Origin of the sequence: Arthrobacter sp. B0490 (genome assembly GCF_002929355.1) — a bacterium.
Lineage (GTDB): Bacteria > Actinomycetota > Actinomycetes > Actinomycetales > Micrococcaceae > Arthrobacter_D.
In genome coordinates, this window is sequence record NZ_PJIR01000006.1 from 55,041 (window position 1) to 111,549 (window position 56,509).

A 56,509-nucleotide genomic window follows, 5' to 3' on the forward strand; every position below is an offset into this window, starting at 1 on the left:
CAGGACGGCGTCGAGGCGCTCGTACCCCTCGTTGACGCCGACCTCCATGCCGCTGCTCATCATCGCGTCGCGGGTCTCGCCGGTGAGGAACACCGACCGCCCTGCACACCTCGTGCGGCCACCGCCCAGGTCCTCGAAGGTCATGCTCTCGAGGCTGACGTGGTGGGGCGCGCCGTCGAACTCGAACGTCTGGATGATCCGCTCGGGCGCGACGACGGTGTGGAAGACGCCGCGGAAGCCGTAGGCGCCGCCGTCGTCGTCGCGGTGGATGTAGGAGTAGGCCCCGCCGGTGACGGCCGAGAATTCAGCGATCTCCGTGGTGATGCGGTGCGGACCGAGCCACTGGCGGACGAGGTCGGGCTCGGTGAAGGCACGGAACACGAGCTCGCGGGGAGCATCGAACTCCCGGACGATGTCGACGAACTGCTGGCCGGGTTCCGCTGTGATGGTGGTGGGATTGCTCATGACAGATCCTTGCTGTGCTGGTCCTTCAGGGATGCGAGGACGCCGTCGAGCCGGCGGTACTGCCGCTCGGCTTCGAGGCGGTAGGAGTCGATCCAGCCGGTCAGTGCCTCGAGGGCAGCCGGATCGAGGTGGCAGGGACGGCGCTGCCCGTCCCGCGTACGCGTGATCAGACCGGCCTGCTCGAGCACCTGGATGTGTCGGGAGACGGCCTGCTTGGTGATGGCGAAGGGTTCCGCCAATTCGTTCACGGTGGCCGGGCCGCGCGACAACCGCGCGACGATGGCCCTGCGTGCCGGATCGGCGAGCGCCGAGAAGGCGGCATCGAGATCGTCGTCCCGCATGATCCACCTCCTCGTTGATCAACCAACTGGTTGATCATTCGAGTCTAGACCTGCTCTGCGGCAGGGGCAAGAGGTGCCGACGACGACGGCGGCACCGCTTCGGTACCGCCGTCGTCCTGCTGGTGGCCGGTCCCCGGCTAGTTCGCGTAGACGTCCACGAGCCGCAGGTCCGGCGTCCACAGTCCGAGGGAGTCCCCGGTGTTGTTCAGCACGGAGGCGGCCAGGCCGTTGAAGTAGGCGGAGGACGAGTTGGTGCCCGGTCCCGTGTGGACGCGCAGTTCGGCGCCCGGCTGCAGGACGTATCCCTCCCCTACCCGGAGGATGTTGTTCGCGGCATCGCGGAGGAAGTAGCCGCTGACGTCCACCGCGGAGCCCGAAGCGTTCCGCAGGGTGACGAACTCGCCGGCGCCCGGCCGGACGTCGTCGCCCGCAGGGTTGTTCACCGCCCCACTGATCTCGAGGGCCGCCCCCGGGAAGACCGGGAGTCCGCGGAGATAGCGGCTGTTCTGGATCGGGAAGTCGGTGGTGACGGCATCCACCCCGAGGTCCGCGACGGACCGCACGTCCTCCGGGGAGTTCACGGTGTAGACGCTCATGGCGAGCCCGGCCTCCTTGACACGCGCGACCTCCTCCGCGGTCAGGCCGCGGTAGTTCGCACCCACCGAGTCCACATAGGTGGCCCATTCGGCCAGCACCTCGGGACCAGGGAGCATCCAGGTGAGCTGCTGCAGCTGCACGTCCGGAGCCAGCGCGGCGAACCTGCGGTTGGATGCCTCGTCGAAGCCGATCACCTGCACCTTGCCGACCTCCACGAGCTTCCGCCAGGCGGGGTCGGTCCGCAGTTCGCTCGCCACGACCTCCTCGATGCCGGGCGAGTTCCAGGGCGACTTGACCTCGATGTACACGCCGGTGGTGCGGGTCGCCACCGCTGCGACGTCGTCGAGGTGCGGGATCCTCTCGCCGACGAAGCGCTCGTCGAAGTACGAGCCCGCGTCGAGCTGCTGCAGTTCCGCCCAGGTGAAGGACGTGACCGGGTCGGCGGCCCGGTCCGGGAAGACGTCCTCGACGTTGGTGGTGCGCGCGGGGGTGTCGTCGTGGAAGAGGAACGGGACGCCGTCGGCGCTGAGCTGCACGTCGATCTCGATGAAGTCGGCACCGGATGCCCGGCCGTCCCTGAAGGCCGCGACGGTGTTCTCGGGTGCCGTACCGCCGGCACCGCGGTGACCCACGAGGATCGGACCGGCCGTGGGGCGCTTCGCGGTGTCGCGGTCCTCGGCGGTGTGTGCCACGGTCGGGGCAGGAACAGCGAGGAGCGAGAGGCCGACGGCGGCTGCGGCTGCCGATCGGATCGAACGGGCGGCACGGGTCATGGGTGGATCCCTTCGGCTGGAGGATGCGAGCGCGTGGCGCCCGCATCGATCCAACCGTCTCCACCCGACCCGCTCGTCAACGGCGGGTGAACTGCCAGTGAAGGTACCGGGGTGCCGACGCGTCAGGCGCGGCCCCTGAGGATCAGGTTCCAGTAGATCTTCGGCAGGACGATCCGCTCGAGGAGGTACGTCAGTCTTCGTTCGCGTGCCAGGTCGTTCCAGCCCGGGACCGTCGGCATGGGTGAGTACTTGTCGTCGAACTCGGAGAACACCACGGTGTTCCGGCTGACCACGAAGGGACACGCCGAGTAGTGGTTGTACTCCGCGGTCGGCTTCCTCCCCTTCAGTACGGCCTTGAGGTTCTTCGCGAGGACCTTCGTCTGCATCCGCAGCGCCGCACCCGACTTCGAGTTGAGGGTCGACGCAGCGTCACCGAGCGACCAGATGGCCGGGAACCGCGTGTGCCGCAGGAGGACGGGGTCCACCTCGACGAACCCTCCCCGGCCGCCGGCCGCCGGCAGGTCCGTGGTCTTCAGCCACTCGGGTGCCGATTGCGGAGGAACCGCGTGCAGGACGTCGTAGGCGAGGGTCTCCGATGCGCCGGTGTCGCTGTTCCTGAGGAGCACGGTGCGGGCCTCGGGGTCGACCGAGGCGAGCTCCGTGCTGTACCGGACCTCGATCCCGTACTCCTCGATCTTCCGGCCCAGTTCCTCGTCGATGATGTCCATGCCGAAGATGGTGGGCGTGGACACGGCGAGGACCACGCGGATGTCGTCGAGCACGCCCTGGCGCCGCCAGTGGTCGCAGGCGAGGTACATGGGTTTCTGGGCCGCGCCGTCGCAGGACGCCGGTCCGGGGGGCTGCGTGAAGACCACGGTGCCGTGTGTCAGGTCCTTGAAGAGCTTCCAGGCCTTCGGCGCGAGCTCGAACTCGTAGTTGGATGCGCCGTGCGGCCCTTCCATCGCGTCCTTCAGGCCCGGGATGGACGTCCAGTCGTTCTGGATGCCGGGGCAGACCACGAGCTGGTCGTAGGTGACGGCGGAGCCGGACTCGAGCAGCACCGTCCTGGAGTCCGTGCTGACGTCCGTGGCCTTGTCCTGGATCCAGGTGACTCCCTTGGGCATCACCGCGGACTGCAGCCGCACGGCCTCGAGGGCGTCGGCTGTTCCTCCGGCGATGTGGGAGAACAGGGGCTGGTACAGGTGGCGCGTGCGCGGCTCGATGACCGCGACATCCTTGATCCGGTACCGGCGGAGGCGTCCCGCGAGGGAGACTCCGGCGTTGCCGCCACCGATGATGAGTACCTGGTGATGACGCTTCTCGCCCGGAGCGGGGATGACGGGCACCGTGCGGGCCGCCGGTCTGGTGCTCGTGCTGGAACCGATGACAGCCACCTCTTCCGTGTCGCCCTGCGCAGCCTGTCCTTCGACAGTACCGCTCAGCACCGAGCCAGGACAGGGAGCTACGAACCGGCGGAGTCGACCCCGCCGATCGACTCGGACTGGTAGAGAGCGACCGTGATGGAGGCTACGGAAGCGGGAGGCGCCATTGCAGCGGTGGCAGCAGGCGTTCCGTGGGCGAGGGCGACGAGCAGTAGGTAGAACGCGACGAACCAGAGCCCGACGGCGACACCCCGCGTCGGTTCGCCGCCGCGTCGGACACTTCTGCGGATGGATCCGCGGGCGGCTGCCGGCGTGCGTGCCCGCGCATCCGGGGTCGGCCCACGTTCGAAGAACTCGAGTTCGATGCGTTCCCGGGTCAGTTCGACACGTAGCTGCTCGGCGCGGTCGGCCGCCTGCATCGCCTGTTCCTGCCGCAGCTCTCGCGCGCGGCCTGCGGTCGTCGTCATCGTTGATCCCCCACGCCTCGATCGTAGGATGCCGGGCCGGCGGATGACCCTCAGGTTTGCGGAAGGATCAGCGCAGACGCCGGGCAGCGAGGGCCCGGGAGCACAGGCAGGATCGGCACCGCAGGACCGGCTGAGAGCCGGGCCGCGTTCGCTATGTCCTCGCGAGCCTCGGCAGCGCGGGCAGGACCGGCGACGCCAGGACTTGCTCAGGACCGGCGCCATCGCCGGCAGCGCCCGCGTCGCGCTACCGGCTATGCGACCGTCAGACCCGCGCGCACCGCGTGCGCTACCGGCGACGCGACCGTCAGACCCGCGCGCACCGCGTGCGCTACCGGCGACGCGACCGTCAGACCCGCGCGTACCGCGTGACGAAGGCCCGGAGGATGAGCTCGGGCTGGTCGACGACCGTGGCGCGTGCCCGCTCGATGTACTCGTCGGCCTCCTCGGGCGGGAAGTACCCGGCATGGCGGTAGGTGCTGATGCGGCCCACGAGTGCCTCGACGTCGAGCTCCGGATGGAACTGCGTGGCGTACACGTTCTGTCCCACCCTGAACATCTGCACGGGACACGTGGCCGACGACGCCAGCAGCACCGCCGACCCCGGCAGCGTGGCACACGCCTCCTTGTGTCCCACGTAGGCAGCGAACGACGACGGCAGGCCGGCGAGCAACGGGTCCTCGATACCGTCCCCGGTCAGCGTGACCTCAGTGGCCCCGACCGGCTCGCCATACGTGCCGTCGATGACCGCACCCTGGTGCCGACCGAGGGTCCCGACGCCGTAGCACGCACCGAGGAACGGGTAGTCCTCCGCGACCACACGGTCCAGCAGCAGACCGAGTTCGCGCTCCACGCGCACCTGCACATCGCTCTTCGACTCCTCCGGGTCGGACGAGTTGAAGGGGCTCCCGCCGAGGAAGATGCCGGAATAGTCGGCCAGGTCCAGCTCGGGCAGGGGCTCGGCCTCCACCCGGATACGCCGCAGTTCGCCGTCGGCGAGGCCGCCGTAGCGCAGGAAGCTGCGGTATTCGGCGTCGGCCGCGTAGTTCTCGGCACGGGTACCCAGCAGGAGGAACGGTTTCACCCTCCGATGCTACTGGGCACAACGTCCACGACACCGCCGTCGGGCCATGGGGCTGCCCACCCGCACGACACGGAAGCCGTCGGGCCGTGGCTGCCCACCCCGCGCGACACGGAAGCCGGAACACCCGGGGCTGCCCACCCCGCGCGACACGGAAGCCGGAACACCGACAGGCCACCGGGATCTCCCGGTGGCCTGTCCGTTGGTGCTCGGCTCTCAGCGGTTGGCGTCCGCGCGGTCCGACAGTTCGGCGTCCAGCTCGGAGAGCTCCTGGGCGACGCGATCCACATCGGCCTTCGAGATGGCGACGGGTCCCGCACTGTGCCTGCCACGGGACGGCTGCATCGTGACGACATCGGACTGCTCGGTTGCCTGCCGACCGCCGTCGTACCCGGCCCCTGCGTCGGTACCTGCCCCGACTCCTGCTGCGACTCCTGCAGCAGGCCGGGCGCCGGCGACTGCCGACCCGGTGCCCGTGGCTGCGGGCGACATCGACGCGGCAGGACCGGCGGGAGCCGCCTGGGCGAAGTCGACCGTGCGACGCAGCGGGCTCTCCTTGATGAACAACACGCAGACGAGTCCCATGACCGCGATGACCGCCGTGATCAGGAAGATCATGGCCGTGCTGTCGCCGTAGGCGGCGCGCACGATGTCGGCGATCGGTGCGGGGAGGTCGACGAGGTCGAGCGAACCGCCCGCCGCTCCGCCTGTCGTGGGGATCCCGGCGGCAGCGAGGCCCTCGGTGGTCTTGGTCTCCACCTGCGTTCCGAGCACGGCTCCCAGGACGGCGACGCCCGCAGCACCACCCATGGAGCGGAAGAACGCCACCGATGCGCTGGCCGAACCGATGTCCTTGACGGCCACGGTGTTCTGGACGGCCAGCACGAGGTTCTGCAGCATGAGGCCGAGGCCCAGGCCGAAGACGAACGTGTAGATGCCGACGAGCCACAGTTCCGTCACGTGGTCGATGGTGCCCGCGAGGCCGAGGCCCACGATGAGGAACAGGGCACCTGCGACGAGGTAGCGCTTCCACTTGCCGTACTTGGCGACGAGCTGGCCGGCGCCGATGGATCCCAGCAGGTTGCCGGCGATCATGGGGAGGGTGAGCAGGCCGGCCTCGGTCGGCGTGGCGCCACGGGCCACCTGGTAGTACTGGCCGAGGTAGCTCGAGCTGGCGAACAGGGCGATACCCACGACGATCGAGGCGACGATGGCCAGGGCCGTGGTGCGCTCGGAGATGATCTTGAGGGGGATGATCGGCTCAGCCACCTTCGTCTCGACCACGAGGAGCAGTGCCAGCAGGATGACGCTGCCGCCGACCATCAGGGCCGATTCGCGGGAGAACCACTCGTAGTAGCCCTCCTTGCCCGCGAAGGACACCCAGATGAGGAGCAGGCTGACGCCGGCGGTCAGGAGGATGGAGCCGAGCCAGTCGATCCGTGCCTTACGGCGTGTGTCGGGGAGCTTCAGCGTGACCTGCAGGAGCACCAGGGCGATGATCGCGAGGGGCACACAGACGAAGAACGTCCAGCGCCAGCCGAGCGGGGAGTCCACGATGAAGCCACCCAGGAGCGGCCCGCCCGCGGTCGCGACGGCCATGACGCCGCCCATGTAGCCGGAGTACCGGCCACGCTCACGCGGCGCGATGATGGTGCCGATGATGGCCTGCGCCAGGGCGGTGAGGCCACCCATGGCGACACCCTGGATGACGCGCGCCGTGAGGAGCAGCGGGATGGTCTGGGCGAACCCTGCCAGGACCGAACCTGCCACGAAGATGACGATGCTGACCTGGACGAGCATCTTCTTGTCGAACAGGTCGGCGAACTTCCCCCAGATGGGGGTGGTCGCGGCGTTGGCGAGCAGCGCGGCCGTGATGACCCAGGCGAAGTCCGTCTGGGAGCCGTTGAGGTCGCTCATGATCGTCGGCAGCGCGTTGGCGACGATGGTGCTGCTCAGGATCGCCGTGAACAGGCCCGCGAGCAGACCCGTGAGTGCCTGCAGGATCTGCTTGTGGTTCATGGGCTCGCCGGACCCGTGCGAGACGGCCCCGTGCGAGGCTGCGGCCGGTTGCGGCACGGGGGTCTCGGGGGTCCTCGCCCGGGTGGAATGGATGGCCATCAGCGTTCTTCCTTCATGATCTCGGTCGTGCGGTTCAGGTGACGGCCGTCGTCGCCCGTGCGGTGTGCGGTGGTGTGTGACGCCCTGGCGGGGTCTGCGGGTCCGGTCTGCACGGCCCCGCTCGGGAGGGCGGCGGAGCGGAGGGCCGCCGTCAGGTGCCGCACGGTCAGCGATGCGGCCTCGGCCTCGGCCTCCGTCCAGTCGGAGAGGATCTCCCGCAGTGTCCCGGCCCTGCGCTCGTAGGTCTCGGCGAGGTACTTCTGCCCCTCCTCCGTGAGCGAGAGCAGGCACGCCCGCCCGTCGAGCGGGTCGGCGGTCCGCACCACGAAGCCGTACTCCTCGAGGTCGGCGAGCTGCCGGCTCAGTGCCGACGGCCCGATCCCGAGCCGCCCCGCGAGGGCCGATGCCCGTATCGGACCGCCCTCCCCCACGAAGAAGAGCACCCCGGTGTGCGCGGGGCCCAACTCGGAGTGCCTCATTCCGGCGGCGGTGACGCCCCGGAGGGCACGCTGCAGATCGAAGATGTGGTGCACCAGCTCTGCAGCCGTGTGCTGCGCTACCGACAAGGGGTACTCCTGACCTCATATACTTCGTTGCTCTAAGTAACAGTACGCCGTCCGTTTCGTTAGGTCAACTAAGTAAAATGCGGTCGAGGTCCGCCCCGAACGGCGCCGGCGGGTGCAGGATCCCTCCGCCTGGGGCACCGGAGAGAAGCCCGACGACGTCAAGCGGACGTCGAATCCCCTGCCGAAGCTTGCGGTCACGGTCGGCACCCTGTTAGGCCTGATACACGAGGGCAGTAGAATCACCAGTCGAGGAGCGCCCCATCCCGGGCCGCGGAGAAGGACGTTCGCAATGACGCGCAAGGAACCCCGAGTAATCGAGCCGGACGAGAAGAACATCGAGGTCGCGGACCACCCCAAGGATTATGCGGCGGGCCTCCCGGGCGTCTACTACTCCATGAAGCCCGCCATCGAGCACATGGGCCTGGAACGCACGCTGAAGACCGTCCTCAAGATGAACCACAAGGACGGCTTCGACTGCCCCAGCTGTGCCTGGCCGGACCCCGCCAAGCGCAAGACCTTCGAGTTCTGCGAGAACGGTGCCAAGGCCGTCACCTGGGAGGCCGCCCCGGTGGTCATCTCCCCGGAGTTCTGGGCCGAGAACTCCCTCACGGAGCTTCGGTCACGGTCCGAATTCTGGCTGGGGATGCAGGGACGCCTCGTCGAGCCCGTCTACAAGCCTGCCGGTGAGGACCACTACCGGCCCATCAGCTGGGACGAGGCCTTCGAGATCGTCGGCAACAAGCTGAAGAGCCTCGACTCCCCCGACGAGGCCGCCTTCTACACCAGCGGGCGCACCTCGAACGAGGCGGCCTTCCTCTACCAGCTCTTCGCACGCGGTTTCGGCACCAACAACCTGCCCGACTGCTCCAACATGTGCCACGAGTCCTCCGGCTGGGCCATGGGCCAGACCATCGGGATCGGCAAGGCGACGGTGACGTTCGAGGACTACGAGAACGCCGACCTGATCATCGTCATGGGCCAGAACCCGGGCACGAACCACCCGCGCATGCTCACCGAACTCGAGAACTGCAAGCTCAAGGGCGGCCAGATCGTCGCCGTCAATCCGCTCCCCGAAGCGGCCCTCAAGCGGTACAAGAACCCGCAGACGGTCCGCGGCGTGGCGGGCAAGGGCACCGAGATCGCCGACCAGTTCCTCCAGGTCCGGCTCGGCGGTGACATGGCCCTGCTGCAGGCCGTGTCCAAGCGCGTGTTCGAGGCCGAGGCGAAGAATCCAGGCACGGTCCTGGACCACGCGTTCCTCGAGGAGCACTGCGAGGGCCTCGACGAACTGCGCGACTACCTGCTGACGCTCGACGACGCCACGGTCATCGAAGCCACCGGCCTGCGGATCGAGGAGATCGACGAGCTGGCCGACCGCTACCTCGCGGCCGACAAGGTGATCATCACCTGGGCGATGGGCATCACGCAGCAGAAGAAGGGCGTGGCGACGATCAAGGAGATGATCAACCTCCTCCTGCTGCGCGGCAACATCGGCAAGCCCGGAGCGGGCGCCTCCCCCATCCGCGGCCACAGCAACGTCCAGGGCGACCGCACCATGGGTATCTGGGAGCAGATGCCCGCGACGTTCATGGACGCCCTCGGGAAGGAGTTCTCCTTCGAACCGCCCCGCGAGCACGGAGCGGACGCCGTCGAGGCGATCAAACGCATGCGGGACGGACAGGTCAAGGCGTACGTCGCCCTCGGCGGGAACCTCGTCTCGGCCATCTCGGACACGCAGGTCGCCGAGGAAGCGTTCGAGAAGACCGACATGACGGTGCAGATCTCCATCAAGCTCAACCGGTCGCACCTCATCACCGGCAAGGAGGCGCTGATCCTCCCCTGCAAGGGCCGCACCGAGATCGACCGCCAGGCCACGGGAGAGCAGTTCGTCTCGGTCGAGGACACCGTCTGCGCGGTCCACGCCTCGCGCGGCAGCGTGGAGCCGGTCTCCGACAACCTCCTGTCCGAACCAGCTATCATCAGCCGCCTCGCCCGCGCCACCCTGGACGGCAGGCTCGACGCCGACTGGGAGGGCTTCGAGAAGGACTACGACCTCATCCGCGACCACATCTCGCACGTCGTCGAGGGTTGCGACGACTACAACCGGAGGATCCGCCTGGACGGCGGATTCGTCATGCCGAACGGGCCACGCGATTCGCGGACGTTCAACACCCCGACGGGCAAGGCCGTCCTCACGGTCAACGACCTCGAGTACCTCGAGCGCCCCGAGGGGACGCTGATCCTCCAGTCACTGCGCGCCCACGACCAGTGGAACACCACCATCTACAGCCACAACGACAGGTACCGCGGCATCAAGAAGGGCCGCCACGTGGTGTTCATCAACCCGGATGACATCACCGAACTGGGCCTGACGGACGGTCAGAACGTGGACATCCACGGCGTGTACGACGACGGCATACAGCGTGTGCTGCGCGCCTACCGCGTCGTCTCCTACCCGACGGCGCGCGGCTGCGCCGCCTCGTACTACCCGGAGGCGAACGTCCTCGTCCCCCTCGACGAGGTGGCACAGGGCAGCAACACGCCCACGTCGAAGCAGGTCATCGTCCGATTCGAGCCGAGCAGCCACACCGCACCGACGGAGCACTACTCCGCAGCGACGGCTCCGGTGCCCGACGCCGAGGCGGACGGCTTCCCTGAAGCCCGGTCGGAGAAGACTCCGGCGAAGGAGGCCGCGGCCTCGAGCGCCTGACGCCCCACCCGACCGAGCCCGGACGGGCTCGGATGGGCTCGGTCGGGTCGGCCGGCTCGGTAGGACCCGGATCTCCGGCCCTCCTGACAGGACGACCGCCCTCGATGCGCCGTAGACTGCTGCGGTCACGGCGACCGGGGGCGAGATGGATCAACAACAGGACCAGCGGCAGGACCAGCACGACCAGCAGCGTCGCGTCATCCGCGTCCTGGTGGTCGCGCAGATCCTCGGCGGACTCGGCGCAGGCGCCACGCTGTCCCTCGGCGCGTTGCTGGCCGCCGAGACCTCGGGCTCGAGTGCCTGGTCCGGCATGGCCGCGACGATGGCCACCCTCGGAGCCGCAGCCGCGGCCGTCCCCCTCGCCACACTCGCCCAGCGCAGGGGACGCCGGATCTCCCTCGCGACGGGCGCCGTCGTCGCCTGCATCGGTGCCCTCCTGGCGATCACGGCTGCCTCGCTCGCACTCTTCCCGCTGCTGCTCGTCGCGCTGATCCTGCTCGGTGCCGGGGCAGCGACGGGACTCCAGGCACGCTTCGCCGCGACAGATCTGGCCACCGAGGCGACGCGCGGACGCAGCCTCTCCGTCGTGGTGTGGTCCACCACCATCGGCGCCGTACTCGGCCCGAACCTCTTCGAACCGGGCCAGGTCGTGGCCGGGGTCCTCGGCATCCCGCCGCTCAGCGGGGGCTTCGTCTTCACCGCGGCGGCCCAGATCGCGGCCGCACTCGTCTATTCGCTGGGGCTGCGTCCCGATCCCCTCCTGACGGCCCTGAGCCGCGACGCAGCGAACCGCCCGGCGGACGCCCCGGCTCCGATGAAGCGGCGCGGTCTCGCCATCCTCGCCCGCAATCCCGTCGCCCGGTTCGCCGTCGTGGCCATCGCTGCCGGTCACGCCGCGATGGTGTCCGTCATGTCCATGACGCCCGTCCATCTGCACGATCACGGTGCGGGACTGTCCGTCGTCGGACTGACCATCAGCCTGCACGTGGCCGGGATGTACGCACTGTCCCCCGTGTTCGGCTGGGTCGCGGACCGAGCGGGGAAGATCCAGGGGATCCTCCTCGGTCAGGTGCTCCTGCTCGCGGCGCTGCTGACGGCGTGGCAGGCGTCGGGATCGGAGGCGGGGGTGACGGTGAGCCTGGTCCTGCTCGGGCTGGGCTGGTCCGCGTGCATCGTGTCCGCGTCGGCCCTCCTCGCGGGAGCCGTGGACGTCGCCGAGCGTGCGCCGGTCCAGGGATCGTCGGACCTGGTCATGAACCTCGCCGGCGCACTCGGCGGCGCACTCGCGGGCCCGGCCCTCGTCCTCCTGGGCTACTCGGGCCTCGGCCTGGCCGCGGCCGTGCTGGTCGGTGTCGTCCTGACGTGGACGCTCGCGCGCCTGGCCCGGCGCACCCCGACCGCCGTCCCGGCCTGATCCCCGGGGGCTACTGGGCCGAGCCCGTCCAGCCCTTCTGTTCCTGCGTCTCCTCGTCCTTCTCGATGACGGTCGTCACGGTCGTCGCGGCCTTCTCCACGGCAGCGCCCGTCTCCTCGCGGTTCTTCGTGGTTACGGTCCCCGCGGCGTAGCCGACGAGGAAGGCGCTGACGACACCGGCATGAGGTCCCACCAGGTGCGCCGAACGTTCGGCCAGTTCCACGATCCGGGGGTGGTCCACCTCGAGGTCGAGGATCTGGAGGGCCTGGGTCAAAGTACGGCTCCAGTCGCTGAGGGTGCGCTCTTCGTCGTCGGGCGTTGCCATGGTGTCTCCTCGCGTCGGGTGCAGTCCGCGGCTGCCGACATTCGTCGGCAGCGCTCCCCAAGCTCTATCACCGCCGTCCCGGTGCTTCAAGGAGGAGCAGCAGGATTCCGCCGTTCCTTGACTTCGCTTCCGGGCGAGGATGTAATTCCTTCCGGCAGGGTGACACGATTCACCGGCCGCCTCGGCAGGACCACCTCGACGGAGAGGAACCGATCAGCATGACCATCCCCACCCGGCCAGGACCGGACGCGTCCGCCTCGCAGCAGCCCTCGGGGCCGTGATGCTCCTGGCCACCGGCACGGGAACTGCGGCCCTCGCTGCTCCACCCCTCGACCCGGTGGGCACCACCCCGGTCCCGACGAAGAAGGCACCCCCGGCGTCCGCCCCCGACTTCGGGCCGAACGTCACGGTCTTCGATCCGAGCATGCCCGTGAGCGAGATCCAGGCGACCGTCGACGCCGTCAACGCCCGCCAGATCGACGACGAGATGGGCACCGAACGCGCGGCCCTCCTGTTCCTGCCGGGCACCTACGGCACCGACGCCGAGCCCCTGCAGTTCAGGGTCGGCTACTACACGGAGGTCGCGGGCCTCGGCGCCTCCCCGTCCGACGTCGTCATCAACGGCAAGATCGAGGTGTACAACCGGTGCCTCGACGGCGACGGGACGAGCAACTGCATCGCACTCAACAACTTCTGGAGGACGCTCTCCAATCTCACCCTCGAGGTCAACGGTGCAGGCCAGGACGGCTGCCGGGCGACGGCGAACTTCTGGGCCGTCTCGCAGGCCGTCTCGCTCCGCCGCGTGGAGGTCACCGGGGGGACGCTGTCCCTCATGGACTACTGCACCGCCGGACCCCAGTACGCGAGCGGCGGCTACCTCGCCGATTCGAAGGCCGGGGACATCGTCAACGGGTCGCAGCAGCAGTGGCTGACCCGCAACAGCGAGATCGGCAACTGGTCCAACGGCGTCTGGAACGCCGTCTTCTCGGGGACGGAGGGCGCGCCGTCGGACGAGGGCTTCCCCACTCCCCCGTACACGACCCTCGACCGGACCCCGGTCAGCCGGGAGAAGCCCTACCTGTTCGCCGACTCCTCCGGTGCCTACGGCGTCCGTGTGCCCGCCGCCCGGCAGGACTCCCGCGGCACCTCGTGGGGCGACGGCCTGACCGCCGGCCGCACCATCCCGCTGTCCGAGTTCTTCGTCGCGAAGCCCGGTGACTCCGTCCGGGCCATCAACAACGCGCTCACCCGCGGCAAGCACCTCCTCCTCACCCCCGGCGTCTACGACATCGCGCAGACCATCGCGGTCAAGCGCGCGGACACCGTGGTGCTCGGTCTCGGCCACGCCACCCTGACCGCCGTGGACGGTGCCACCCCGATGCGCGTCGCCGATGTGCCCGGCGTCGTCATCGCGGGCGTCACGATCGACGGCGGCACCGTCAACTCCCCCGTCCTCCTGCAGGTCGGCACGAAGAACGGCAACAACGGCGCCAGGCACGACGATGCGGCGAACCCGACGACGCTCAGCGACGTCTACTTCCGGATCGGCGGCCCGCACGTGGGCAAGGCCGACGTCAGCCTCGAGGTCAACAGCGACAACGTGCTGATCGACCACACGTGGGTGTGGCGTGCCGACCACGGCAACGAGGGCGCCTTCGGCTGGGACGTCAGCACCGGCCGCAACGGCGTGATCATCAACGGCGACGACGTCACCGCCACCGGCCTCTTCGTGGAGCACTACCAGGAGTACAACGTGATCTGGAACGGGGAGAACGGGCGCACCGTGTTCTTCCAGAACGAGCTCCCCTACGACCCGCCGAACCAGGCCGCCTGGCAGCACGACGGCGTCCTCGGCTGGGCCGGCTACAAGGTGGCCGACGACGTCAGGAACCACACGCTGTGGGGCGGCGGCTCGTACATCTTCACGAACGTGGACCCGAGCATCCACGCCACCCGCGGCTTCGAGGTGCCGAACACCCCCGGCGTGGTGCTGAACCACCTCCTGACCGTGAACCTCGGCGCCGGCACGATCGACCACGTGGTGAACGACACCGGCGCGCCGGTGAGCAACGCGAACACCGGCACGCCGAGCTACGTGGAGCGCTACCCGTAGGGGAGCGCATCTGGGGAAGCCGCATGGATCGAGCGAGGCCGGGGCGATGCCCCGGCCTCGCTCGCGTGCGTGGATTCGCGTGGACAGGGCGCGCCACCGGGGCGTGATGACCTGACATCCCCTGCCTCCGGGCGCGGCCCCACCACCCGTGCGGCATGCCCGAGGCCGCCCGCCTCTCCGCGTGGCACCCGCGCCGGCACGCGAACCGACCCTAGGCCGACTCCCGCTCCACGAGGTGCAGCCCATGGCCCGGGTGCGACGGCTTCGCCACGCCGTCGAGGTCCGCGAGCACCAGCGCGGCCAGGTAGCGGGCCTGTACCCCGATCGACTGCGAGACGGTCGTGAGCGGGGGCGAGGCGAGCCGCGCCACCGGGACGTCGTCGACGCCCACCACCGCACAGTCGTCCGGACAGGACAGCCGTTCGGCCCGCACGCCGGCAAGGACCGCGAGCGCGACGTCGTCGTTGTAGGCTGCGAGGCCGGTGACGTCCTGCTCCCGCCAGTCACGGACTGCCTTGGCTGCTTCCAGGACGTCGAGCCCGACCGGGAGCACCACGGGCTCCGGGAGGTCGAGATCCGCGCACGTCCGCCGGACCCCGAGGAGGCGGTCGCGGGCGAAGACCCCGAGCCGCAGATCGGTGGGCCAGGCATAGCCGATCCGCCGATGTCCCCGGGCGGCAAGGTGGCGGACCTGCAGCGCGCCGATCGCGAGTTGGCTCTCGGCCGGAAGGTCGAGGTCGGGCTCGCACTCCTCACCGAGGGTCCCGAGGACCTGGATGCCGGCCCGGCGCATCGCGAGGAGGTCCTCGTCGGCGAAGGGGGCGAAGCCGATCACCGCGCGGGGTGTCACGGCCCGCCACAGATCCGCGAGCGGGCGCGTCGCCCTGCGGTGGTGGACGAGGACGGACAGCCCTCGGCCCGACAGTCCGTCGGCGAGCTCGTCGAGGAGCGTCTCGATGACCGGCCCCACGGGCCGGTCGGGCAGGATGCACAGCACGAGATCGCTGTGTCCGGTGCGCAGTGCGCGCGCCGCGGCGGAGGGCGCATAGCCGAGACGGGCTGCGGTCTCGCGCACGCGGCGCCGGGTCTCCTCCGAGATGCTGACGCCGTTCCGTCCCGTCAGGACATAGCTGACGGTGGTGCGTGAGACGCCGCTCTCGCGGGCCACGTCGGCGCTCGTGATGCCCGTCATCGCTCCCCCTTCCCCGCACTCGCGCGTTGCCAGCAAGTGTAGGTCGGCGAGATGCAGCTCCCCCTCGGCGCAGGTCACGTGGACGTGTCACAAACCGTGCCCGGCCGGTGTCCTATGAGCACAGGGATACCTCGAGAGAGTGGGAGATCATGAACGGGAAGACACGCGTCGTGGTACTGGGCGGCGGCTATGCCGGGGTGATGGCCGCCAACCGTCTCGCCGGGAGCCGACAGGCACCCGCGGTGGAGGTGACCCTCGTCGACCCGGGACCGCACTTCACGGAGCGGATCCGGTTGCACCAGCTCGCCGCGGGAACCCGCGACGGCACAGGGGTGGACTGGGCGGAGGTGCTGCACCCGCAGGTGCGGCACGTGCGGAGCCGCGCGGTGAGCATCGACGCGGAGGCCCGGATCGTCGCATTGGCTCACGTCGAGCCGGTGCACTTCGACTGGTTGATCTACGCGGTGGGCAGCGGGGAACAGCCGACCCCGCTGCTCTCGGTGACCGATACCACCGTCGCCCGGACGACCCGGGACACGATCGCCGGACTGCCGACAGGGGCGACGGTCACGATCGCCGGCGCGGGCCCGACCGGGGTGGAGGTGGCCTGTGCTGTCGCGGTGTCGCGCCCGGACCTCTCGATCACCGTCGTGGCCCCCGCGGGCCTCACCCATCCGCTGACCGCACACCCCGCGGTGGCACGGCGGTTGCATCGCCTGGGCATCACGGTGGAGGACGGCAGGGTGGATCGGGGCACCGGCGCCGTCACCACTGCGGACGGGCACTGCCGCCCTGCGGCCCGGGCGGTGCTCTGGACCGTCGGACTGGCCACGCCACGCCTGGCGGCGGACAGCGGCCTGCCCGTGAGCGGCGACGCCCGACTGATGGTGGATGCGACCCTCACCGTGCCGGGGCGGGAGCGGATCCTCGGGGCCGGCGATGCCGTCGCCGTACAGGGCCTCGCGGGACGACACCTCCGGGCGTCCTGCGCATCGGCCCTTCCGATGGGCGCCCATGCGGCCGACACCGTGCTGGCCCGGCTGGCCGGCCGGACGCCCGACGCGATCGACATCGGGTATCTCCTGCAGTGCCTGGACCTCGGCGCCGGGCACGGGCACGTCCAGGCCGTACGCCCGGACGACACCGCACGCCGCTGGGCCCTGGCCGGTCGGGCCGGCGGCTGGGCCAAGGAGCAGGTGTGCCGAATGACCCTGACCTGGCTCGCCCGCGAGGCACGCAGCCCGGGGTCCTTCACCTGGCCGTCCGGACCTGCCGTATCCGTACACTGACGTCGTGACCACCATCCCGGACCAGGACGAGCTGTTCCTCGCCCACCGCTCGATGGTGTTCGCGATCGCCTACGAGATCCTCGGCTCCCGGGCCGATGCCGAGGACATCGTCCAGGAGACCTACCTGCGCTGGGCGGCCGTGGACGGAACCGCCGTGCGGAACGCGCGGGCGTACCTCGCGACCACTGCCGGCCACGCGGCGCTCAACCACGTGCGCACCGTGGAACGGCGCCGGGAGCACTATCCGGGGCCATGGCTGCCCGAACCGCTCGTCCCCGACGACGAGAGCCCGGAGCACCGGCTCCTGGTCGAGGAACAACTCACGTACGCGCTGTCCGTGGTCCTGCAGCAGGGCACGCCGGAGCAGCGTGCCGTGTTCATGCTCCACGACGTGTTCGGGCTGCCCTACCCCGACATCGCCGAAGCGATGGGCAAGACCCAGGCCGCGGTCCGCCAGATCGCCCATCGGGCACGCACCCGGCTCGACGCCACGTTCGGCCCCGCGGTCGGTGCCGGGACCATGGAGAAGGACGGCGCGGAGGTGCTCGACGCCTTCCTGGCCGCCGTCGCCACCGGAGACCTGCAGGCCCTGATCGACGTGCTGGCACCGGACGCCGTGCTGCTCTCCGACGGCGGCGGCAGGGTGGTCGCCGCCCGTAAGCCGATCCTCGGCGCCGAGGCCGTCGCGCGTTTCCTCCTCAGGATCGCCCGTACCCCGGAACCCGACCTGCGGGCGGAGATCGCCCCGCTCAACGGCGGCCTGGGGGTCCTGGTCCATGCCGGTGCCCGACTCGAGCTGACCCTGGCCGTCGCCGTCGACGACCGACGGCGGGTGACGGGCGTCTATCTGGTCCGTAATCCCGACAAGCTTCCGCAGCGGGGCAGCGCGTAGGCGTCCGTGTCGCCACGGCCGGGTGCGGTACGAGCGGACCATCCGAGCGGACTATTCATACGAAGGCGCGGCGCCCTGGGCCGGTGCCGGCGGACCACCGGCACGGCACCCCGCCGCCGCCCCCACCGGACCCGTCCCCGCCGCAATCTCAACAGCACGTATCGCCGCACCCGACGACGGAGCGACGGCGACCGCGCCGGCCCGGATCGCGCGCGGCGTCGTCGCGCACCACCGGCGCACGCAGCGGGTCAGGGCCGACTGCTCGGACAGGCCCACGAGCCCGGCGACCTGCTGCAGCGGCAGGTCCGTGCGTGTGAGCAAGCGGAGCGCGGCATCACGGCGGGCGTCGTCGAGCAGGGCCTCGAACGTGGTGTTCTCCGCCGCCAGTCGCCGCTGGAGCGTGCGCGGGTGCATCCCGAGAAGCCGGGCAGCGGACTCGATCCGCGGCGGGGACGTGCCGAGCATGCCGTCGATGGCGTTCCGGACCTGCGGGGCGACGACACGACCGGGTTCCGGGAAGTGGCTGTGGAGGTACTCGAGGGCGATCTCCCGGAGCGTCCCGTCCACACCGACCAGTGGCCGGTCCAGCAGGCTCCGCGGCACCCGCAGGAGCGAGGCCGCCTGCCCGAACCGCACCTCCGCCCCGAAGAACTCGGCGTAGCGGGCCGCGGAGGCCCTCGGCTGGTGGGAGAGGTGGACCGAGTGGAGACCGTAGGGCCCGTCCACGAGGAAACGGATCATGCGGTGCGCGAAGGCGAGGATGGCGTCGGTCGCCTGGCGGGGCGGCGTCCCCTGTGACGATCCGTAGCAGAGGCCCACCTCTCCTGCACGCCCCTCCGGGTCCGGCACGATGGTGAAGCGCAGCACGGGGCTGTGGAGGAAGAGGAACTGGGACGCGCATCCGAGCGCGGCACCGACCGTCGGCGAGTTCTGCACGGCGACGGCGAGCGGACCGAGGATGCCGATGTCCTGGTACTCCGACATGCGCAGGCCGAGGTCCGGGCAGGGCAGCTCGCGCGCCGCGCCCTCCAGGAGCTTCGCCATGGCGACGTCGGAGACGAGGACGTCGTCGCTGCCGAGCGCCTCCAGCGGCACACGGTACTGCACGGCGAGCGCAGCGGCGTCACCCCCGAACTGCCCGACGACGTCGCTGAAGCCACGCATGCCGGCGGAACGGATGACGGAGCCCATGTCGTCCAAGGGTAAATAGGTGTCGCGCTAAGTCAAGTCCTGCCTCGACGGCCGCCGGAATAATGGAAGCATGGACACTCCCCTCGAACATCTCGACGTCGTCATCGTCGGCGCCGGTCTCTCCGGCATCGGCGCCGCCTACCGGGTCTCCACCGAGCTGCCGGGCAAGAGCTTCGCCGTCCTCGAAGCACGCGCGGCCATCGGCGGCACGTGGGACCTCTTCCGCTACCCGGGGGTCCGCTCCGACAGCGACATGTTCACCCTCGGCTACCCGTTCCGCCCCTGGACCGAGGCGAAGGCGATCGCCGACGGCTCGTCGATCCTGCAGTACATCCGCGAGACCGCCGACGACCCCCGCATCCGCGAACGCATCCGTTTCTCCACCAGGCTCATCAGCGCCGCCTGGTCCTCGGCCGATGCCTGCTGGACGCTGGACCTGGACGTGACGGCCGACGACGGCAGCGCCCGGACGGTCGACCGCCGGCAGGTCACCTGCGGGTTCCTCTACCTGTGCAGCGGCTACTACGACTACGACCACGGGTACGAGCCGTCCTTCCCCGGCCACGAGTCCTTCCAGGGCGAAACGGTCCGCCCCCAGTTCTGGCCCGAGGACCTCGACTACGCGGGCAAGCGCGTCGTCGTGATCGGCAGCGGCGCCACCGCCGTCACGCTCGTGCCGTCCATGGCGAAGGACGCCGCGCACGTCACGATGCTGCAGCGCTCCCCCACCTACATCACGGCCGTGCCGAGCCGTGACAGGTTCTCGGACGCCGCACGCCGACACCTCCCCGCCGGGCCCGCCCACCACGTGGCCCGCGCCAAGAACGTCCTGTTCACGCAGGCGTTCTACCAGCTGTGCCGCCGCCGCCCGGAGATCGCCAAGAAGCTCATCCGCACCCAGACCGCGCGGATCCTCGACGACGAGAAGACCGTGGAGGAGAACTTCACACCTGCCTACAACCCGTGGGACCAGCGTCTGTGCGTGGCACCGAGCGCCGACTTCTTCAAGGCCCTGAAGTCCGGCAGGGCCTCCGTGGTCACGGACACCATCGACACCTTCACCCCGGACGGCATCCGCCTCTCCTCGGGCCAGGAACTCGAGGCCGACATCGTCGTCCCCGCGACCGGGCTGGCGATGCTGCCGCTCGGCGGCGCCACCTTCACCGTGGACGGGCAGCACGTGAACCTCGGCGACTCCTGGGTGTACCGGGGCCTGATGGTCAGCGGTGTCCCGAACCTCGCCCTCTGCGTGGGCTACACCAACGCGTCGTGGACGCTCCGGGCCGACCTCAGCTCGCGCTACGTCTGCCGCCTCATCCGGTACCTGGACCGCCACGGGCACCGCTACGGAGCCCCCGCCGTCGACAGCGGGATGAAGGCCCGCCCCATCCTCGACCTGACGTCCGGGTACGTGCAGCGCGCCGTCTCCGCCTTCCCCAAGCAGGGCGACCGGCAACCGTGGACCATGCGGCAGAACTACCTGCTCGACGCCCCCACCGCACTGCGCGGCAACCTGGGGAAGAACATGGTCTTCGACGCCCCCACCCCGCCCGCCGTCCCGGCACCCGACCTGCAGGAGATCCACGCATGAGCATCCGACCCTTCCACTTCGCCGGCGCCACCGCCGTCGTCACCGGCGCCGCAGGAGGCATGGGAGAGCACCTCGCCCGCGGCCTCGCCGAACGGGGCAGCACCCTGCTGATCGTCGACCGGGACGGGGAGGGGCTCGACGCCGTCGCCTCCTCCATCCGTTCCTCCTATCCCGGCAGCACCGTGACCACGTTCGTCGCCGACCTCGCCGACCGCGACGCCGTCGAACGCCTCGCCGCCGACCTGCTGGCCGCGACCGACCGCGTGGATCTCCTGGTCAACAACGCCGGCGTCGCACTGGCCGGACGGTTCGACCAGATCAGCCTCGACGACTTCGACTGGGTCATGGCCATCAACTTCTCCGCGCCGGTCAGGCTCACGCACCATCTGCTGCCGAGGATGACGCCGGAAGCCCACATCGTGAACGTCTCGAGCCTGTTCGGTCTCGTGGGGCCCAGGGGTCAGACCGCCTACTCGTCGAGCAAGTTCGCACTGCGCGGGTTCACCGAGGCGCTCCGCAACGAACTGCTGCCCCGCGGGATCGGCACCACGACCGTGCATCCGGGCGGCATCAGGACGAACATCGCACGCAATGCGCGCATCGGCGGGAACCTGAGCGACATCGACGTCACCCGCGCGAAGGACGAGTTCGACAAGCTCCTCACCTTCCCTGCGGACCGGGCCGCGGAACTCATGCTCGAGGCCGTCAAGGCCCGCAGGCCGCGCCTGCTGATCGGCCTCAGCGCCAAGGTGCCCGACGTCGTCGCCCGCGTGGCGCCGATGTCCTTCGGCACCCTCGAGCGCGGCGGCACGAGGCTCCTGCGCCTCGCCGGGAAGATCCGGCGATGAGCGCAGCCGGCGTCGGGTCCTCCCCCGCGATGCGCACCACCCCGGCGCAGGACGACGGTTACCTCGGCGTCGACGGGATCCGCGTCCGATACCGCGACGAGGGTGACCGGGAGAGGCCTCCCGTCCTCCTCCTGCACGGGATCGGTCGCAGCCTCGAGGACTGGGAGGGCCTGTACGGACGGCTCGCACCGGACCACCGGGTCATCAGCGTGGACCTGCCGGGCTTCGGCCTGTCGGACCGCACCGCCGGCCGGTATTCACTGGAGTCCATGGCCCGGTTCGTCATCGCCGTCCTGGACACCCTGGGCGAGCACCGGCCGCTGCACGTGGTGGGCAACTCCCTGGGCGGCGCGATCGCCCTGAAGATCAGCGCCCTCGAACCGCAGCGCGTGCGGAGCCTCGTGCTGGCGAACAGCGCGGGCTTCGGCAGGGAGGTCACCCTCGCGCTGCGTATCCTCGCGATCCGTCCCGTGGGGCGGCGGCTCCTGAAGGACAAGTCACGCAGGACCGCGTACCGCACGGAGCGCGCACTGTTCTACGACAAGAGGTTCGTCACCGAGGAACGGCTCGACCACGCGCAGCAGGTGGGCGGGAACCCGGTGCACGACGAGGTGCTGCTCGCCGTCGCTCGGCACCTCGGCACGTTCCGCGGGGTACGGCGTCGCTGGCGGACCGAGCTGCTCCGGACGGTCGCCGCCCAGCACAAGCCGACGCTCGTGGTGTGGGGCGACGAGGACCGCATCCTGCCGGCGTCCCACCTCGAGCACGCCCGCGCTGTCTTCCCGCACGCGGAGTTCCACCTGTTCGAGAAGACCGGGCACATGCCGCAGATCGAACGGGAGGAGGAGTTCGACGCCCTCGTCCGGCGGTTCATCCACGGCATCGAGGAACAGGGGTAGACGGCGCCCTTTCCGCAGCGCCCGCCGGATGGTGGAATGAGCCATGACGCGCGTCATCTTCTACACGGCCTCCACGCTCAACGGCTTCATCGCGGACGAGCACAACTCCCTCGACTGGCTCTTCGCCGTCGAGCCTCCCCCGCCCGGACACTACGAGCGCTTCTTCGGTTCGATGGGCGTGCTCGTGGAGGGCTCGACCACGTACGAGTGGGTGCTGGCGTTCGAGAGGCTCCTCGAGGAGCCCGCGAAGTGGCGGACCCTGTACGGGGACAGGCCCACGTTCGTCTTCACCACCCGCGATCTGCCCGTCCCCGAGGGTGCCGACGTGCGGCTCGTCTCGGGCGATGTCCGCCCGGTGTTCGAGCGGATACTCGAGGCAGCGGGAGGGCGCGACATCTGGATCGTCGGCGGCGGCGACCTGGCCGGCCAGTTCCTCGCCGCCGGCCTGCTGGACGAGATCCAGGTGGCCGTCGCCCCCGTCGCCCTGACCGGAGGGGCCCCGCTGCTGCCCCTGCGCGTCGAATCGGACCGGCTGACCCTGCGCTCCGCCGAGCAGCAGGGACAGTTCGCCGTCCTGGTCTACGACGTCGGGCGGGAGGCCTGAACGCGGGTCCACCCAGGTCCAGGTCCTCTGGCCACCGCGGACGGAGCGGCGTACAGTCCAGCCATGATCAACGACGATCCGACCATCACGGACCCCGACCACTACTCGGTGCTCTGGGAGAACGAATTCGTCCGGGTGCTGGAATACGTGGACGAACCCGGCGACCGGACGACGCCGCACGATCACCCGAACAGCGTCCTCGTCCCGCTGACCTCCTTCTCGCGCCGGCTCTCCTCCGGCGACAGGGTGTTCGACACACACCTGTCCGCGGGTCAGGCCGTCTGGCTCCCGGCACAGCGGCACTCCGGGGAGAACACCGGCAGGACGCCCACGCGGGGCATCCTCGTGGAACTGAAGGGGGCCTCGGCGGGGGAAGCGTCCCCCGAGACCCTCGGCCCCGATGCCTAACGGTCCCCGGCGTTCCCGCGGACAGGGCCGGCTTCGCCCCGAGTTCGGGAGATCTTGATGGGACCTCGAGCTTCTCTGCACCCCGGCTTCATGTCGCACGGAAAGACTGGGTGTCCGGTGGCGACCAGGGAGGGGCCCGTCCGGGCGCCCTTCGACCACCGGTCCGGCGCGAGAGGAGCGAAGGTGCAGCCCATCATCGACAAGGCGGCCTTCTCCAGGCTCGTCGCCGACCTGGGCTCGCTTCGGGCCGCTGCATCCTTCGTCTCCCGGTTCACCGACCTGCTGGACGAACACATCCTCACGATCGAACGTTCCTTCCGCAGCACCGACCCCGAGCAGTGGCGTGACGCCGCCCAGCGGCTCCGCCTCGCGGCGGCGAAGGCCGGGGCCGGGAGGCTCCAGGCCACCGCGGCCCTGCTCCTGGAACCGGACGCACGGGACGCCCGCGCCGCACCGGCGCTCATCGGCCACCTGCGCTCGGACGCCAGGGTGTTCACGCTGGCACACTCGGCGATGTGCGAGGAGCAGGCCCTCGCCGAACGGCTGGCCGCACGCCGGCCGGCCTGACCGGCCTGACGACGTCCGGCCCCGGCACGTCCCATAAGCCGCCCGCTCCGCGTCAGCGCCCGGGAGCCGCGGGGACGTACGCTTCCTGCCAGCGTGCGAGTTCGGCGAAGAACGTGGATCGGGCCGGTTCCGGCGAGAGCGTGAGGTCGTGGATCCCCCCGGTGATCCGCACGAGGGTGACGAGCCCGCCGAGCTTCGGCGCACGCCCGGCGATGTGTGCGACGTCGAGCACCACGTCCGTGGACGAGATCCTCGCGGGCTCCTTCGCCGGGTTCGAGGTGGCATCGGAGCACGCCACGAGGACGGGGCAGTCGATGGCGAGGCCGCGATTGAGCTCGGCGTGTCCGCGGCGGACGCCCGCGAGCCAGGCGGCGACGACGGGGAACCCGCCGTGCGGCTTCCAGGTCAGGCTGTAGTCCCACTCCCCGCCGTTGTCGCGGTGGAGGAAATGGCCGTAGGAGACGCCGAGCTTCCCCACGACGGCACGCGGCCTGAGCGTCCCGATCCTGTGGACCGCCGCCGTCCCGAGGGTGCGCTGGAACAGGCTCGCATGGAGATCGAACCAGGGGCTGTTGAGGACGAGTGCGTCGACGATCCCCCGCCCGCGGCGCCGGTGTGCCCAGAGTGACGTGACCAGTCCTCCCGTCGAGTGGCCCATGACCACGAGGACGTCGTGCCCCTCGTCCTCGCGGATGATGCGTGCCGCCTCGTCCAGCTCCTCGTCGTAGTCCTCGAGGGACGTGATGTAGTTCGCGGTCTGGTGCCCGAGGAGGGACCGCCCGTACTTGCGGAGGTCCACCGCGTAGAAATCGAACCCGGCCTCGTGCCAGGCGTCGGCGAGATGGGTCTGGAAGAAGTAGTCCACGAAGCCGTGTACGTAGAGCACGGCCCTGCGCGACCCGCCGGGAACGGTGCTGCGGACCAGGGTCGCCACCACGTCGCCCTCGTCATCGGGACGCAGCGGAAGCGTCCGCACCTCGTACCCGCTACCCAGGACGTCCTCGCGGTACGCGTCCTGCTGATCTGCCTGCGTCAAGTCTGCGGTCCTCCCCGGCCTGTCCCTGCCCGCGCGTCCCTGGAGCGGGCGCACGGCACCGGCCCCCTCCGTTCACCGGGAGCAAGGCCAGCGTCACCAGTGTGTCACCGGTCACGGGTAGTCTGCTGCCACCGCATCCCTACAGGAGTTGATTCCACGTGTCACGACGTTTCACCACGGGCCACCACCGCGCCGCCGCGGCGGTCGCCATCGGCTGCATCGCAGCCCTCGGACTCGCACCCGCCGCGACCGCCGCACCCGGCGGGACCAAGGGCCCGAAGGACCCGACGGTCTCGATCACCGTCCTGGGTACCAGCGACCTCCACGGCTACATCGAGAACTGGGACTACTTCACCAACGCGGAGTACGACGACGCCGCGCACAACGACGTCGGACTCGCCAAGATCTCCACCCTCGTGAACCAGGTCCGCGCGGACCGCGGCGCCGGATCGACCCTCCTGATCGACAACGGCGACACCATCCAGGGCACCTCCCTGACCGACTTCTTCGCCACGGTGGAGCCGATCACCGAGACGGGTGAGACCCACCCCATGGCCGCCGCGATGAACGCGATGGGCTACGACGCCACCACGCTCGGGAACCACGAGTTCAACTACGGGCTCCCGCTCCTGCGCACCTACGAGGAGCAGCTCGACTTCCCGCTGCTCGGCGCCAACGTCAAGGACGCGACCACCGGCGAGGACGCCTTCACGCCCTACGTCATCAGGACCGTCAAGCTCAAGGGCCAGAAGCCCATCAACGTCGGCATCCTCGGGCTCACCACACCCGGCAGCGCCATCTGGGACAAGAACAACGTCGAGGGCCGCCTCCGGTTCGACGACATGGTGGAGCAGGCCCGGAAGTACGTCCCCGAGATGAGGTCCGCCGGCGCCGACGTCGTCGTCGTCAGCTCGCACTCCGGGCCCTCCGGCACGTCCTCCTATGGCGCCGGCCTGCCGGTCGAGAACGCCTCCACCCTCATCGCGGAGCAGGTCCCGGGGATCGACGCGATCCTCGCCGGCCACGAGCACCAGGAGATCCCGGAGCGCTTCGTCACGAACAAGCAGACCGGCGAGCAGGTCCTCCTCACCGAACCCAGGAACTGGGGCATGCGCCTGTCCGTCATGGACTTCGAGCTCACGAAGGTCCGGGGCCAGTGGGACGTCACCTCAGCGAACTCGGAACTGCTCACCACCAACACCGTGCCGGCGGATCCGAAGATCTCGGCTCTCGCCGCCGACCAGCACCAGCGCACGATCGACTACGTGAACACGCCGATCGGCACCGCGACCGAGACCATGTCCGCAGCCGACGCGCGGATCCGCGACACGGCCGTCATGGACTTCGTCAACCACGTGCAGGCCGGCGCCGTGGACAAGGCCCTCAACGGGACTCCGAACGCCGACCTCCCGGTCCTGTCCATCGTGGCGCCCTTCAACCGGGCCGCCGTCATCCCCGAGGGCCCCGTCACCATCCGCGACATGGCCGGCCTGTACGTCTTCCCCAACACGCTCTTCGGTGTGGAGCTGACCGGCGCGCAGGTGAAGGACTACCTCGAGTACTCGGCGAAGTACTTCGTCCAGACCGCTCCGGGCGCCCCCGTCGACCCTGCGACGCTGACCAATGCGGGAGGCACCCCTGACTACAACTACGACATGATGTCCGGCGTCTCCTACGACATCGACATCAGCAAGCCCGTCGGCCAGCGGATCGTGAACCTCAACCACGCCGGGGCACCGATCGATCCAGCCCAGCGCTTCGCCGTGGCCACGAACAACTACCGCCAGTCCGGTGGGGGCAACTTCCCCCATATCGCGACGGCCCCCGTGCTCGTGAACCAGACCACCGAGATCCGCCAGCTCCTGATCGACTTCCTGAGCGCCGAGGGCACGATCGACCCGGCCACGTTCTCCGAGGAGAACTGGAAGCTCACCCGCAACGGCGAGCCGGTCTTCGGCTAGTCCCCGTCCGGTGCGGGCCCACCCCCGCACCGACACCCTTGAGCGGCAGGACGCGGACCCCGGTCCGCGTCCTGCCGTCGTTCGGCCTAGATTGGATGCATGACCATCGACATCTCGCGGGCGACGACGGACGACGCCGCTGCGCTCGCCGCCTGCGCCGCCGTCACCTTCCCCCTCGCCTGCCCTGCGGATTCGCGGCCCGAGGACGTCCAGCAGCATATCGCCACGCACCTGTCGGCGGAACGCTTCGCGGCGCTCGCCGAGCTCCCGGGGCACACGATGCTGTGCATCCGCGCCGACGGCGGGATCGCGGGCTGGAGCATGGTCGTCCTGGACCAGCCCACGGACACGGACGTGCTGGCCGCCCTGTCGATCTCGCCGGTCGTGGAGCTCAGCAAGTTCTACGTCCATCCCGACCACCACGGCCGGGGTTCGGCCTCCGCCCTGATGGCCGCGACCCTGGAGCTCGCGGCCGCGTCGGGGCTACCGGGCGTCTGGCTCGGCGTGAACCAGGAGAACGCCCGAGCCATCCGCTTCTACGAGAAGCACGGGTTCGGGAGGGTGGGCACGAAGCGCTTCCGACTCGGTGACCGCTTCGAGGACGACTTCATCCTGCAGCAGGCACTTCCGGTACGAGCGGAGAGCGCCGCCTGACGCCCGCCGCGGACGGACCTCCTACGCGATCGTCAGCTCGCCCATGCGGCCCCAGCCCTCGGCACCGATGCGCTCGCTGATGATCTCCGGTGTCTCCACGAGGGCCTGCGGCATGTCCTGCATGGCCTGCGAGAAGTGGCCGCTGTTCACGTGGGCCTCGGCGGCGTCGTCCTGGAACGCCTCCACGAGGACGAACCGGTTCGGGTCCTCGACGCTGCGCGACCAGTCGAACCACAGGTTGCCCGGTTCCTGGCGGGTGGCCTCCGTGAAGTCCCGGGTGAGGTCGATCCAGCGGTCGCTCCACTCGGGCTTCACGGTGAACTTGACGACGATGAAGATCATGGGATGGTGCCTTTCCGACGGAGGTGGGTACCTACCCAACCTAGGGGGTCCCACCCCCGGAGCGCATGCGCGCCGGCAGACGCGGTTGTCAGAGGGCGAGGCTGGGATGCAGCTTCTCGAGGGACCAGGAGCGCCTGCGGTGGGACGCCACGACCGAGAGTCCCGCGGCGAGCACGAAGAAGACTCCGAGCTGCACGGCGGAGAGCCAGGCGACGCCGAGGTCGCCGCCCGCCACGAGGTGGCGCAACCCCTCGACGGCATGCGTCATGGGCAGCAGCGGGCTGAGGAACCGGAAGAAGCCCGGCGCGGTCGCCACGGGGTAGGTGCCGCCCGCCGAGGTGAGCTGCAGCATCAGCAGCACCAGCGCCACGAGCCGTCCCACCCCGCCGAGGAGGGCGACGAGCGACTGGTGGATGGCCGTGAACACCAGGGCGGTGAGGACGGTGAAGGCCAGCAGCCCCAGCGGATGCGGCGTGGTCAGCCCGACACCCACCGCCAGGACACCCAGGAGCACGAGGGCCTGGAGCACGGCGAACAGCGCACCCTGCAGGTACCCGGCGGCCGAGATCCGCCAGGACGCAGCCGTCGAGGCGAGGGCCCGTGGCGAGACCGCCCGCAGCACCGTGTACGTGATGATGCCGCCCACCCAGAGCGCCAGCGGGATGAAGTACGGTGCCATGCCCTCACCGTAGGCGTCCACCGCGTTGACGTGCGTCCTGTCGATCGTGACCGGCGAGGCGGCGATGCCACTCAGCTCCGCGCGCTGGGCGGCGTCGTAGTCCGGCACCTGCCCGGCGCCCTGGTCGAGCTGCTGCGCCAGCTCCGAGGAGCCGGTGGACAGCGTCCCGAGGCCGTCCTCGAGCTGCGTGGCGCCGTCGTACGCCCGGGTGGAGCCGTCCGCCAGTCCTGCCGCTCCCCCGGCGACCTGCCCCGCGCCGTCGCTCAGGCCCGAGGCCCCCGCGGCGAGCGCCGCGGCGCCGTCCGACGCCGACACGATCCCGTCCCGCAGCGACGGCGTCCCGTCGGCGAGGCCGGCCGTACCGGACTGGAGCTGGGCGAGCCCGTCGGCGAGGCCGGCGGCACCCGCGGAGACCTGTGCGGCTCCGGCGGCAGCGCCGCCCGCACCCCGGGAGAGGTCGGAGGCACCCGCTGCCAGCCGGGCGGCGCCGTCCGCCGCGTCGGAGGCGCCATCGGTGGCGGCGGCGGCCCCGGCTGCGAGGTCCGTGGACGACGCGGCGAGGCTGCCCGCGCCGACGGCGACCTGCTCGCTGCCCGTGGCCGCACCGTCCGCGCCGGCGGCCAGCTGCTGGAGGGCGGCGAGCCGCTCGGCGTCGGTGAGGGAGGAATACGTCGCCGCGAGCCCCGCGAGGCCGTCCGCCACCGTGCGCGAACCGGACGCTGCCTGCCCTGCGCCGGCCTGGAGCTGGGTCGCGCCCACCGAGAGGGCGCCGGCCCCGTCCCCGACCTGCGCCAGGCCGTCGGCCACACGCCGGGTGCCGTCGGCGAGGACGGAGGACGAGTCGGCCACCTGCGCGGCGCCGTCGGAGACCGACTGCGTCCCCGTGGTGAGTTGCGCAGCGCCGTCCCGCAGCGTCACCCCGCCTGCGGCTGCGACTGCGGCTCCGTCCGCCAGCTGCCGGGACTGCGGGACGAGGTCCGTGGTCGCCGTGCCGAGTCGACCCAGTCCCGTGGAGAGGTCGGCCGCCCCGGTCTCGAGGTCCGCTGCGCCGCTCGCCACCCGGGCGCTGCCGGAGGAGAGCTGGGCACTTCCGTCGACGAGGCTCCCGAGCCCGACGACGAGCGACGCGGATCCCTCATCGGCGCCCCGCGCGCCCTCGGCGATCCTGCCGGCGCCGTCGCCGGCCTCGGTCAGCGTGCCGTGGAGCGAGGAGAAGCCGAGATAGATGCTGTCGAGGTAGTCCTCCGTGGCGCCGGTCCGCACCTGGCGCTGCAGGTTCGCGGCGACGGTGTTGCCCACCTGGCCCACGATGTAGCTGTCGGCGTCGTCGGTGGTGATGTCGAGCACGGCCCGGGCGGGAGCGTCGCCCCCGACGGACGCGAGGGTGGACGAGAACTCCGACGGGATGGTGAGGATCGCGGCGTAGGTGCCGTCGTCGAGGCCCGCCTGCGCCTCGTCCCCGCCGACCCGGACCCAGGTGAAGCCGGCATCGTCCGACGAAGTCAGCGACTCGGCGAGGTCGGCGCCGGCGGACACGGTGCTCCCGCCGCCGTCCGGTCCGGTGGTGGTGGCCGGCTGGTCCTCGTCGACGACGGCGGCCGTCAGCCGGTCGAGGTTGCCCGTGGGATCCCAGTTCGCGGCGAGGTAGAGACCGCCGTAGAGGGCCGGGATGATCGCGATGACCAGCAGGGCGGCCTTCGCGGTGAGGGTGATGCGGAAGCGGGAGAGTTCCGTGCGGAGCAGGGAGAACACGCGTTACCTGATTTCGGGGGCTGGGGTCGGAGGCGCCTCGAGGGTGTGGACCGCGGCGGACCGCAGGGGCAGTGCCTCGAGGCGGTGGCCGGGGGCGAGGACATCGGCGAGTTCCTGCCGGTCACGGCAGGTCGCGACGACGGTGAGCGGGCGTGCGTCGTCGCGCGTGTGCCCGAGGGTGAGCAGTGCGGCCCAGGCGGCGCGGCGCTCGGGGGCCGTGCGGAGCCGGTCGACGTCGTCCACCACGAGGATGTCGGGATCGGAGGCGAGCGCGAGGACGAGGCCGAGTGCGAAGCGTGCCGCGGGGGCGGCGTCGCGGACGAGTTCGCTCCGGTGGAGCCGGGCCTGCACCAGGGGTGCCCCACCCTCGCCGTCGCCGAACACGTCCTCCAGGCCACCCAGGAGGTCGTTGGCGGCGGTGATCGTGCGGTCCACGCGCTTCCGGGAGGCGGACGGCCTCCACCACGGGCCCGCCAGCTGCAGGGCCTCCGCGACGTGGTGCTTCACGGTGAGCGTCCCGTCGAGCGGCGTCACGCTCTCGTTGCCGGTGAAGCCCACCCTGCGGCGTACCGAACCGGCGTGGCGGGGCAGCGCGAGCCCGAGGACTGTCGCACGCCCGGCAGTAGGGGTGAGCCGCCCGGCGAGGGCGAGCGCCAGGGCTGTCTTCCCCCTGCCGGACGGCCCGGCGAGGACGGCCAGCGACCCCGTGGGGACGTCGAAGGAGACGTCCCTGAAGATCGTCCGCTTCCCGGCGCACAGTGCCAGCCCCTCGACGGAGACGGTGGGGACCCCGTCGGCGGGACGGGCGGGCGGGACGGGCTGGGAAGTGGTCATGGCGTCCTTCATTTCAATACTCTCAGTATTCAATACCGATGGTATCCTAGTCCGAGGAGGACGGATGACGACTGGAACGATGGACAGCGGCAGCACGACGGCGGGCAGGCCGCGGCGGCGCCCCCGCCGCGAGGACGTCCGGGCCGGGCTGCTCGCCGCGGCACTCGAGGTCTTCGAGGAGATCGGCTACGTCGCCGCCCGACTCGACACCATCGCCGAGCGCGCGGGTTACACGAAGGGCGCCGTCTACTCCAACTTCGGCTCCAAGCAGGAGCTGTTCGCCACCCTCCTGAGCGAGCGGCTCGCCGACACGGCGGCCGACGTCCTCAGCCAGGTGGACGGGATCACCTCGCTCGACGAGACGGTGCTGCACACGGCGCGCTATCTCGCCCGCGGCGTCGTGCGGGAGCGGCGCTGGCATGCGCTCGTCGTGGAGTTCGCCCTGCAGGCCGGCCGGGACCCCGAGGTGGGCGCCGTGTTCCGCGAGCACCGGCGCACCCGGCGTACCCTGCTCGCGACGACGCTGGCCGAGCGGGCCGCGGCCTTCGGGGCGCCGTCGGACCCCGAGCACTACACGGTCTTCGCGACCATCCTCCTGGCGACGGTCAACGGCATGGCCGTGGAGTGCGCGGCCGATCCCGACGCCGTCACGGAGGAACAGGTGACCGGGAGCATCGCGGCCGTCCTGCGCGCGGCCCTCGCACGATAGGAGGTACGGGCATGGACTGGGAGGTACTGCTGAGGTCGGCGCTCGCGCTCCTCGCCGCCTACGCGCTCTTCCTCCTGGCCCTGGCCGTCCATGCGCGGCGGCACCCCGAGATCCTGTCGATGACCGACGTCCTCCGCCTCGGGCCCGACGTCCTGCGGCTCCTCCGCCGTCTCGCTGCCGACCGCGCCGTACCGCGGTGGGCACGGCTCCTGCTCTGGGCCCTGATGGCCTACCTGGTCCTGCCGATCGACCTCGTCCCGGATTTCCTGCCCGTCATCGGGTATGCGGACGACATCCTCCTCGTGGCCGGCGTGCTGCGCACGGTGGTGCGGAGCGCAGGCGCGGGGGCACTGGAACGGCACTGGCCGGGGTCCGACGCCGGGCTCCGCCTCCTGCGCCGACTGGCGGGCACGGGAGACCCCGACACGCGGAGGTCAAGGCGCAATACTGCGTAACGTAAAGGCGAACGGGCCTTTTCAACGGGCGTAACGTCCTGCGCATGCAGCACTCTCCGGGATCGATCCCCACCCTTGACCTCAGCACCGCACGTTCCGCCGATGGATCCTTCAACCCCGCGTTCATCGACGAACTGCGCGAAGCCGCCCACACCGTCGGCTTCTTCCACATCATCAACTACGGCGCAGCCCCCACCCAGGTGGAGGACCTGTTCTCCGTCACGCGGCGCTTCTTCGACCTCCCGCTCGAGGAGCGGCTGAAGCTCCACAACCGCACCAGCCCCCATTTCCGCGGCTATGCCGGCCTCGGCACGGAGGTCACGCGCGGCCGCCCCGACGCCCGCGAGCAGATCGACTTCTCCCCCGAACGCGAGGCCCTGACCGACTACCCGGCCGACGAGCCCTACTGGCTGCTCCAGGGACCCAACCTGTGGCCGCGTGAGACCCTGCCCGCGCTCGAGGAGCAGGCCATGGCCTGGGCCGGGCTGATGTCCACGGTGGGCGCAGAACTGCTCTCCGCCATCGCCGTCGCCCTCCGCCTGCCCGAGGACTATTTCGCCGAGCCCTTCGAGGGCACCCCGGCGTGGATGGCCAAGCTGGTGCACTACGTGGGCGGCGTCGTCGAGGGTGCCGGATCGCAGGGCGTCGGCGCGCACGCCGACTACGGCTTCGTGACCCTCCTGCTGCAGGACGAGGTGGGCGGCCTCGAGGTCCTGCCGCACAGCGCGAGCGAATGGGTACCGGTCACGCCGATCCCCGGAGCGCTCGTGGTCAACCTGGGCGAGATGCTCGAGGTCGCGACCGAGGGCTACCTCGCAGCGACCATCCACCGCGTCACGGCACCCGCACCCGGCGTGGACCGCTACGCCATCCCGTTCTTCTGGTCCCCTCGCCTCGACGCCGTGATCGAGCCGGTGCCGCTCGCCCAGGACCTGAAGGCCGTCGCCCGCGGGCTCTCGGACGACCCCGAGAACCCCATGCTGTCCTCCTACGGCTCGAACATGCTCAAGGGCCGCCTGCGCGCGCATCCTGACGTCACCGAGATCCACTACCCGGAACTCGCCCGGAGATAGGCCCGGGCCCGCCTCCGGGCGGGAAGCGGTCGGCGCGGTGGAGCGATGCGCCGTCACGACAGAGCGGAACACCGGCGCTGCAGCCCCGACGGGCGACGGCGGCACCCACCGGGGTGCCGCCGTCGTCGTCTGCCACTACGTATCGTCGGGGCGCTGCCAGGCGTCCGCCGTCAGCGCCGCGAGCTCGATGGCCGCGACCCGGTCCTGGATCGCCCGGATCCGGGGGACGTCGAGCTTGGTGGAACGGTCGAAGTTGTAGATGCCGTTCTTCTCCTGGAACGTGTCCGTCAGCTGCGTGTAGCAGTAGCCGAACATGTCGGGGTTGTCGAGCAGCACCGCGCAGAGCCCTTCGAAGCGGTGGTAGAGGTCCTCCTCGTTGGCGACGCGCTGGCCGTAGCCCCAGGACTCGGATTCGTCGTCGCCCGAGACGGCCGCAGCGGCCTCCTCGGCGTTCCACCAGATGCCGCCGAACTCGGAGATGAAGAAGGGCTGGCCGTTGTAGGGCACCGAGTAGTCCTCGTCGTCGTGGTTCCGGTTCAGGTACGGCCTGCCCTGCGCGAGACCGCCCTGCTCCAGCGCGAAGGCCGCCGGGTCCTGCTCGTAGGAGTGCGAGTCGTAGATGTCCGTGGTGGCGACGCGGTGCGAATAGCCGCTGGCGTCGATGACGGGCCGGGTCGGGTCGGCGAGCTTGGTCGCGAGGAACATCCCCTGGGTGACGTCGTCGAGCACCGTGATGCGGTCGTGCAGCTTCTGGTGCGTCTCGTTCAGGGGGCACCAGCCGATGATCGACGGGTGGTTGAAGTCGCGCTGCAGAGCCTCGAGCCACTGCGTGATGAAGCTGGCCGTCGGCGCCTGGTTGTGGCCCACGGTGCCTGCGCCGGAGACGCCCCAGTCGCCGAACTCGCCCCAGACGAGGTAGCCGAGGCGGTCCGCGTGGTAGAGGAACCGCTCCTCGAAGACCTTCTCGTGCAGGCGGGCGCCGTTGAAACCCGCCTCCATGGACAGTGCGATGTCCTTCAGCAGCGCGGCCTCGTCCGGGGCCGTCATGAGGGAGTCCTCCCAGTAGCCCTGGTCCAGGACGAGCTTCTGGAAGACCACTTCGCCGTTGATGAGCACCTTCCTGCCGTCGAGGGCCACCGCGCGCACCGCGGCGTAGCTGAGCACGGTGTCCACGGCCACGCCGTCGGCGTCGAGCAGTTCGACCGTGAGGTCGTAGAGGTGCGGCGTGCCGATCGACCAGGGCACGAAGCGGTCCTCGGGGATGACGAGCTGCAGCTCGGGCGCCAGGTCGAGGTCCGCGGCGACGCCCGCGACGACGACGGTCCCCGCGGCGTCGGCGAGGGTCGCCCGGACGGACTGGCCGGGGCGGTTGTTGGTCACGGGGACGGTGAGGCGGATGCTGCGCGCGGCCAGGTTGGGTGCCATCTGGAGCCGCCGGATGCTCACCTCGGGGACCGCCTCGAGCCAGACGGTCTGCCAGATGCCGGTGGTGCGGGTGTACTGGCAGTGCGTGTTGTCGTACCAGGTGGCCTGCTTGCCGCGGGCCTGCAGGTCGTGCCGGGAATCCCGCGCGCGGACGACGATGACCGCCTCCTCCCCGGGACCGGCCACGCCTGCCAGGTCGGCGGTGAACGGGGTGAAGCCGCCCCGGTGGCGGGCCACCTCGACGCCGTTCACCCACACCGTCGCGTCGTGGTCCACGGCGCCGAAGTGCAGCAGCGCCTTCCGGCCCGCCCACGCGGCCGGGATGGTCACGGTGCGTCGGTACCAGACGGCCTCCATGAAGTCGACGTGCTCGATGCCGGACAGGCGGCTCTCGGGCGCGAAGGGCACGAGGATCTCGAGGTCCAGGTTCCGCGTGGCGACGCCGCGCTCGAGGCCGGAGTCGCCGGCGTCGATCTCGAACTGCCAGGTCCCGTTGAGGTTCAGCCAGTCGGTCCGGACGAACTGGGGCCGGGGGTGTTCCGGCTTGGGCACCGTGGACGAGGTGACGGCGGGGTCGCTGTGCGGCATCGGAACTCCTGGATCGAAAACGTGTCCCAACCAGTGAAGCCAGATCGTGAAGGGCTTCGCCACCTCGGGGCTCGGCGGCCAGTAGCGCTCGGCTTCCTCGTCCCGCACAAGAACGGACGACGGCGTCTCCTCCAGGAGGCGCCGTCGTTCTGCCTTCCCGCCGGTCTATCCGGGGCCGCTGATCCAGCGGATGCGGATGGGACCGCGGACGCCGGGCTCCACGCGGTCCCCGTGCTGCGTCACGTCGACCCGCCCCTCACCGGCCAGCTCGAACGCGATGCGCCGCGCCGCCGGCATGAGGTCCCGCCAGGTGTCCCCGCCGATGCTGCGGGCGGCGTCCGACGGACACAGCGTCTTGTCGGCGCCCCGTAGCTCCGCGATGCGGAGGATCTCGGCGCGGAGCCCGTCCTCGCCTGCCTGCTCAGCCATCGCCGGAGGACTTCCCCGCCGTGCGGTCCGGTTTCGGGTGCATCGCGTCCAGCTCGTCCAGCGCAGCAGTCCAGCGCGCCGTCCGCTCGGCTGCGGACTGCTCCCACCAGGGCGTCCCCCGTTCACCGAGACCCTCCTTGGCCAGCTGGACGGTACGCCGCGCACGCGGCAGTGCTGCGCCGTCGTCACCCTTGGCGCTGTTGCGCACTCCCGAGCGGCCGCGCCCGAGGTGGGACATGAGGCGCGCCTTGACGTCGTCTGGCAGCGACGGGTCGGTCTTCCGCCAGCGGCGCCCGCTGTGGAGGAAGAACCGCTCGTCGTCGGTGGTGTTCGCCGGGTCGACCATCGGCGTCAGCTCGAGGATCCGGGAGGGCCGACGAGCAGCAGCACGGAGAAGACCACGGAGATCCCGGCCACCGCGACGAGCAGGGCGACGAGCGGACTCCGCAGCACCCACGCCTGCACCCGCTCCACGGGGTTCCCGGGCGCCTCGGCCCCCGGAGCGAGCCGCCAGGCTCCGGCGAGCTGTCCGCGCCGCTCGATCCACCGCTCGTACGGGACCGTCGCGAACGGGACGACCGCCGAGGCCAGTCCCAGCAGCCCCGTGAGCACCGACCAGCGCTGGTTGATCCAGACGAACACGAGGGTCACGACGAAGCAGAGGAACACGAACCCGTGCACGGCACCCGCGGGCGGCACGAGGGCCTCGGTGGTCCGGGTGACGTACTTGAGGAACATACCGAGCAGCAGGAAGGCCCAGGTCACCGCCTCGGCCACGGCGACGGTGCGGAAGAGCGTGCGGGGGTTCATGGAGGGCTCCTGGTCGGTCGGTTGCGTCCATTCTCCCATCGGTCGCAGCGGTCCCCGTGCCGGGTGGCCCGGGCCCTGGGCCCGCCCACAGGGCTCGGGCGTTAAAGAAGAAGCAGGCCGGACCGAAGTCCGACCTGCTTCCCCACAGAAGATCTAGTAGAAGATCCGAGCCCTAGAGGGGCTGGATGTTCGACGCCTGAGGGCCCTTGGGGCCCTGCTCGGTGTCGAAGCTGACCTTCTGGTTCTCATCGAGCGAGCGGTAGCCGCTTGCATTGATGGCGGAGAAGTGTGCGAACACGTCTGCGCTTCCGTCGTCGGGAGCAATGAATCCAAAGCCCTTTTCAGCGTTGAACCACTTCACGGTACCTGTTGCCATTTTTTTCATCCTTCTGAAAATCAGACGCACTCCGACTTTCGGAATGCCCCAGTCGCGGCGTGCTGGTCCGCTCTTTCAGAGACGCGGCCTACCCCGCAAGGGCCAGGCCGTGCGAAATACAAATGCGCAACACTACAACTGAGACCACTAAATCAAACACCGGAGGGTAAAGGCAAGCAGGAAGACCAACGATCTTTTTCCGTGACCCTCAGGCAGCCACCGGCAGCATGGCTCCGGCGAGCAGTTCGAAGGACCTGAGCCACGCCTCGGTGGTGCCGGCCTGGGTCGCGACGATGAGCTCGTCGGCGCCGATCTGGGCACCGAAGCGCTCGAGGTAGTCCTGGACGACGTCGGGCGTCCCCACGGCGCTGTAGCGCGCCATGTCGGCCATCTGCTGGCCGCCGGGGGACGCGAGGATCGCCTCGGACTCCTCCCGCGTGAAGGTCTGGCCGCGCCCGAGGAGCAGCGTCACGCGGCGCAACATCGCCTCGTGGAACTCGTGGTGCGCCTCGTTCGCCGTGTCGGAGGCGATGACGTTGACCCCGGCGATGAAGTGCGGCGTCTCGGACTGGGCCGAGGGCTTGAACTCGCGGCGGTAGATCGCGGCTGCGTCCTGCAGGGCCTGGGGGGCGAAGTGGGAGGCGAAGGCGAACGGCAGACCGAGGGCGGCGGCGAGCCGGGCCCCGAAGAGCGACGACCCGAGGATGTACAGCGGCACGTTGGTGCCCTTGCCGGGCGTGGCCTGGACACCGGGGACGCGCGTCTCGCCGGTCAGGTAGCCCTGCAGTTCCAGGACGTCCTGGGGGAAGCTGTCGGCCGACATGGGGTCGCGGCGCAGGGCCCGGGCCGTGGTCTGGTCGCTGCCCGGGGCGCGCCCGAGGCCGAGGTCGATCCGCCCGGGGTGCAGGCTCTCGAGGGTGCCGAACTGCTCGGCGATGGTCAGCGGCGAGTGGTTGGGCAGCATGACGCCGCCGGAGCCGAGCCGGATCGTGGAGGTGTGCGCGGCGACGTGGGCGATGAGCACGCTCGTGGCCGAGGAGGCGATGCTGCCCATGTTGTGGTGCTCGGCGTACCAGATGCGCCGGTAGCCCCACCTCTCCGCGTGCTGGGCGAGCGCCACGCTGGACGCGAACGTTCCGGCCGGCGTCGAGCCCTCGGCGACCTGCGCGAGATCCAGGATGGACAGGGGGACGGACATGGGTGCACCTTCCGGTTCTTGAGCACCACGGCGGGGTGTGCCATGGGTCTTCTGGAAGAACGGTTGCCCGGGCGCATCTATTTCCCGCACCGCCGGGAAGGGATCCGGCCGTGGCACGGCTCACGCCGGAGCCGCGCTCTGACAGACTGGGCGCATGCCGAACAGCGACCTGCCCACCTCCGAAGCCGAACTCCGCGAACGCCAGGACGTCCTCGTCCGGCAGCTCGCCGTCGAGCGGAACACGGCCCGCCTGCAGACCCTCAGCGACGAGCTCGAGGCCGTGCAGCGGCGCCTCGAGCAGGGCCGCGGCGCCTGAGCCGGCATTCCGGCCGGCACGCACCCGGCCAGCACGCACCCGGTCTGCACGAACCCGGTCTGCACGAACCCGTCCTCGCGGGCGTCGTCACGGCGCTCGTCGGGTTCACGTCGTCGTTCGCCGTGGTCCTCGCGGGACTGCGGGCCACCGGGGCGACACCCGAGCAGGCCGCCTCGGGCCTGCTGGCCCTGACGGCCGTCGTCGGGCTCGGGATCGTGCTGCTGGCGCTCCGCTACCGCATCCCGGTCACGCTGTCCTGGTCCACCCCCGGTGCCGCCCTGCTCGCCGGTGCGGCAGTGCCCGCCGGCGGGTGGCCGGCCGCGGTGGGGGCGTTCCTCGTGACGGGCCTCCTGATCGTCCTGACCGGCGCCGTGCCGTGGCTCGGCCGCCTCGTGGCGCGGATCCCCCAGCACCTCGCACAGGCCATGCTCGCCGGCGTGCTGCTGCCGCTCTGCCTCGCGCCCTTCCGGTCGCTCGGCACGATCCCGCTCCTGGTCCTCCCGGTCATCCTGGTGTGGCTGGCCGCCTCCGCGCTCGCACCCAAGTGGGCTGTGCCGCTCGCCCTCGTGACGGCCCTGGCCGTGATCGGGGCGCGTCTCGCCGCCGACGGGACGGCGATCGATGCGTCGTCCCTCGCTCCGTCCGTCGCGTTCACCGTCCCGGCGCTCGATCCCGCCGCCGTCGTCGGGATCGCCCTGCCGCTCTACGTGGTGACCATGGCGTCGCAGAACCTGCCCGGCGTCGCCGTCCTGTCGTCCTTCGGCTACACCGCGCCCTGGCGGCCGGCGCTGGCGGTGACGGGGCTCGGCACGGCCGCCGTCGCCCCGTTCGGGGGCCATACCGTCAATCTCGCGGCCCTGTCGGCCGCCCTGTCGGCCGGTGAGGGTGCCGGCGAGGACAGGGACCGGCGCTGGATCGCCGCCCTCACGGCGGGGGTCTCCTACCTGGTGCTGGCCGGGGCGTCGGGGGCCCTCGTCGTCGTGGTGAGTGCGGCGCCGGCGGGGCTCGTGGAGGCGGTCGCCGGGCTCGCCCTGATCGGCACCATGGCCACGGCGGTGACGGCGTCCTTCAGCGACGCGCGGGGCCGCATGAGCGGGGCCGTGACGTTCCTCCTGGCGGCGTCGGGCCTGTCCGTCCTCGGCATCGGCGGGGCCTTCTGGGCGCTCGTCGGCGGGCTGCTGGTCCGGGCCGTCCTCGAGCGGCCGGCTGCGCGGCCCCGAGGCGCATGATCCCGACGCGCCCGATCCCCGGCCGATCGTGCTTCGTGCCGACCGGGGCCCGTCGGGTCTAGACGGGCGTCGTGGGCGCCTGCGCCTCGTCGCCCTGGGAACGCGCCTTGCGCTGGCGGGCGCGGTCCAGTGCGTTGATGACCGGCGCGGCCGTGATCCCGTGCACCACGATCGAGAGGACGATGACGAGGCCGCCGATGCGCCACAGCGCCGACTCGTCGGCCGTGAACTCGCCCTTCGACAGCGCGTAGGCGAGGTAGTAGATCGATCCGATGCCGCGCACACCGAAGAAGGCCAGGACACCCCGCTCGCGGGGGCCGGTCTTGCCGCGGGAGAGGCTCAGCCAGGCCGATACCGGGCGGACCAGGAGGATGAAGGCGACGGCGACGCCCACTTCCACGGGGCGCAGCCCGTCGAACAGGCCACGGGCCACGGCGCCACCCAGCAGGACGAGCACGACGACGGTCAGGAGGCGCTCGAGCTGCTCGATGTAGCTGTGGAGCACGCCGTGGTAGCCGTGGGTCTGCTCGCCGGCGCGGATGGTGACGGCGCAGACGAACACGGCGATGAAGCCGTAGCCCTCCACGGCCTCGGTCACGCCGTAGGTCAGGAACGTGGCCGCGAGCGCGACGAACCCCTCGGAGTGGTTGGCCAGGCGGACGCTCTTGATGGGCGCCCGGAAGAAGACGCGGCCCAGCAGCATGCCCATCCCGACGCCGAAGGCGCAGCCGATGATGATGCGCCACAGGACGTCGAGCAGGATCCACTCCGGGAACCAGGCGGAGGGGGCTGCGCCGACGGTGCTGATGAGGATCGCCAGGTACACGAAGGGGAACGCGAGGCCGTCGTTGAGGCCGGCCTCCGAGGTCAGGCCGAAGCGCACCTCGTCCTCGGCCTCGAGGTCCTCCTCCGATTCGGACGGCTCCCCCACCTGCACCTCGGATGCCAGGACGGGGTCGGTCGGTGCCAGTGCGGCGGCGATCAGCAGCGCCGAGGCCAGGCCGAGCCCGAGGAGCCACATCCCCATCAGGGTCAGCACGAGGATGCACAGCGGCATCGCGATGCCGAGCAGCCGCCAGGTCGTGGACCACCGGCGCCAGCCGACCCTGCGGTCCAGGGCGAGGCCCGCTCCCATGAGCGAGACGATGACGCAGACCTCGCTGAGGTGGATCGTGACGTCGCTGTACTGCACGGGATCCGGGTCGGGAAGGTCCGGGGAGAAGCTGAACACCAGGATCCCGGCGGCCAGGAACACCATGGGCATGGAGACGGGGGCGCGCATCAGCAGCCGTGGGAGGAGCGCGGCGGCGAACACGGCGAGCCCTGCCGCCGCATAGGTGATGCTTGCTGCTTCGAACACGCGCGCCCTCTTCCGTCCCTGCCGATCATCAGTACCCTTTCCAACAGTAGGGCAGGCACGGGAGGGGTAGGGTCCGACGGCGGAGAGGAGTCAGCCGTAGGAGAATGGGCCGCGCTGTGGCAGGAGAGCGTCGCCGCCGCGTGAGAGCATGGAATTATGCCCATTTCCAGTCACCCCATGGTCGATGTCACCGACATCATCAGGATCGTGGGAGGAGCTGCGTTCCAACGCGGGCAGACCTACGCCAAGGACGGCGCCGTCAGCTCCATCGCGTGGGACGCGGACGCGAAGCTCCTGACCGGTCGGGTGCGCGGGAGCGCGCCCTCCGACTACAGGACCAAGCTCCGCCTCGGGCTGAAGGGCGACGGCCGCTTCCGCCCCCTCGAGAACTTCTGCAGCTGCCCCGTGGGTGCGGACTGCAAGCACGTCGCGGCGACCGCGCTGCAGAGCAACACCGAGAGCCTGCTGGCGAAGCACGAACGCGAGCTCGGTGCCCGGCCGGCCCCGCGACCGTCGGCGCCGGAGGGCTGGCAGGCGTCCCTGCTGGACCTCCTCGGGACCGACGAGGCCCCGCACGTGGTGTCCCCCCTGACGCCCCTCGGGCTGCAGTTCGAACTGCGGACCCCCGAGGTCGCCGTCCAGCGGTGGGGGTCCGCGGCCGAGCGCCAGGGCCAGCGCACGCTCAACACCCGCCTCGGCGTGCGCCCGGTCAGCCAGAACGGCAAGGGCAAGTGGATCAAGAACAACCTCTCCTGGGGCAGCATCAGCTACCAGACCTACGGGTTGAAGCTCGACCCGGAGCAGCACCGCTGGTTCTCGCAGTTCCCCGCACTGCACCGCGGGACCGGGGTCAACTACTTCGGCAACAACGACTCCTGGCTGTACCTCGACGACTTCAGCAATCCGCTGCTGTGGCAGCTGCTGGACGAGGCGCAGCGCCTCGGCATCGCGTTCGTGGGGTCCAAGAAGTCGGTCACGATCGAGCTCGCCGACCAGGCGACCCTGAAACTCGACGCGACCGAGACCGACGACGGCTCGCTCCAGCTGCGTCCGGCCCTCGACATCGACGGGCAGCCACACCCCTCCGACACCGCCCACGTCATCAGCACCCACGGCCTCTACACCGTCGCCCCCGACGACACCGTCACGCTCGCTCCCACCGCGCGGAAACTCACGCCGAAGGACATCGAGCTGCTGCAGCGTGGCCGGGCCGTCGTCGTCCCCGAGGACGAGAGGTCACTGTTCCTGCAGGAGTACTACCCGAAGCTGCGGCAGTCCATCGAGGTGGACAGCAGCGACGGCAGCGTGGAGCTGCCCGAGATCCAGCCACCGGTCCTCGTGCTGACCACCGCGTACGGCGCCGACGGCTCCGTGTCCCTCGACTGGCACTTCGACTACCCGCTCGGCGAGGCCGTGCAGCGCCGGCCGTTCCGCAGGGGCGGCCCCGGCAGCGACGACGGCTACCGTGACGCCGACGCCGAGGACGCGCTGGCCTCGGTCGCCCGCGGTGTGCTCGGAGCCGTCCCGATCAAGGCCCTGAAGCTCGAGGACATGCAGGCCGTGGAGTTCGCGGAGGACGTCCTGCCGAGGCTCATGGAGCTCGACGGCGTGGACGTCGACGTCGTCGGCGAGAAGCCCGACTACCGCGAGCTGACGGAGACCCCGACGCTGCGCATCAGCACGGTGGAGACGGACAACCGGGACTGGTTCGACCTCGGCGTCATGGTGACCGTCAGCGGCCGCACCATCCCCTTCGACTCGATCTTCCGGGCACTCGCCCAGGGCCGGAAGAAGCTGAAGCTCGTCGACAACACCTACCTGTCGCTCGAGCAGCCCGTCTTCGACCAGCTGCGCGAGCTCATCGAGGAGGCGCGGTCCCTCAGCGAATGGGACCCCGAATCCGGCCTGCAGATCAGCCGCTACCAGGCGGGGCTGTGGGCGGACTTCGAGGACCTCGCGGAGGAGACCGAGCAGGCGCAGTCGTGGCGCGACGCCGTCAGCGGACTCCTCGAGCTCGAGGACGTCGAGGCGACCCCCGTCCCCTCCGGTCTCGTCGCGGAGATGCGCCCCTACCAGGCGGCCGGGTTCAGCTGGCTGGCGTTCCTCTGGCGGCACCGGCTCGGCGGTGTCCTCGCCGACGACATGGGCCTCGGCAAGACCCTGCAGGCCCTGGCCCTGATGACCTACGCGAAGGAGAGTGCCGGCCTCGAGGCTCCGTTCCTCGTCGTCGCCCCCACCTCCGTGGTGCCCAACTGGTCCAACGAGGCGCGCCGCTTCGCCCCGGGCCTGAACGTCGTCGCGATCGGCGACACGCAGGGTGCCTCCGGTGTGCCCGTCCGCGAGCAGGTGCGGGGCGCTGACATCGTCATCACGTCCTACACCCTCTTCCGGCTGGACTTCGCCGCCTACCAGGACCTCCCGTGGGCGGGTCTCGTGCTCGACGAGGCGCAGTTCGTCAAGAACCGCGCCTCGAAGGTGCACCAGGCGGCCAAGGACTTCGACGCTCCGTTCAAGCTGGCGATCACCGGCACGCCCATGGAGAACAATCTCATGGAGCTGTGGTCGATGTTCAACATCGTGGCGCCCGGGCTCTTCCCCTCGGCGAGGAAGTTCACGGAGGACTACCGGACCCCCATCGAGAAGATCGGTGACAACCGGCCGCTCGTCCGCCTGCGGAAACGCATCCGTCCGCTGATGATGCGCCGCACCAAGGAGGCCGTGGCCTCGGACCTCCCGCCCAAGCAGGAGCAGGTCCTCGAGGTCGAACTCCACCCGGAGCACCGGCACATCTACGAGACGTACCTGCAGCGGGAGCGGCAGAAGCTCCTCGGGCTGATCGAGGACATGAACCGCAACCGGATGATCGTCTTCCGGTCGCTGACGTTGCTGCGCATGCTCAGCCTCGACGCCTCCCTCGTGGACCCGGAACACGAGGGTGTGCCCTCCGCCAAGCTCGAGGTGCTCTTCGAGAACCTCGACGGCATCATCGCCGAGGGTCACAGGGCGCTCGTCTTCAGCCAGTTCACGTCCTACCTCAAGAAGGCGGCCGAGCAGCTCGACGCGCGCGGCATCGAGTACGCCTACCTCGACGGCTCGACGCGCAGCCGCGGCGACGTGATCGACTCGTTCAAGGACGGGAAGGCCCCGGTCTTCCTCATCAGCCTCAAGGCCGGAGGCTTCGGCCTCAACCTGACCGAGGCGGACTACTGCTTCCTGCTGGACCCGTGGTGGAACCCGGCGTCCGAGGCGCAGGCCGTGGACCGCACCCACCGCATCGGGCAGACGAAGAACGTCATGGTCTACCGGATGGTGTCCAGGGGCACCATCGAGGAGAAGGTCATGAAGCTGAAGGAGCAGAAGGCCAAGCTGTTCACGTCGGTCATGGACGACGACGCCGTGTTCAGTTCCGCGCTCACGGCGGAGGACATCCGGGGCCTGCTGGAGACCTAGCCGGGGGCGGGCGCGGTCAGGCGTCGCTCGTCCGCAGCGCCGGATCCAGCAGTGCGGCGAAGGCCCGGGGCTGCCGGGCGATCCACCAGTGCCCGCCGGGAACGCTCGTCACGGTCAGGTCCTCCACCCAGTCCTCCAGTCCGTCGACGAGGTGCGGGGAGAGGAACGGGTCCTTGAGGGGCACGATGACGTGCACGGGCAGGGTGACCCGCCGCCGTCGGGGTGGCCGGGCGTCCGGGGACATGTTGGTCCGGTACAGGGCGAGGCCGCGCACCGGGTCCGCGCCGACATTGCGCCGCGCCGTCAGCTCGTAGCGGCGCGTCATGCCGTACCGCCAGAGCAGTTCCGGGAGGACCGGCAGCCGGAGGACCCCGACGTACGAGCTGCGCAGCACCTGTCCGACGCCCTGGAGCACGAGCCGGCGGGCCTGGAAGCGGCTCCGCAGCCAGCGCGCGAAGTGGCGCAGGTCCGGCCCCGAGATGCTGGTGTAGTCGGAGATCGCGCCGTCGGAGCGCTCGTCCTGGACCGCCGCCCAGCCCTGGATCGATCCCCAGTCGTGGCCCAGGAGGCGCACACCGCCGGGCCCGCCGGCGCCGACCGCGGTGACGACGGCGAAGATGTCGTCCACGAGTTCCGCGAGGGTGAAGCCCGCGCCGTCGAGGGGGCGTGAGCGGCCGGCGTTCCGCGTGTCGAAGGCCACGAGGTGGTGGGTCGGCGCGAGCTCCCGGAGCACGGGGAGGAAGACGCGGTGGTCGTCGGGATACCCGTGCACGAGGACGACGGTCGGCACGTCCGGTCCGGGGTCGAGGCCGTACTCGAACACGGCGAGGTCGGCGCCCTCCGAACGGATGGTCCTGTGCCGCTCCCGCAATACGTCCATGCGTCCCACCCTAGGGGCTGGAGCCGCGACGGGGGAGGCCGGTCGGCCGCCCGACGCGGCGTCGGGCCGGTCAGGCCCCCGGCGCGGCGTCGCCCGTCCGGACCCTGCCTGCTTCCAGCCAGACGGTGCGGTGTGCCACCGCGTCGGCGAAGGAGGCGTCGTGCGTCGCCAGGACCACGGCACCGCCTTCCCCGGCGCGCTGAACCAGCAACCCGGCGAGCATCGAGCGGGTCGGCCCGTCCAGGCCGGCCGTGGGTTCGTCGAGCACCCACACGGGAGGTCCCGTGGCGAGGAGGCACGCCACCGCGACGAGCCTCCGCTGGACGAAGCCCAGCTCGTACGGATGGGACCGGGCGAGGGAGCCGAGCCCCATCGCCTCGAGGACCTCCACGGCACGTCGGGCGGCGTCGTCCTTCGCCAGTCCGGCGGCGCGCGGACCATAGGCCACCTCGCGCAGGACCGTGCGTTCGAAGAGCTGCTGGTCGGTGTCCTGGAACAGGTAGCCCACCGTGGCGGCGAGCGTGCCCGTCGGCTGGCGGAGGATCGGGAGGCCTCCCACGGTGACGGCCCCGGCGTCCGCCCGGTGAAGGCCGTTGAGGTGCTGCAGCAGTGTCGACTTGCCGGACCCGTTGGGTCCGCGAACGGCCACGATCTCCCCGGCACGGACGGACAGGTCGACGCCGGACAGCCCTGCTCCGCCCGCACGGCCGCCGTCGGGAGCGTGCCCGTCGGGGGCGTCCCCTGCCGGGCCACCGCCGTCGTGTGCGTGGCGGAAGCTCACGCGCGCCACCGCGACGAGCTCGGGAGCCGAGGGGTCCACCGGCGCCGGTCCTGCTCCCTGCTCGGGACGCGGCGGATCCCCCGCGGTGCCGATGCCGTACCGCGGAAGGCCTGCCCGGCGCGCCTCGACCAGCGGACCGTCGAACACGCGGCGCCCCTCGGCGAGCGCGAGGACGCGCGCGCCCTGCGGGGCCGTCCGCGGCAGCATCGGTTCACACACGACGACGCCGGTTCCGTCCCGGCGCAGGCCGGCCAGGGCTGCCGCGACGTCCTGCGCGGCGTCGTCGTCGAGACCCTGGAACGGCTCGTCGAGGACGAGGACCCTCGGCCGCTGGACCACGGCCGAGGCGATCACCGTGCGCTGCAGCTGGCCGCCGGAGAGCCGTCGCGGATCGCGGTGCAGCAGGTCCGTCAGCCGGAGGGCGGCGGCCACCTCCGTGACGAGCCGCCGCAGCTCACCGGCGGGCACGCCGCGGTTGGCCGGACCGAACGCGATCTCCTCCCCGACCGTCGCGGACATCATGGACAGCTGGCCCCAGCCCCCCTGCGCCACGTAGGCCACCCTCGCGCTCCAGGCGGCGGCGTCGATCCGGGGGTCGGTGGACGCGCCGTCGAACCGCACGGTCTCGCCGTCGAGCGTGATGGCGCCACGGAAGGAGGACCCGGCGTCGCCCCCGGTCTGGCCGGCCAGGAGCCTGGCGAGCGTCGTCTTGCCCGAGCCGGACGCGCCGGCGACGATCACGTACTCCCCGGGACCGACCGCCAGGGTGACGTCCGGGAGGAGCGTGGGGCCGTCGTCGTACGCGAACGATCCGCTCTCGAGCGTGATCATGGTGACGCCACGAGCCAGACGGTGGAGAAGACGGCCACCGCGGCCACCATGCAGCGGCGCACCAGACGCTGCCGGGGCGAGTCGGTGTCCGGCAGGTAGCTCGTCCGGACCCCGGGCGACGAGAACCCCCGCGCCTCGAGCATGCGGTTACGCTCGGAGGCGTCCACGAGCAGCCCGATGACCAGCGGCGTCAGGACGGTGAGCAGGGCGCGGAACCGCGAGAGCGGACCACGCCCGACGACGAGGCCGCGCGCCTGCTGCGCACGGGTGATTCGCTGCCCCCGCAGCGCGACGTGGGGTATCAGCCCGACGGCGGAGCCCACGACGAAGACGAGCTTCCGGTTCCAGCCGCGGTGCGTCATCGAGGCGAGCAGTTCGGGGACGTCCAGCGTCATCGCGGCCGTCAGCAGCACTCCCGAGAAGACGCCCATCCGCAGGCCCATGAGGGCGGCGAAGGAGAGGCCCTCGGCGGTCACGCGGGCGATGCCGAGGTCGGCCAGCACCGTGCGGCCCTCGGGGAAGAACAGGCCGTGGAGCAGGAGCGACGAGACCAGCAGCGGCCCGGTGACCAGGGCGATCGCGAGGCCGATCTGCCGGGGCCTGCCGGACAGCAGCACGGCCGGGAGGACGCCGAGGACGAGCACCGCGAGGGAGAACTCCCAGCGGTTCACCACGAGGACGAGCACCACCAGCAGGACCGCGGCGAGCAGTTCGGTCAGCGGGTCGTAGATCCTGCGGCGCGGCATGGTTCAGGCGATGCCGGCGCCGTCCCCGCGGACGGTCGCCGCGGGGCCCCCGGCGGGCTCGGAGGCGGTGCGCTGTCCGAGCACCCGGTGGGTCCGTGCGAAGGGGAACTGGCGGACGGCGCGGGGCGGCAGCGCGTACACGATCAGCGCCACGATGACGAAGACCACGATCTTGTCCAGCGAGTCCGACAGCAGTCCCTGCTTCGTGGCTGCCACCAGCAGCTTGTCCCCCATCGACCGGAAGACCGCGATGATCGCGTTGGTGCCGAACGTTCCCGCCGCACCGAACATGAAGACCGCCACCGGGGCGGCGACGAGCCCGCCCACCGCGCCGACGACGAGGCCCGCGGCGGGTGCGAGGTACACGCGCCGGAAGGCCCCGTACCTCGCGGCGAGGCCCGCGAGCAGTCCGATCAGTGCGGCGCCGGCGGCGAAGGGCAGCGCGAACGGGTTGAAGAGGCCCCAGATGGCGTTGCTGAGCGCACCGGTCGCTGCTCCCGCGGCGGGGCCGGCGAGGACGGCGACCAGGACTGTCCCGATGGCGTCGAGGTAGATCTGCATGCCGAGCGATCCGGCGATCTGACCGATCGCGATGTTGAGGGCGATGCCGAGCGGCATCACGACCAGCGAGCTCGTGCTGAGCATCGGCAGGATCCCGCCGACGAGCAGGGCGCCTCCGCCGAGGAACCCGAAGAGCGTGACGAGGGACGCGGCACTGCCCACCCCGCCGGCGATCTCCACGGGCTGCACGGTCACGAGGAACAGGTAGGTGGCGGCGATGAGGGCCCCGCCGAGGCCGATGAGCAGGCGGCGGGGCCGCTGCCGGGCGGTGGGTGCGAGGGTCAGGGAGCTCACGATAGTCCTAGGGCGCGATCGAGTGGGACGCACCTCATGTCACCTCGGCGCCGGCCGCGCAGCGATGCGGGCAGGTTCCAGTGTACCGGGGGTCAGTGCCGCCGCGGCGGGTGTCCAGACCCGGGGCAACGCCCCCACGGGTCTGGACACCCGAGCCGGGTGCATGCCGGGGACCGCACGGGAAGCACCTCGGCAGGACTGCCCGACGGCACGCCGTCCGACGTCAGCCGTGCATCCTCGCGAGGTCGGACAGGCGGCGGACCATCAGGTCGAACACCGCCGCCGGGTCGTTGCCCGTGACGATCCGGGCATTCGGCGCACGCTTCCACATGCCCGCGACGTCGGCGACCGTCTGCCCGACGGTGAGCGGTGACTCCGTCTCGACGTCGACGGTGGCGAGCCGCTCCTCGAAGCCCGCCTCCCCCGTCGCGACCATGACCGCGAACAGGTCGTGGAGGTGGGCGATGTAGCCCTGGTCGTACAGGCGGTGGAACTCCATGTAGAAGCGGAGCGCGTCCGACAGGCAGGCCACGACGGCGTTGTCGCTGCGGCTGCGGGTCCCGGGCGGGTCGCCGGGCGAGAGCAGCTCCGGCCCGGCACCCGCGGCACGCGCGACGGCGTCGACATGGGCGGGCGTGCACTCGATCCGCTCCGTGGTCTCGAGCGCGCACACCACGGGCAGCTTCTCGAACGGCAACCCCTCGTACGCGGCGAACACCTCCTTGGCGGCATGCGGGTCCACGTGCACGTTCCACTCGGCCACCGGCGTCGTGTTCCCGGGGTGGTGGAACGCCCCACCCATGATGACGAGGCCCTTCAGGAGCATCGGCAGGTCGGGTTCCGCGCGCAGCGCCAAGGCCAGGTTCGTGAGCGGGCCCGTGACCACTCCCGTGATCTGCCCGGGATGGCACCGCACGGCCTCGAGCCAGACGTCGACGGCGTGCCGACCGGAGACACGCCCGCGCGGCGGGGGCAGGACGGCATAGCCGATGCCCTGGTCGCCGTGCGTCTCCTCGGTGGTGACGAGGGGTACCTCGAGCGGCACCTCGCTGCCGATCGCCACCTCGATGCCGGCGTGGCCGCACAGCTCGAGCAGGGCCAGGTTGTTCGCCGCGACCTGCCGGGCCCCGACGTTGCCGGCCGTACAGGTGATCCCCTCCAGCCCGACGCCCGGCGTCGCGAGCAGGTAGAGGAGGGCGACGGCGTCGTCGATGCCGGTGTCGACGTCGAGCAGGAGGCGGTGCCGGCCGCCCTCGGATGCCACGGTCAGTCGGCCGCTGTGGTGCGGAGCAACTGCAGGCGGATGGTGCGGGCCGTCTCCATGTGCGCGCGGGCGATGGCGCGGGCGTCGTCACTGCGCCGCTCCGTGATGGCGCTGATCAGGGCCTCGTGCTCGAGGAGCACCTCCTGCCACCGGGTCCCGACGGACAGGGTGGAGCGCGGCGTGTGGATGAGGTGGGTGGAGAGTCTCTGCAGCAGGTCCATGAGAATGGGATTCCGCGCCGAGGCCCACAGGGAGGTGTGGAATTCGAGGTTGTTGGTGACCTTCGTGGTGTCGTCGGGGTCGACGACGGCGCGGTCGCGGTCCAGCAGCGCCTCGAGGCGCATGATGTCGGCTGTTCCGCGGTTGAGGGCCGCCTGACCGGCAGCTTCCTCCTCGAGCATGACGCGCAGGTCGTAGATCTGGATGACCTCCTGCGGGTCGATCTGCGGCACCTGGAGGCCGCGGGCAGCCCGTTCGAGGAGGCGCTCGTGCTGCAGGCGGCTGAGCGCCTCGCGCACGGGGGTCCGTGACACCCCGAACCGCTCCGAGATGACCACTTCCCGCAGAGCCGTTCCGGGCGGGTGCACCCCGGCGAGGATCTCGCTGCGGAGGACACGGAAGATCGCATCGCCGTCCACGCGCGCCGACAGCTCCGCGGACTCGGCCATGGCGCCCTCCTCGGAGGTCTCGTGGTTCGGATGGTCAGGGTCCATGCCCTGCGGACGGACCGGGCCGGGAGGGAGGCCTCCCGGCCCGGAACCGGAGGGTGGGCGCTAGCTCGCGAGCTGGCGCAGCACGTACTGCAGGATGCCGCCGTTGCGGTAGTAGTCCGCCTCACCCGGCGTGTCGATGCGCAGGACGGCATCGAACTCGATCGGCGATCCGCCGTCGGCCGGGGTGGCGCTGACCTTCACCGTACGGGGCGTGCGGCCCTCGTTGAGCTCGGTGACGCCGCTGACCGCGAACGTCTCCGTGCCCGTGAGCCCGAGGGATTCCGCGTTCTGGCCCGCGGGGTACTGCAGCGGCAGCACGCCCATGCCGATGAGGTTCGAGCGGTGGATGCGCTCGTAGCTCTCGGCGACGACGGCCTTGACGCCCAGCAGCGCCGTGCCCTTGGCGGCCCAGTCACGCGACGAGCCCGAGCCGTACTCCTTGCCGGCGAGGACCACCAGCGGGGTACCCGCGGCGCGGTAGTTCTCGGCGGCGTCGTACACGGCGGCCTGCGGCGCGTCCGGCTGGGAGAAGTCCCGCGTGAACCCGCCCTCGACGCCGTCGAGCAGCTGGTTCTTGATGCGGATGTTCGCGAACGTGCCGCGGATCATGACCTCGTGGTTGCCACGGCGTGAGCCGTAGGAGTTGAAGTCCTTCCGCTGCACGCCCTTCTCGGTGAGGTAGCGCCCGGCCGGCGTGTCCGACTTGAACGATCCCGCGGGCGAGATGTGGTCGGTGGTGACCGAATCGCCCAGCTTCAGCAGGACGCGTGCGCCGTCGATGTCCTCCACGGGGCTCGCCTCGCGCTGCATGCCCTCGAAGTACGGGGGCTTCCGCACGTACGTGGATTCCGGGTCCCAGGCGAACGTGTCGCCCGCGGGCGTCGGCAGGGACTTCCAGCGCTCGTCGCCCTCGAAGATCGTGGCGTAGCTCGAGGTGAACATGCCCTCGTCGATCGAGGAGTCGATGACCTGCTGGACCTCGACGGGGTTAGGCCAGATGTCCTTCAGGAAGACGTCGGTGCCCGCCTCGTCCTGGCCGAGGGGCTCGCTGTCGAAGTCGAAGTCCATCGTGCCGGCCAGTGCGTAGGCGACCACCAGAGGCGGCGAGGCCAGGTAGTTCATCTTCACGTCGGGGTTGATGCGACCCTCGAAGTTGCGGTTGCCGGACAGGACCGCGGTGACCGCGAGGTCGTTGTCCTGGATGGCCTGCGAGATCTCGTCCTCCAGCGGACCGGAGTTGCCGATGCACGTCGCGCAGCCGTAGCCGACCGTGAAGAAGCCGAGCTTCTCCAGGTACGGGATGAGGCCGGACTTCTCGTAGTAGTCGGTGACGACCTTGGAGCCCGGGGCCACGGAGGTCTTGACCCACGGCTTGGACACGAGGCCCTTCTCGACGGCGTTGCGCGCCAGCACGGCGGCGGCGAGCATCACGGACGGGTTGGACGTGTTGGTGCAGGACGTGATCGACGCGATGCTGACGGCGCCGTGGTCGAGCTCGAACTCGCGGCCGTCCTTCATGCTGACGCTGACCTTCTTCGAGGGACGCGAGTCCGGGGCTCCGGCACCGACCGTCTCGCGCGGCTTCGTGTTCTCCTCGGTGACCGACGACGTCGTGCCCGGGGTGAAGGAGGGCGAGTCCGAGGCCGGGAAGCTCTCCTGCGACGACTCGTCGACGGTGCCGCCGGGTGCGAAGTCGAGGTCGGGGTCGTCGGAGTAGTTGCGCAGGTCCTCGCGGAACTGGCTCTTGGACTTGCTGAGCTCCACGCGGTCCTGGGGGCGCTTCGGTCCTGCGATCGAGGACACGACGGTGGACAGGTCCAGTTCCAGGTACTCGGAGAAGCTGATCTCGCGGGAGGGGTCGTGCCAGAGGCCCTGCTCCTTGGCGTACGCCTCGACGAGCGCCACGTTCTCGGCCGGACGGCCCGTGAGTCGCAGGTAGTCGAGCGTGACGTCGTCGATCGGGAACATCGCGGCGGTGGAACCGAACTCGGGGCTCATGTTGCCGATGGTGGCGCGGTTGGCCAGCGGCACGGAGGCGACGCCCTCGCCGTAGAACTCCACGAACTTGCCGACGACGCCGTGCTGGCGCAGTAGCTGCGTGATCGTGAGGACGACGTCGGTGGCGGTGGCACCGGCGGGGATCTCACCGGTGAGCTTGAAGCCGACGACGCGCGGGATGAGCATCGAGACGGGCTGGCCCAGCATGGCCGCCTCGGCCTCGATGCCGCCGACGCCCCAGCCGAGGACGCCGAGACCGTTGACCATGGTGGTGTGCGAGTCGGTGCCGACGCACGTGTCGGGGTAGGCACGGAGGACACCGCCCACCTCGCGGGTCATGATCGTGCGGGCGAGGTACTCGAGGTTGACCTGGTGCACGATGCCCATGCCCGGCGGGACGACCTTGAAGTCGTCGAACGCGGTCTGGCCCCAGCGCAGGAACTGGTAGCGCTCGCCGTTGCGCTGGTACTCGATCTCCATGTTGCGCTCGAGCGCGCCGGCGTTGCCGAAGGCATCGATCTGCACGGAGTGGTCGATGACCATCTCGGCGGGTGCGAGGGGGTTGACGCGCTTGGGGTCGCCACCGAGGTCGACGACGGCCTCGCGCATCGTGGCGAGGTCGACGATGCAGGGCACACCGGTGAAGTCCTGCATGATCACGCGGGCGGGGGTGAACTGGATCTCGGTGTCCGGCTCCGCTGCCGCGTCCCACCCTGCCAGGGCGCGGACATGGTCCGCCGTGATGTTCGCACCGTCCTCGGTGCGGAGCAGGTTCTCCAGGAGGACCTTGAGACTGAACGGAAGGTTCTCGGAGCCTTCGACCGCACTGAGCCTGAAAATTTCGTATTCAGCGCCGGCGACATCGAGTACGCCCTTCGCGCCGAATGAGTCCGCAGTCGTCATGACGTTGGCTCCCTTCAGAGAGATTCGTGGAATAGTCCCATCCTATTCCACGACCCGCGGCACTGTATACAGTGGTACACCGTGTCGGGGGATCTCCCTGTCCCGGCCGAACGCCGGGAGCGGCTCACGCCTCGCGACGCGCTCCGCCACTCCGCCCGGGCATGGCCTGCAGCCCGTAGAGGAGCTCTTCCTGCTCGGGGGACTCGACGCGGCTGTGATCCACCACGGGCCCCGTGCCGGCGATCTCGCGGATCAGTTCGATCCCGGCGATCGCTTCTTCCTTCGAGGCGTAGAAAGTGGAGACTGCCACGAGCGTTCCATCCGGAGCGGTCAGTTTCACGCGGAAACCGTCATCGTGAGCGTCCACCAGTTTGAAGTAACCTGCCATCGTCCTACCTCCTTGTAAGGCGCAACTTCCACAAACCTGCGGCCCCCTATCATAAGCATCCTTACCGACCGGGTTAACCCCTGGAGGCATACCTGTTCCGGTCCGTGCCGGGCACGCATGGCACAGTGGGAGCGAGGCCTGGACGGACGGGGATCGGGACCGGCGCCACCCCGTCCGAAGCGGCCGACCACCCCGCCCGAACCTGGAGGAGCAGCATGACCGAGCAGAGCAGTGCAGGCAATCCCGACGGCGCGGCACTCCCCGCGGACCACCCGCTCGGCCCGGCGGAGCCCGTCCCGCCCCGGGAGAAGAAAGCCCGCCGCGCAGGACAGGACGCCCGGCACGACGACGGGACCGGAGCGCCGCAGGACGCCCGGCACGACGACGGGACCGGCGCTGCCGCGGGAGGCCCCGGTGGAGCCGATGCCGCGACGGAACGCGACGGCGGAGGGCATGCCGACGACGGCCATCCGGACGCGGATCGGCGTGAGGGCGTCCTCGACCCCTCGGCGGGTTCGAGGGGTCACCGGGCGGACAGCATCCGGGACGAACAGGGCACCCACGAAGCAGGGGCCGTGCCCGCGGCCTTCGACGGCGACGGAGCACCGGCGGGTCCCGGGAATCGCCACCCGGAGGACGCGGCGGCCGAACCCGACACCTGGGACAGCGGCGGATCGGGCCGTTAGGGTCGCCCCGCGGACGGCGGCAGGCCAGGTCGGGGTGAGCAGGGATCACCGACCAGCGGTCAACGGCCCCGGGACGCCAGCCTCGCCACGATCGACGGCGGCATGATCCGCGCCAGCGCGGTGAGCGCCTTGTACCGGACGCTCGGGACCGACACGGCCTTCCCTGCCGCGGTGTCCCGGAGGGCTTCCCGGACCACGAGCCCCGCATCGAGCCACAGGAGGGCAGGGACACTCCCCTTGTCCGCACCCATGCGCTGGTGGAAGTCCGTGTGCACGAAGCCCGGGCAGACCGCCGTCACGCGGATCCCCTCGGGGCCGTAGGCGAGGCTCGCCCACCGGCTGAAGCTGATCATCGCCGCCTTGGCCGCCCCGTAGGTCCCTCGCGGCGTGAACCCCGCGACGCTCGCCACGTTGATGATCGTTCCCGCCCCGCGCGGCCGCATCGACTGCAGGGCCGCGTGGGCGAGGGACAGCGGCACCTCGACGTGGATGCGGAGGTGGCGGACCTCGTCGTCGAGCGGGTTGTCCGCGAAGGGGCGCACCAGCCCGTAGCCAGCATTGTTCACCAGGACCGTCACAGCGGCGCGTCCGCGATCCCGGCCGTACTCCCCCTCGCGGGGCTCCCCCTCCTCGGGCCCTGCCCCTCCCGGCAGGCCTCCGGCACGGAGGCGCGCGAGCACACGCGCCAGGCCGTCGTCGTCGAGCAGGTCCGCAGCGATCGTCTCGACGTCGACATCCCATCGGGCGCGGAGGGCGGCAGCCGTCTCCTCGAGCGGAGCCACGGCCCGCGCCACCAGGACCAGGGAGCACCCCCGCTCGGCGAACTGGCGTGCGAACTCGGCTCCGATGCCGGAGGTAGCCCCTGTGACGAGGACCGTGTCAGTCATGGGGCTACCCTCCCCCGACCCGGCGGGTTCCGCAATACGGCGCGGCCGGTGATGCAACGTCCATGCGACCCCCTGCGCGGTAGGTTCGGCGCTACCGGCCGACTGCGGGCCCTTCCGTCCTGCGGTCACCGGTTCCAGCGTCCGGGCAGCCGGACGCACCACGAACGGATCGACGAAAAGGAAGTTCCATGAGCGGAAACAGAGCTGTTGCGTACAAGGGACCAGGAAAGGTCGAGGTCATCGACATCGACTACCCCACCTTCGAGCTGAAGGACGGACCGGGGGTGAACCCGGCCAACGTGGGTCGGGCCGTGAACCACGGGGTGATCCTGAAGACCGTCGCCACGAACATCTGCGGATCGGACCAGCACATGGTCCGTGGCCGCACCACCGCGCCGTCGGACCTCGTCCTGGGCCACGAGATCACCGGCGAGGTGGTGGAGGTGGGGCGTGACGTCGAGTTCATCAAGAAGGGCGACATCTGCTCGGTGCCCTTCAACATCGCGTGCGGACGGTGCCGCAACTGCAAGGAGCGCAAGACCGGCATCTGCCTCAACGTGAACCCCGACCGTCCGGGAAGCGCCTACGGCTACGTGGACATGGGCGGCTGGGTGGGCGGCCAGGCCGAGTACGTCCTCGTGCCCTACGCGGACTGGAACCTGCTGAAGTTCCCCGACCGGGACCAGGCCCTGGAGAAGATCCTCGATCTGACGATGCTGTCGGACATCTTCCCCACCGGCTTCCACGGCGCAGTGACGGCCGGGGTCGGCGTCGGCTCCACCGTCTACATCGCGGGTGCCGGCCCTGTGGGCCTGGCCGCCGCCGCGTCGGCGCAGCTGCTCGGTGCGGCCGTCGTCGTCGTCGGCGACCTCAACGAGGACCGGCTGGCGCAGGCGCGGAGCTTCGGCTGCGAGACCGTCGACGTGTCCAAGGGCGATCCGCGCGACCAGCTCGAGCAGCTGCTGGGCGTGCCTGAGGTCGACTGCGGCGTCGACGCCGTCGGTTTCGAGGCGCGCGGCCACGGGAGCGGCTCGGCGACGGAGGCGCCGGCCACGGTGCTCAACTCGCTGA

At 70.7% G+C, this 56,509-nt stretch carries 52 protein-coding genes (2 of these 52 only partly in view); 21 read left to right on the plus strand and 31 right to left on the minus strand.

The genetic code is table 11. The features are described 5' to 3' along the window. The 8 genes from CXQ97_RS11070 to CXQ97_RS11105 all read right to left on the minus strand — a co-directional run. Positions 1-465, minus strand: partial view of an SRPBCC family protein gene (locus tag CXQ97_RS11070; RefSeq protein WP_104180928.1) — the 5' portion only. The gene continues 24 nt to the left of window position 1, outside the view; 465 of the gene's 489 nt are visible here — the first part of the coding sequence; it begins with the start codon at positions 463-465; its stop codon lies off the left edge, out of view. Then, the gene (locus tag CXQ97_RS11075; RefSeq protein ID WP_104180929.1) at positions 462-806 is read right to left on the minus strand and encodes a helix-turn-helix transcriptional regulator; all 345 of its coding nucleotides are present in this window, start codon (positions 804-806) and stop codon (positions 462-464) included. Before CXQ97_RS11075 ends, CXQ97_RS11070 begins: the two co-directional genes overlap by 4 nt. A 137-nt stretch (positions 807-943) precedes the next feature. Beyond that, entirely contained in the window at positions 944-2,176 is a 1,233-nt protein-coding gene (locus CXQ97_RS11080; protein ID WP_104180930.1) for a glycerophosphodiester phosphodiesterase family protein, read from the minus strand. 122 nt (positions 2,177-2,298) lie between these two features. After that, positions 2,299-3,513 carry an NAD(P)/FAD-dependent oxidoreductase gene (locus CXQ97_RS11085; protein ID WP_104181048.1) on the minus strand — a complete coding sequence of 405 codons (1,215 nt, stop codon included), beginning with the start codon at positions 3,511-3,513 and terminating at the stop codon, positions 2,299-2,301. A gap of 125 nt (positions 3,514-3,638) precedes the next feature. Continuing rightward, a complete protein-coding gene (locus CXQ97_RS11090) occupies positions 3,639-4,025 on the minus strand; it encodes a hypothetical protein (protein WP_146069632.1) in 387 nt (128 codons plus the stop codon). A 346-nt stretch (positions 4,026-4,371) separates the two neighbouring features. Continuing rightward, complete coding sequence (locus CXQ97_RS11095) at positions 4,372-5,106, minus strand: glutamine amidotransferase (RefSeq protein ID WP_104180932.1); 735 nt, start codon at positions 5,104-5,106, stop codon at positions 4,372-4,374. Between the two features lie 213 nt (positions 5,107-5,319). Next, on the minus strand, positions 5,320-7,221 hold the full coding sequence (locus CXQ97_RS11100) for an MDR family MFS transporter (RefSeq protein ID WP_146069633.1): 1,902 nt from the start codon (positions 7,219-7,221) through the stop codon (positions 5,320-5,322). After that, on the minus strand, positions 7,221-7,787 hold the full coding sequence (locus CXQ97_RS11105; protein ID WP_104180933.1) for a MarR family winged helix-turn-helix transcriptional regulator: 567 nt from the start codon (positions 7,785-7,787) through the stop codon (positions 7,221-7,223). The genes CXQ97_RS11100 and CXQ97_RS11105 overlap by 1 nt, the downstream gene beginning before the upstream one ends. A 289-nt stretch (positions 7,788-8,076) precedes the next feature. Here CXQ97_RS11105 and CXQ97_RS11110 point away from each other — a divergent pair, with 289 nt between their 5' ends. Both CXQ97_RS11110 and CXQ97_RS11115 read left to right on the plus strand, forming a co-directional pair. Then, positions 8,077-10,497, plus strand: coding sequence for an FdhF/YdeP family oxidoreductase (locus tag CXQ97_RS11110; RefSeq protein WP_104180934.1), 2,421 nt, complete (start codon positions 8,077-8,079; stop codon positions 10,495-10,497). Positions 10,498-10,642: 145 nt separating this feature from the next. Continuing rightward, positions 10,643-11,911, plus strand: a complete 1,269-nt coding sequence (locus CXQ97_RS11115) for an MFS transporter (RefSeq protein WP_104180935.1) — start codon at positions 10,643-10,645, stop codon at positions 11,909-11,911. A gap of 10 nt (positions 11,912-11,921) precedes the next feature. Here the strand turns inward: CXQ97_RS11115 and CXQ97_RS11120 are convergent, their stop codons facing one another. Further along, complete coding sequence (locus CXQ97_RS11120; RefSeq protein WP_104180936.1) at positions 11,922-12,236, minus strand: DUF6457 domain-containing protein; 315 nt, start codon at positions 12,234-12,236, stop codon at positions 11,922-11,924. 280 nt (positions 12,237-12,516) lie between these two features. Between CXQ97_RS11120 and CXQ97_RS11125 the strand changes: the two genes are divergently transcribed. Next, the gene (locus CXQ97_RS11125; RefSeq protein ID WP_104181050.1) at positions 12,517-14,349 is read left to right on the plus strand and encodes a glycosyl hydrolase family 28-related protein; all 1,833 of its coding nucleotides are present in this window, start codon (positions 12,517-12,519) and stop codon (positions 14,347-14,349) included. A 211-nt stretch (positions 14,350-14,560) separates the two neighbouring features. Here the strand turns inward: CXQ97_RS11125 and CXQ97_RS11130 are convergent, their stop codons facing one another. Then, positions 14,561-15,541, minus strand: coding sequence for a LacI family DNA-binding transcriptional regulator (locus CXQ97_RS11130; RefSeq protein ID WP_104180937.1), 981 nt, complete (start codon positions 15,539-15,541; stop codon positions 14,561-14,563). 149 nt (positions 15,542-15,690) lie between these two features. Here CXQ97_RS11130 and CXQ97_RS11135 point away from each other — a divergent pair, with 149 nt between their 5' ends. Both CXQ97_RS11135 and sigJ read left to right on the plus strand, forming a co-directional pair. Then, a complete protein-coding gene (locus CXQ97_RS11135) occupies positions 15,691-16,830 on the plus strand; it encodes an NAD(P)/FAD-dependent oxidoreductase (protein ID WP_104180938.1) in 1,140 nt (379 codons plus the stop codon). Between the two features lie 4 nt (positions 16,831-16,834). Next, positions 16,835-17,722 (plus strand): RNA polymerase sigma factor SigJ, encoded by an 888-nt coding sequence (gene sigJ / locus CXQ97_RS11140; RefSeq protein ID WP_258062497.1) that lies wholly within the window; start codon positions 16,835-16,837, stop codon positions 17,720-17,722. Between the two features lie 51 nt (positions 17,723-17,773). On the opposite strand, the gene CXQ97_RS11145 is transcribed toward sigJ, so the two are convergent. Continuing rightward, positions 17,774-18,913: an AraC family transcriptional regulator gene (locus CXQ97_RS11145; protein ID WP_104181052.1), complete on the minus strand. Its 1,140-nt coding sequence runs from the start codon at positions 18,911-18,913 to the stop codon at positions 17,774-17,776. Positions 18,914-18,983: 70 nt separating this feature from the next. Here CXQ97_RS11145 and CXQ97_RS11150 point away from each other — a divergent pair, with 70 nt between their 5' ends. The 6 genes from CXQ97_RS11150 (at position 18,984) to CXQ97_RS11175 (ending at position 23,830) form a co-directional block, all read left to right on the plus strand. Further along, complete coding sequence (locus tag CXQ97_RS11150) at positions 18,984-20,504, plus strand: NAD(P)/FAD-dependent oxidoreductase (RefSeq protein ID WP_104180939.1); 1,521 nt, start codon at positions 18,984-18,986, stop codon at positions 20,502-20,504. Continuing rightward, positions 20,501-21,352 carry an SDR family oxidoreductase gene (locus tag CXQ97_RS11155; protein ID WP_104180940.1) on the plus strand — a complete coding sequence of 284 codons (852 nt, stop codon included), beginning with the start codon at positions 20,501-20,503 and terminating at the stop codon, positions 21,350-21,352. Before CXQ97_RS11150 ends, CXQ97_RS11155 begins: the two co-directional genes overlap by 4 nt. Then, a complete protein-coding gene (locus CXQ97_RS11160) occupies positions 21,349-22,251 on the plus strand; it encodes an alpha/beta fold hydrolase (protein ID WP_219815409.1) in 903 nt (300 codons plus the stop codon). Before CXQ97_RS11155 ends, CXQ97_RS11160 begins: the two co-directional genes overlap by 4 nt. Before the next feature lie 43 nt (positions 22,252-22,294). Further along, positions 22,295-22,855, plus strand: coding sequence for a dihydrofolate reductase family protein (locus CXQ97_RS11165; protein ID WP_104180941.1), 561 nt, complete (start codon positions 22,295-22,297; stop codon positions 22,853-22,855). 63 nt (positions 22,856-22,918) lie between these two features. Continuing rightward, positions 22,919-23,263 carry a cupin domain-containing protein gene (locus CXQ97_RS11170; protein WP_104180942.1) on the plus strand — a complete coding sequence of 115 codons (345 nt, stop codon included), beginning with the start codon at positions 22,919-22,921 and terminating at the stop codon, positions 23,261-23,263. A gap of 183 nt (positions 23,264-23,446) precedes the next feature. Beyond that, positions 23,447-23,830 carry a hypothetical protein gene (locus CXQ97_RS11175; protein ID WP_146069634.1) on the plus strand — a complete coding sequence of 128 codons (384 nt, stop codon included), beginning with the start codon at positions 23,447-23,449 and terminating at the stop codon, positions 23,828-23,830. Between the two features lie 52 nt (positions 23,831-23,882). Here CXQ97_RS11175 and CXQ97_RS11180 read toward each other — a convergent pair whose 3' ends face one another. Beyond that, positions 23,883-24,866: an alpha/beta hydrolase gene (locus CXQ97_RS11180; protein WP_104180944.1), complete on the minus strand. Its 984-nt coding sequence runs from the start codon at positions 24,864-24,866 to the stop codon at positions 23,883-23,885. Between the two features lie 158 nt (positions 24,867-25,024). Here CXQ97_RS11180 and CXQ97_RS11185 point away from each other — a divergent pair, with 158 nt between their 5' ends. Together CXQ97_RS11185 and CXQ97_RS11190 are read left to right on the plus strand one after the other, a co-directional pair. Then, complete coding sequence (locus tag CXQ97_RS11185; protein WP_219815410.1) at positions 25,025-26,827, plus strand: bifunctional UDP-sugar hydrolase/5'-nucleotidase; 1,803 nt, start codon at positions 25,025-25,027, stop codon at positions 26,825-26,827. Positions 26,828-26,926: 99 nt separating this feature from the next. Next, a complete protein-coding gene (locus tag CXQ97_RS11190; protein ID WP_104180945.1) occupies positions 26,927-27,481 on the plus strand; it encodes an N-acetyltransferase in 555 nt (184 codons plus the stop codon). A gap of 21 nt (positions 27,482-27,502) precedes the next feature. Here the strand turns inward: CXQ97_RS11190 and CXQ97_RS11195 are convergent, their stop codons facing one another. From CXQ97_RS11195 to CXQ97_RS11205, 3 genes are all read right to left on the minus strand, one after another. Next, positions 27,503-27,823 carry a putative quinol monooxygenase gene (locus CXQ97_RS11195; RefSeq protein ID WP_104180946.1) on the minus strand — a complete coding sequence of 107 codons (321 nt, stop codon included), beginning with the start codon at positions 27,821-27,823 and terminating at the stop codon, positions 27,503-27,505. An 88-nt stretch (positions 27,824-27,911) separates the two neighbouring features. Further along, positions 27,912-30,254: a YhgE/Pip family protein gene (locus CXQ97_RS11200; protein WP_104180947.1), complete on the minus strand. Its 2,343-nt coding sequence runs from the start codon at positions 30,252-30,254 to the stop codon at positions 27,912-27,914. 3 nt (positions 30,255-30,257) lie between these two features. Continuing rightward, positions 30,258-31,088 (minus strand): ATP-binding cassette domain-containing protein, encoded by an 831-nt coding sequence (locus CXQ97_RS11205; RefSeq protein ID WP_181035049.1) that lies wholly within the window; start codon positions 31,086-31,088, stop codon positions 30,258-30,260. Between the two features lie 64 nt (positions 31,089-31,152). Here CXQ97_RS11205 and CXQ97_RS11210 point away from each other — a divergent pair, with 64 nt between their 5' ends. From CXQ97_RS11210 to CXQ97_RS11220, 3 genes are read left to right on the plus strand one after another with little or no spacing between them, the layout of a single operon-like run. After that, a complete protein-coding gene (locus tag CXQ97_RS11210; RefSeq protein WP_181035050.1) occupies positions 31,153-31,797 on the plus strand; it encodes a TetR/AcrR family transcriptional regulator in 645 nt (214 codons plus the stop codon). An 11-nt stretch (positions 31,798-31,808) separates the two neighbouring features. Further along, positions 31,809-32,252: a DUF1232 domain-containing protein gene (locus CXQ97_RS11215; protein WP_104180950.1), complete on the plus strand. Its 444-nt coding sequence runs from the start codon at positions 31,809-31,811 to the stop codon at positions 32,250-32,252. A gap of 44 nt (positions 32,253-32,296) precedes the next feature. Further along, positions 32,297-33,325 (plus strand): isopenicillin N synthase family oxygenase, encoded by a 1,029-nt coding sequence (locus tag CXQ97_RS11220; RefSeq protein ID WP_104180951.1) that lies wholly within the window; start codon positions 32,297-32,299, stop codon positions 33,323-33,325. Between the two features lie 135 nt (positions 33,326-33,460). Here the strand turns inward: CXQ97_RS11220 and CXQ97_RS11225 are convergent, their stop codons facing one another. The 6 genes from CXQ97_RS11225 to CXQ97_RS11250 form a co-directional block, all read right to left on the minus strand. Continuing rightward, positions 33,461-35,338: a glycoside hydrolase family 2 protein gene (locus CXQ97_RS11225; RefSeq protein ID WP_104180952.1), complete on the minus strand. Its 1,878-nt coding sequence runs from the start codon at positions 35,336-35,338 to the stop codon at positions 33,461-33,463. Between the two features lie 165 nt (positions 35,339-35,503). Further along, positions 35,504-35,767, minus strand: a complete 264-nt coding sequence (locus CXQ97_RS11230) for a DUF3253 domain-containing protein (protein WP_104180953.1) — start codon at positions 35,765-35,767, stop codon at positions 35,504-35,506. After that, positions 35,760-36,113: a 2-polyprenylphenol hydroxylase gene (locus tag CXQ97_RS11235; RefSeq protein ID WP_104180954.1), complete on the minus strand. Its 354-nt coding sequence runs from the start codon at positions 36,111-36,113 to the stop codon at positions 35,760-35,762. Before CXQ97_RS11235 ends, CXQ97_RS11230 begins: the two co-directional genes overlap by 8 nt. 5 nt (positions 36,114-36,118) lie before the next feature. After that, positions 36,119-36,577, minus strand: a complete 459-nt coding sequence (locus tag CXQ97_RS11240; RefSeq protein WP_104180955.1) for a DUF3817 domain-containing protein — start codon at positions 36,575-36,577, stop codon at positions 36,119-36,121. Between the two features lie 172 nt (positions 36,578-36,749). Next, positions 36,750-36,953 (minus strand): cold-shock protein, encoded by a 204-nt coding sequence (locus CXQ97_RS11245; RefSeq protein WP_026533290.1) that lies wholly within the window; start codon positions 36,951-36,953, stop codon positions 36,750-36,752. A gap of 208 nt (positions 36,954-37,161) precedes the next feature. Further along, positions 37,162-38,151, minus strand: coding sequence for an LLM class flavin-dependent oxidoreductase (locus CXQ97_RS11250; protein WP_104180956.1), 990 nt, complete (start codon positions 38,149-38,151; stop codon positions 37,162-37,164). A 154-nt stretch (positions 38,152-38,305) separates the two neighbouring features. Between CXQ97_RS11250 and CXQ97_RS20350 the strand changes: the two genes are divergently transcribed. Beyond that, positions 38,306-38,467, plus strand: a complete 162-nt coding sequence (locus tag CXQ97_RS20350) for a hypothetical protein (protein ID WP_258062499.1) — start codon at positions 38,306-38,308, stop codon at positions 38,465-38,467. A gap of 59 nt (positions 38,468-38,526) precedes the next feature. Next, complete coding sequence (locus CXQ97_RS11255) at positions 38,527-39,696, plus strand: benzoate/H(+) symporter BenE family transporter (protein ID WP_306739889.1); 1,170 nt, start codon at positions 38,527-38,529, stop codon at positions 39,694-39,696. Between the two features lie 58 nt (positions 39,697-39,754). Here CXQ97_RS11255 and CXQ97_RS11260 read toward each other — a convergent pair whose 3' ends face one another. Then, the gene (locus tag CXQ97_RS11260; RefSeq protein ID WP_104180958.1) at positions 39,755-41,056 is read right to left on the minus strand and encodes a sodium:proton antiporter; all 1,302 of its coding nucleotides are present in this window, start codon (positions 41,054-41,056) and stop codon (positions 39,755-39,757) included. Positions 41,057-41,212: 156 nt separating this feature from the next. Here CXQ97_RS11260 and CXQ97_RS11265 point away from each other — a divergent pair, with 156 nt between their 5' ends. Further along, positions 41,213-44,506: an SNF2-related protein gene (locus CXQ97_RS11265; RefSeq protein ID WP_104180959.1), complete on the plus strand. Its 3,294-nt coding sequence runs from the start codon at positions 41,213-41,215 to the stop codon at positions 44,504-44,506. 16 nt (positions 44,507-44,522) lie between these two features. Here the strand turns inward: CXQ97_RS11265 and CXQ97_RS11270 are convergent, their stop codons facing one another. The 8 genes from CXQ97_RS11270 to CXQ97_RS11305 form a co-directional block, all read right to left on the minus strand. Next, positions 44,523-45,386, minus strand: a complete 864-nt coding sequence (locus tag CXQ97_RS11270; protein ID WP_104180960.1) for an alpha/beta fold hydrolase — start codon at positions 45,384-45,386, stop codon at positions 44,523-44,525. A 70-nt stretch (positions 45,387-45,456) separates the two neighbouring features. Next, a complete protein-coding gene (locus CXQ97_RS11275) occupies positions 45,457-46,998 on the minus strand; it encodes an ABC transporter ATP-binding protein (RefSeq protein WP_104180961.1) in 1,542 nt (513 codons plus the stop codon). Continuing rightward, complete coding sequence (locus tag CXQ97_RS11280) at positions 46,995-47,744, minus strand: energy-coupling factor transporter transmembrane component T (RefSeq protein ID WP_104180962.1); 750 nt, start codon at positions 47,742-47,744, stop codon at positions 46,995-46,997. The genes CXQ97_RS11275 and CXQ97_RS11280 overlap by 4 nt, the downstream gene beginning before the upstream one ends. 3 nt (positions 47,745-47,747) lie before the next feature. Then, the gene (locus CXQ97_RS11285; protein WP_104180963.1) at positions 47,748-48,599 is read right to left on the minus strand and encodes a glycosyl transferase family 9; all 852 of its coding nucleotides are present in this window, start codon (positions 48,597-48,599) and stop codon (positions 47,748-47,750) included. Positions 48,600-48,822: 223 nt separating this feature from the next. After that, entirely contained in the window at positions 48,823-49,863 is a 1,041-nt protein-coding gene (locus CXQ97_RS11290; RefSeq protein WP_104180964.1) for a nucleoside hydrolase, read from the minus strand. A gap of 2 nt (positions 49,864-49,865) precedes the next feature. Beyond that, positions 49,866-50,576, minus strand: a complete 711-nt coding sequence (locus tag CXQ97_RS11295; protein WP_258062501.1) for a GntR family transcriptional regulator — start codon at positions 50,574-50,576, stop codon at positions 49,866-49,868. Positions 50,577-50,636: 60 nt separating this feature from the next. Next, positions 50,637-53,477, minus strand: coding sequence for an aconitate hydratase (locus tag CXQ97_RS11300; RefSeq protein ID WP_104180965.1), 2,841 nt, complete (start codon positions 53,475-53,477; stop codon positions 50,637-50,639). A gap of 124 nt (positions 53,478-53,601) precedes the next feature. Continuing rightward, entirely contained in the window at positions 53,602-53,955 is a 354-nt protein-coding gene (locus CXQ97_RS11305; RefSeq protein ID WP_104180966.1) for a DUF1508 domain-containing protein, read from the minus strand. A 125-nt stretch (positions 53,956-54,080) separates the two neighbouring features. On the opposite strand from CXQ97_RS11305, the gene CXQ97_RS11310 reads away from it, so the two are divergent. Beyond that, the gene (locus CXQ97_RS11310; RefSeq protein WP_104180967.1) at positions 54,081-54,551 is read left to right on the plus strand and encodes a hypothetical protein; all 471 of its coding nucleotides are present in this window, start codon (positions 54,081-54,083) and stop codon (positions 54,549-54,551) included. Positions 54,552-54,610: 59 nt separating this feature from the next. Here the strand turns inward: CXQ97_RS11310 and CXQ97_RS11315 are convergent, their stop codons facing one another. Beyond that, entirely contained in the window at positions 54,611-55,438 is an 828-nt protein-coding gene (locus CXQ97_RS11315) for an SDR family oxidoreductase (RefSeq protein ID WP_104180968.1), read from the minus strand. A 188-nt stretch (positions 55,439-55,626) separates the two neighbouring features. On the opposite strand from CXQ97_RS11315, the gene fdhA reads away from it, so the two are divergent. After that, positions 55,627-56,509 carry the 5' portion of a formaldehyde dehydrogenase, glutathione-independent gene (fdhA, locus tag CXQ97_RS11320; RefSeq protein WP_104180969.1) on the plus strand. It continues 341 nt past the right edge of the window, so only the first 883 of its 1,224 coding nucleotides appear in the window; its start codon is at positions 55,627-55,629; the stop codon falls past the right edge of the window.

Excerpts from the sequence above, each read along its gene's own strand:
- CXQ97_RS11250 (WP_104180956.1), bottom strand. The coding sequence starts at position 38,151 with ATGTCCGTCCCCCTGTCCATCCTGGATCTCGCGCAGGTCGCCGAGGGC.
- CXQ97_RS11120 (WP_104180936.1), bottom strand. The coding sequence starts at position 12,236 with ATGGCAACGCCCGACGACGAAGAGCGCACCCTCAGCGACTGGAGCCGT.
- CXQ97_RS11160 (WP_219815409.1), top strand. The coding sequence starts at position 21,349 with ATGAGCGCAGCCGGCGTCGGGTCCTCCCCCGCGATGCGCACCACCCCG.
- CXQ97_RS11090 (WP_146069632.1), bottom strand. The coding sequence starts at position 4,025 with ATGACGACGACCGCAGGCCGCGCGCGAGAGCTGCGGCAGGAACAGGCG.
- CXQ97_RS11150 (WP_104180939.1), top strand. The coding sequence starts at position 18,984 with ATGGACACTCCCCTCGAACATCTCGACGTCGTCATCGTCGGCGCCGGT.
- CXQ97_RS11125 (WP_104181050.1), top strand. The coding sequence starts at position 12,517 with ATGCTCCTGGCCACCGGCACGGGAACTGCGGCCCTCGCTGCTCCACCC.
- CXQ97_RS11270 (WP_104180960.1), bottom strand. The coding sequence starts at position 45,386 with ATGGACGTATTGCGGGAGCGGCACAGGACCATCCGTTCGGAGGGCGCC.
- CXQ97_RS11110 (WP_104180934.1), top strand. The coding sequence starts at position 8,077 with ATGACGCGCAAGGAACCCCGAGTAATCGAGCCGGACGAGAAGAACATC.
- CXQ97_RS11265 (WP_104180959.1), top strand. The coding sequence starts at position 41,213 with ATGCCCATTTCCAGTCACCCCATGGTCGATGTCACCGACATCATCAGG.
- CXQ97_RS11220 (WP_104180951.1), top strand. The coding sequence starts at position 32,297 with ATGCAGCACTCTCCGGGATCGATCCCCACCCTTGACCTCAGCACCGCA.
- CXQ97_RS11235 (WP_104180954.1), bottom strand. The coding sequence starts at position 36,113 with ATGGTCGACCCGGCGAACACCACCGACGACGAGCGGTTCTTCCTCCAC.
- CXQ97_RS11170 (WP_104180942.1), top strand. The coding sequence starts at position 22,919 with ATGATCAACGACGATCCGACCATCACGGACCCCGACCACTACTCGGTG.
- CXQ97_RS11305 (WP_104180966.1), bottom strand. The coding sequence starts at position 53,955 with ATGCCTCCAGGGGTTAACCCGGTCGGTAAGGATGCTTATGATAGGGGG.
- CXQ97_RS11155 (WP_104180940.1), top strand. The coding sequence starts at position 20,501 with ATGAGCATCCGACCCTTCCACTTCGCCGGCGCCACCGCCGTCGTCACC.
- CXQ97_RS11075 (WP_104180929.1), bottom strand. The coding sequence starts at position 806 with ATGCGGGACGACGATCTCGATGCCGCCTTCTCGGCGCTCGCCGATCCG.
- CXQ97_RS11205 (WP_181035049.1), bottom strand. The coding sequence starts at position 31,088 with ATGACCACTTCCCAGCCCGTCCCGCCCGCCCGTCCCGCCGACGGGGTC.
- CXQ97_RS11165 (WP_104180941.1), top strand. The coding sequence starts at position 22,295 with ATGACGCGCGTCATCTTCTACACGGCCTCCACGCTCAACGGCTTCATC.
- CXQ97_RS11115 (WP_104180935.1), top strand. The coding sequence starts at position 10,643 with ATGGATCAACAACAGGACCAGCGGCAGGACCAGCACGACCAGCAGCGT.
- CXQ97_RS11295 (WP_258062501.1), bottom strand. The coding sequence starts at position 50,576 with ATGGACCCTGACCATCCGAACCACGAGACCTCCGAGGAGGGCGCCATG.
- CXQ97_RS11080 (WP_104180930.1), bottom strand. The coding sequence starts at position 2,176 with ATGACCCGTGCCGCCCGTTCGATCCGATCGGCAGCCGCAGCCGCCGTC.
- CXQ97_RS11100 (WP_146069633.1), bottom strand. The coding sequence starts at position 7,221 with ATGGCCATCCATTCCACCCGGGCGAGGACCCCCGAGACCCCCGTGCCG.
- CXQ97_RS11280 (WP_104180962.1), bottom strand. The coding sequence starts at position 47,744 with ATGCCGCGCCGCAGGATCTACGACCCGCTGACCGAACTGCTCGCCGCG.
- CXQ97_RS11135 (WP_104180938.1), top strand. The coding sequence starts at position 15,691 with ATGAACGGGAAGACACGCGTCGTGGTACTGGGCGGCGGCTATGCCGGG.
- CXQ97_RS11300 (WP_104180965.1), bottom strand. The coding sequence starts at position 53,477 with ATGACGACTGCGGACTCATTCGGCGCGAAGGGCGTACTCGATGTCGCC.
- CXQ97_RS11230 (WP_104180953.1), bottom strand. The coding sequence starts at position 35,767 with ATGGCTGAGCAGGCAGGCGAGGACGGGCTCCGCGCCGAGATCCTCCGC.
- CXQ97_RS11225 (WP_104180952.1), bottom strand. The coding sequence starts at position 35,338 with ATGCCGCACAGCGACCCCGCCGTCACCTCGTCCACGGTGCCCAAGCCG.
- CXQ97_RS11190 (WP_104180945.1), top strand. The coding sequence starts at position 26,927 with ATGACCATCGACATCTCGCGGGCGACGACGGACGACGCCGCTGCGCTC.
- CXQ97_RS11315 (WP_104180968.1), bottom strand. The coding sequence starts at position 55,438 with ATGACTGACACGGTCCTCGTCACAGGGGCTACCTCCGGCATCGGAGCC.
- CXQ97_RS11245 (WP_026533290.1), bottom strand. The coding sequence starts at position 36,953 with ATGGCAACAGGTACCGTGAAGTGGTTCAACGCTGAAAAGGGCTTTGGA.
- CXQ97_RS11240 (WP_104180955.1), bottom strand. The coding sequence starts at position 36,577 with ATGAACCCCCGCACGCTCTTCCGCACCGTCGCCGTGGCCGAGGCGGTG.
- CXQ97_RS11145 (WP_104181052.1), bottom strand. The coding sequence starts at position 18,913 with ATGGGCTCCGTCATCCGTTCCGCCGGCATGCGTGGCTTCAGCGACGTC.
- CXQ97_RS11210 (WP_181035050.1), top strand. The coding sequence starts at position 31,153 with ATGACGACTGGAACGATGGACAGCGGCAGCACGACGGCGGGCAGGCCG.
- CXQ97_RS11310 (WP_104180967.1), top strand. The coding sequence starts at position 54,081 with ATGACCGAGCAGAGCAGTGCAGGCAATCCCGACGGCGCGGCACTCCCC.
- CXQ97_RS11215 (WP_104180950.1), top strand. The coding sequence starts at position 31,809 with ATGGACTGGGAGGTACTGCTGAGGTCGGCGCTCGCGCTCCTCGCCGCC.
- CXQ97_RS20350 (WP_258062499.1), top strand. The coding sequence starts at position 38,306 with ATGCCGAACAGCGACCTGCCCACCTCCGAAGCCGAACTCCGCGAACGC.
- CXQ97_RS11275 (WP_104180961.1), bottom strand. The coding sequence starts at position 46,998 with ATGATCACGCTCGAGAGCGGATCGTTCGCGTACGACGACGGCCCCACG.
- CXQ97_RS11130 (WP_104180937.1), bottom strand. The coding sequence starts at position 15,541 with ATGACGGGCATCACGAGCGCCGACGTGGCCCGCGAGAGCGGCGTCTCA.
- CXQ97_RS11195 (WP_104180946.1), bottom strand. The coding sequence starts at position 27,823 with ATGATCTTCATCGTCGTCAAGTTCACCGTGAAGCCCGAGTGGAGCGAC.